The sequence below is a fragment of the Corynebacterium sp. MSK035 genome, from assembly GCF_030232615.1.
Lineage (GTDB): Bacteria > Actinomycetota > Actinomycetes > Mycobacteriales > Mycobacteriaceae > Corynebacterium > Corynebacterium jeikeium_D.
The window spans coordinates 1-57,671 of the sequence record NZ_JASPJP010000004.1; the positions used below are offsets into that span (position 1 = coordinate 1).

The 57,671-nt window shown below is 58.1% G+C and carries 46 protein-coding genes and 1 riboswitch (1 of these 47 running past the window's edge); of the genes, 20 read left to right on the forward strand and 26 right to left on the reverse strand.

Going from position 1 to position 57,671, the window contains the following annotated elements; genetic code table 11:
- Positions 1-526: 526 nt before the first annotated feature.
- Entirely contained in the window at positions 527-1,963 is a 1,437-nt protein-coding gene (gene glnA, locus QP978_RS03780) for a type I glutamate--ammonia ligase (protein ID WP_048732575.1), read from the reverse strand.
- Between the two features lie 404 nt (positions 1,964-2,367).
- Between glnA and QP978_RS03785 the strand changes: the two genes are divergently transcribed.
- Positions 2,368-2,886, forward strand: a complete 519-nt coding sequence (locus QP978_RS03785; protein ID WP_016423046.1) for an RDD family protein — start codon at positions 2,368-2,370, stop codon at positions 2,884-2,886.
- 2 nt (positions 2,887-2,888) lie between these two features.
- On the opposite strand, the gene QP978_RS03790 is transcribed toward QP978_RS03785, so the two are convergent.
- From QP978_RS03790 to QP978_RS03820, 7 genes are all read right to left on the reverse strand, one after another.
- Positions 2,889-4,508, reverse strand: coding sequence for an aspartate:alanine exchanger family transporter (locus QP978_RS03790; protein WP_172954657.1), 1,620 nt, complete (start codon positions 4,506-4,508; stop codon positions 2,889-2,891).
- A 268-nt stretch (positions 4,509-4,776) separates the two neighbouring features.
- Positions 4,777-5,556, reverse strand: a complete 780-nt coding sequence (locus QP978_RS03795; protein WP_069359204.1) for a DUF4191 domain-containing protein — start codon at positions 5,554-5,556, stop codon at positions 4,777-4,779.
- Positions 5,557-5,649: 93 nt separating this feature from the next.
- Entirely contained in the window at positions 5,650-6,708 is a 1,059-nt protein-coding gene (gene lipA, locus QP978_RS03800; protein ID WP_187399892.1) for a lipoyl synthase, read from the reverse strand.
- A gap of 9 nt (positions 6,709-6,717) precedes the next feature.
- On the reverse strand, positions 6,718-7,521 hold the full coding sequence (gene lipB, locus QP978_RS03805) for a lipoyl(octanoyl) transferase LipB (protein ID WP_048732570.1): 804 nt from the start codon (positions 7,519-7,521) through the stop codon (positions 6,718-6,720).
- A gap of 152 nt (positions 7,522-7,673) precedes the next feature.
- Positions 7,674-9,299: an inorganic phosphate transporter gene (locus tag QP978_RS03810; RefSeq protein ID WP_016423042.1), complete on the reverse strand. Its 1,626-nt coding sequence runs from the start codon at positions 9,297-9,299 to the stop codon at positions 7,674-7,676.
- Between the two features lie 569 nt (positions 9,300-9,868).
- On the reverse strand, positions 9,869-11,899 hold the full coding sequence (gene sucB / locus QP978_RS03815) for a 2-oxoglutarate dehydrogenase, E2 component, dihydrolipoamide succinyltransferase (protein WP_070854088.1): 2,031 nt from the start codon (positions 11,897-11,899) through the stop codon (positions 9,869-9,871).
- Positions 11,900-12,072: 173 nt separating this feature from the next.
- The gene (locus QP978_RS03820) at positions 12,073-13,611 is read right to left on the reverse strand and encodes a leucyl aminopeptidase (RefSeq protein WP_070566890.1); all 1,539 of its coding nucleotides are present in this window, start codon (positions 13,609-13,611) and stop codon (positions 12,073-12,075) included.
- A gap of 222 nt (positions 13,612-13,833) precedes the next feature.
- On the opposite strand from QP978_RS03820, the gene QP978_RS03825 reads away from it, so the two are divergent.
- A complete protein-coding gene (locus tag QP978_RS03825; protein WP_016423039.1) occupies positions 13,834-14,949 on the forward strand; it encodes a branched-chain amino acid aminotransferase in 1,116 nt (371 codons plus the stop codon).
- Between the two features lie 489 nt (positions 14,950-15,438).
- Entirely contained in the window at positions 15,439-17,316 is a 1,878-nt protein-coding gene (locus QP978_RS03830) for a vWA domain-containing protein (protein WP_070566889.1), read from the forward strand.
- A gap of 566 nt (positions 17,317-17,882) precedes the next feature.
- On the opposite strand, the gene QP978_RS03835 is transcribed toward QP978_RS03830, so the two are convergent.
- The 4 genes from QP978_RS03835 to QP978_RS03850 form a co-directional block, all read right to left on the reverse strand.
- Positions 17,883-18,755 (reverse strand): adenosylcobinamide-GDP ribazoletransferase, encoded by an 873-nt coding sequence (locus tag QP978_RS03835; protein ID WP_049192930.1) that lies wholly within the window; start codon positions 18,753-18,755, stop codon positions 17,883-17,885.
- Positions 18,756-18,760: 5 nt separating this feature from the next.
- Entirely contained in the window at positions 18,761-19,798 is a 1,038-nt protein-coding gene (gene cobT, locus QP978_RS03840; protein WP_049190512.1) for a nicotinate-nucleotide--dimethylbenzimidazole phosphoribosyltransferase, read from the reverse strand.
- Positions 19,799-19,900: 102 nt separating this feature from the next.
- Positions 19,901-20,494: a bifunctional adenosylcobinamide kinase/adenosylcobinamide-phosphate guanylyltransferase gene (locus tag QP978_RS03845; protein WP_284856859.1), complete on the reverse strand. Its 594-nt coding sequence runs from the start codon at positions 20,492-20,494 to the stop codon at positions 19,901-19,903.
- Between the two features lie 11 nt (positions 20,495-20,505).
- The gene (locus tag QP978_RS03850) at positions 20,506-21,270 is read right to left on the reverse strand and encodes a DUF3043 domain-containing protein (protein WP_070605656.1); all 765 of its coding nucleotides are present in this window, start codon (positions 21,268-21,270) and stop codon (positions 20,506-20,508) included.
- Between the two features lie 306 nt (positions 21,271-21,576).
- Between QP978_RS03850 and QP978_RS03855 the strand changes: the two genes are divergently transcribed.
- The gene (locus QP978_RS03855; RefSeq protein WP_005512007.1) at positions 21,577-21,918 is read left to right on the forward strand and encodes a HesB/IscA family protein; all 342 of its coding nucleotides are present in this window, start codon (positions 21,577-21,579) and stop codon (positions 21,916-21,918) included.
- A gap of 179 nt (positions 21,919-22,097) precedes the next feature.
- Here QP978_RS03855 and asnB read toward each other — a convergent pair whose 3' ends face one another.
- Positions 22,098-24,023, reverse strand: a complete 1,926-nt coding sequence (asnB, locus tag QP978_RS03860; RefSeq protein WP_070827786.1) for an asparagine synthase (glutamine-hydrolyzing) — start codon at positions 24,021-24,023, stop codon at positions 22,098-22,100.
- A 498-nt stretch (positions 24,024-24,521) separates the two neighbouring features.
- Here asnB and ctaC point away from each other — a divergent pair, with 498 nt between their 5' ends.
- Both ctaC and ctaF read left to right on the forward strand, forming a co-directional pair.
- Entirely contained in the window at positions 24,522-25,697 is a 1,176-nt protein-coding gene (gene ctaC / locus QP978_RS03865; protein ID WP_049170235.1) for an aa3-type cytochrome oxidase subunit II, read from the forward strand.
- A 35-nt stretch (positions 25,698-25,732) separates the two neighbouring features.
- On the forward strand, positions 25,733-26,179 hold the full coding sequence (gene ctaF, locus QP978_RS03870; protein WP_070652755.1) for an aa3-type cytochrome oxidase subunit IV: 447 nt from the start codon (positions 25,733-25,735) through the stop codon (positions 26,177-26,179).
- Between the two features lie 159 nt (positions 26,180-26,338).
- Here ctaF and QP978_RS03875 read toward each other — a convergent pair whose 3' ends face one another.
- From QP978_RS03875 to ctaE, 5 genes are all read right to left on the reverse strand, one after another.
- Positions 26,339-28,066 carry an ABC-F family ATP-binding cassette domain-containing protein gene (locus QP978_RS03875; protein ID WP_070827218.1) on the reverse strand — a complete coding sequence of 576 codons (1,728 nt, stop codon included), beginning with the start codon at positions 28,064-28,066 and terminating at the stop codon, positions 26,339-26,341.
- A 166-nt stretch (positions 28,067-28,232) separates the two neighbouring features.
- Entirely contained in the window at positions 28,233-29,861 is a 1,629-nt protein-coding gene (qcrB, locus tag QP978_RS03880; protein WP_016423029.1) for a cytochrome bc1 complex cytochrome b subunit, read from the reverse strand.
- Positions 29,858-31,069 (reverse strand): cytochrome bc1 complex Rieske iron-sulfur subunit, encoded by a 1,212-nt coding sequence (gene qcrA / locus QP978_RS03885; protein WP_049170241.1) that lies wholly within the window; start codon positions 31,067-31,069, stop codon positions 29,858-29,860. The genes qcrB and qcrA overlap by 4 nt, the downstream gene beginning before the upstream one ends.
- Positions 31,066-31,956 (reverse strand): cytochrome bc1 complex diheme cytochrome c subunit, encoded by an 891-nt coding sequence (gene qcrC, locus QP978_RS03890; protein ID WP_016423027.1) that lies wholly within the window; start codon positions 31,954-31,956, stop codon positions 31,066-31,068. Before qcrC ends, qcrA begins: the two co-directional genes overlap by 4 nt.
- 75 nt (positions 31,957-32,031) lie before the next feature.
- Positions 32,032-32,646: an aa3-type cytochrome oxidase subunit III gene (ctaE, locus tag QP978_RS03895; protein ID WP_088611596.1), complete on the reverse strand. Its 615-nt coding sequence runs from the start codon at positions 32,644-32,646 to the stop codon at positions 32,032-32,034.
- Positions 32,647-33,183: 537 nt separating this feature from the next.
- Between ctaE and trpD the strand changes: the two genes are divergently transcribed.
- Positions 33,184-34,251, forward strand: coding sequence for an anthranilate phosphoribosyltransferase (trpD, locus tag QP978_RS03900; RefSeq protein WP_049192934.1), 1,068 nt, complete (start codon positions 33,184-33,186; stop codon positions 34,249-34,251).
- On the opposite strand, the gene QP978_RS03905 is transcribed toward trpD, so the two are convergent.
- Positions 34,248-35,837, reverse strand: coding sequence for a DEDD exonuclease domain-containing protein (locus QP978_RS03905; protein WP_284856860.1), 1,590 nt, complete (start codon positions 35,835-35,837; stop codon positions 34,248-34,250). The two genes, trpD and QP978_RS03905, sit on opposite strands and share 4 nt — an antisense overlap.
- Positions 35,838-36,250: 413 nt before the next feature.
- Positions 36,251-36,393, forward strand: a riboswitch (cyclic di-AMP (ydaO/yuaA leader).
- A gap of 14 nt (positions 36,394-36,407) precedes the next feature.
- Here QP978_RS03905 and QP978_RS03910 point away from each other — a divergent pair.
- The 7 genes from QP978_RS03910 to QP978_RS03940 all read left to right on the forward strand — a co-directional run bounded on the left by QP978_RS03910 (position 36,408) and on the right by QP978_RS03940 (position 43,629).
- Positions 36,408-36,986: a C40 family peptidase gene (locus QP978_RS03910; RefSeq protein ID WP_048731217.1), complete on the forward strand. Its 579-nt coding sequence runs from the start codon at positions 36,408-36,410 to the stop codon at positions 36,984-36,986.
- A 346-nt stretch (positions 36,987-37,332) separates the two neighbouring features.
- Complete coding sequence (locus QP978_RS03915; RefSeq protein ID WP_350309296.1) at positions 37,333-38,403, forward strand: NlpC/P60 family protein; 1,071 nt, start codon at positions 37,333-37,335, stop codon at positions 38,401-38,403.
- A 53-nt stretch (positions 38,404-38,456) separates the two neighbouring features.
- Positions 38,457-39,611 carry a glycosyltransferase family 4 protein gene (locus tag QP978_RS03920; protein WP_070767286.1) on the forward strand — a complete coding sequence of 385 codons (1,155 nt, stop codon included), beginning with the start codon at positions 38,457-38,459 and terminating at the stop codon, positions 39,609-39,611.
- A 9-nt stretch (positions 39,612-39,620) separates the two neighbouring features.
- Positions 39,621-40,634, forward strand: a complete 1,014-nt coding sequence (locus tag QP978_RS03925; RefSeq protein WP_070595622.1) for an ROK family glucokinase — start codon at positions 39,621-39,623, stop codon at positions 40,632-40,634.
- Positions 40,635-40,740: 106 nt separating this feature from the next.
- The gene (locus QP978_RS03930) at positions 40,741-41,532 is read left to right on the forward strand and encodes a lysophospholipid acyltransferase family protein (protein WP_049170252.1); all 792 of its coding nucleotides are present in this window, start codon (positions 40,741-40,743) and stop codon (positions 41,530-41,532) included.
- 151 nt (positions 41,533-41,683) lie between these two features.
- On the forward strand, positions 41,684-42,175 hold the full coding sequence (locus QP978_RS03935) for a polyadenylate-specific 3'-exoribonuclease AS (RefSeq protein ID WP_016423018.1): 492 nt from the start codon (positions 41,684-41,686) through the stop codon (positions 42,173-42,175).
- A gap of 68 nt (positions 42,176-42,243) precedes the next feature.
- Positions 42,244-43,629, forward strand: coding sequence for a class II 3-deoxy-7-phosphoheptulonate synthase (locus QP978_RS03940; protein WP_070429538.1), 1,386 nt, complete (start codon positions 42,244-42,246; stop codon positions 43,627-43,629).
- A 71-nt stretch (positions 43,630-43,700) separates the two neighbouring features.
- Here QP978_RS03940 and QP978_RS03945 read toward each other — a convergent pair whose 3' ends face one another.
- Positions 43,701-46,073 (reverse strand): PASTA domain-containing protein, encoded by a 2,373-nt coding sequence (locus tag QP978_RS03945; protein WP_088611594.1) that lies wholly within the window; start codon positions 46,071-46,073, stop codon positions 43,701-43,703.
- A 79-nt stretch (positions 46,074-46,152) separates the two neighbouring features.
- Between QP978_RS03945 and QP978_RS03950 the strand changes: the two genes are divergently transcribed.
- Entirely contained in the window at positions 46,153-46,527 is a 375-nt protein-coding gene (locus QP978_RS03950; protein ID WP_005510311.1) for an Rv2175c family DNA-binding protein, read from the forward strand.
- Positions 46,528-46,557: 30 nt separating this feature from the next.
- Here the strand turns inward: QP978_RS03950 and QP978_RS03955 are convergent, their stop codons facing one another.
- From QP978_RS03955 to QP978_RS03970, 4 genes are all read right to left on the reverse strand, one after another.
- On the reverse strand, positions 46,558-47,538 hold the full coding sequence (locus QP978_RS03955) for a phytoene/squalene synthase family protein (RefSeq protein ID WP_088611978.1): 981 nt from the start codon (positions 47,536-47,538) through the stop codon (positions 46,558-46,560).
- 6 nt (positions 47,539-47,544) lie between these two features.
- On the reverse strand, positions 47,545-49,161 hold the full coding sequence (locus QP978_RS03960; protein ID WP_049190488.1) for an alpha-(1->6)-mannopyranosyltransferase A: 1,617 nt from the start codon (positions 49,159-49,161) through the stop codon (positions 47,545-47,547).
- An 86-nt stretch (positions 49,162-49,247) separates the two neighbouring features.
- On the reverse strand, positions 49,248-50,948 hold the full coding sequence (gene crtI / locus QP978_RS03965; RefSeq protein WP_048731199.1) for a phytoene desaturase family protein: 1,701 nt from the start codon (positions 50,946-50,948) through the stop codon (positions 49,248-49,250).
- Positions 50,949-50,966: 18 nt separating this feature from the next.
- The gene (locus QP978_RS03970) at positions 50,967-52,079 is read right to left on the reverse strand and encodes a polyprenyl synthetase family protein (RefSeq protein WP_016423013.1); all 1,113 of its coding nucleotides are present in this window, start codon (positions 52,077-52,079) and stop codon (positions 50,967-50,969) included.
- A gap of 66 nt (positions 52,080-52,145) precedes the next feature.
- On the opposite strand from QP978_RS03970, the gene metF reads away from it, so the two are divergent.
- Positions 52,146-53,132, forward strand: coding sequence for a methylenetetrahydrofolate reductase [NAD(P)H] (metF, locus tag QP978_RS03975; RefSeq protein WP_016423012.1), 987 nt, complete (start codon positions 52,146-52,148; stop codon positions 53,130-53,132).
- A gap of 3 nt (positions 53,133-53,135) precedes the next feature.
- Here the strand turns inward: metF and QP978_RS03980 are convergent, their stop codons facing one another.
- Together QP978_RS03980 and QP978_RS03985 are read right to left on the reverse strand one after the other, a co-directional pair.
- Positions 53,136-53,810 (reverse strand): LppM family (lipo)protein, encoded by a 675-nt coding sequence (locus tag QP978_RS03980; protein ID WP_016423011.1) that lies wholly within the window; start codon positions 53,808-53,810, stop codon positions 53,136-53,138.
- Positions 53,791-54,381 carry a GNAT family N-acetyltransferase gene (locus tag QP978_RS03985; RefSeq protein WP_049170258.1) on the reverse strand — a complete coding sequence of 197 codons (591 nt, stop codon included), beginning with the start codon at positions 54,379-54,381 and terminating at the stop codon, positions 53,791-53,793. The genes QP978_RS03980 and QP978_RS03985 overlap by 20 nt, the downstream gene beginning before the upstream one ends.
- 206 nt (positions 54,382-54,587) lie before the next feature.
- On the opposite strand from QP978_RS03985, the gene QP978_RS03990 reads away from it, so the two are divergent.
- From QP978_RS03990 to rsmH, 4 genes are all read left to right on the forward strand, one after another.
- Positions 54,588-55,076: an SAV_6107 family HEPN domain-containing protein gene (locus tag QP978_RS03990; RefSeq protein ID WP_088611592.1), complete on the forward strand. Its 489-nt coding sequence runs from the start codon at positions 54,588-54,590 to the stop codon at positions 55,074-55,076.
- A gap of 230 nt (positions 55,077-55,306) precedes the next feature.
- Positions 55,307-55,750, forward strand: a complete 444-nt coding sequence (locus tag QP978_RS03995; protein ID WP_016423008.1) for a DUF3040 domain-containing protein — start codon at positions 55,307-55,309, stop codon at positions 55,748-55,750.
- 708 nt (positions 55,751-56,458) lie between these two features.
- Positions 56,459-56,890, forward strand: coding sequence for a division/cell wall cluster transcriptional repressor MraZ (gene mraZ / locus QP978_RS04000; RefSeq protein WP_005510286.1), 432 nt, complete (start codon positions 56,459-56,461; stop codon positions 56,888-56,890).
- A gap of 260 nt (positions 56,891-57,150) precedes the next feature.
- A protein-coding gene (rsmH, locus tag QP978_RS04005; protein ID WP_070767281.1) for a 16S rRNA (cytosine(1402)-N(4))-methyltransferase RsmH crosses the window boundary here: on the forward strand, positions 57,151-57,671 show its 5' portion. 520 nt of this gene lie beyond the right edge of the window; the window shows 521 of its 1,041 coding nt (coding positions 1-521); the start codon lies at positions 57,151-57,153; its stop codon lies off the right edge, out of view.

Genomic DNA, 57,671 nt, shown 5'->3' on the forward strand with positions numbered 1-57,671 from the left:
ACTGCGTAAATCTAGACCGTTGTGACACACCTCAATCATGCTCGAGCACAGGCCCACAATTAGGAGACACGCCCTAGCGCCACCCTCGCACGTATGGCCAATTTCCTGGCACTTATCGACGATTTTTCGTCACTTATCGACGGCTGTCCGGCACTTATGCGCACGGTATCCTCCCCACCCTGTCACTTGTCGATGCGCTGTTCACTTATGGCCACGCTATAGCGCATCGACAAGTGAATATTGCATCGATAAGACTGGGGCGGAGAGTGTGCAACTCTACTCGTGCAGGGGTCGCGGCCCTTTTGTGGTGGTGTATGACCCTGTTCAGGGGAGTGGCCCGGAACCGCGTACAAATTCGTGCTCACATACGCGCGCGTATGCGGGCCCAGGCGCCCGCAGCCAGCATGACCGCAATGAAAAACCGCCTGACCACATTAACTGTGGTCAGGCGGCATCTAACAAGCTCGTTGGGCGGCCATGAGGAGCAATGGGGGGTGCTTGCTGTGGCCGTCGTGAAGCGAAAACTTTAGCAGTCGTAGTACATTTCGTATTCCTGCGGAGTCGGGCGCAGGCGAACCGGTTCGATCTCGTTTTCGTACTTGTAGTCGATGTAGGTCTGGATGAGGTCCTCGGTGAAGACATCGCCCTCGAGCAGGAACTCGTGGTCATTGCGCAGGGCCTCGAGTGCGGCCTCGAGAGAGGTCGGAGCCTGCGGGATGTCGGCAGCTTCCTCCGGCGGGAGCTCGTAGAGATCCTTGTCGACCGGAGCGTGCGGCTCGATGCGGTTCTTCACGCCGTCCAGTCCGGCCATCATCATGGCAGCGAAGCCAAGGTACGGGTTGCCCGACGGGTCCGGGGCGCGGAACTCGATGCGCTTTGCCTTCGGGTTGGAGCCGGTGATCGGAATGCGAACAGCGGCAGAGCGATTGCGCTGCGAGTAGACCAGGTTGATCGGAGCCTCGAAGCCCTTGACCAGGCGGTGGTAGGAGTTCAGGGTCGGGTTGGTGAAGGCCAGTACCGCACCTGCGTGGTGAAGGATACCGCCGATGTACCAGCGAGCGATGTCCGACAGACCTGCGTAACCGGCCTCATCGTGGAACAGCGGCTTGCCGTCCTTCCACAGCGACTGGTGAGCGTGCATGCCCGAGCCGTTGTCGCCAGCCAGCGGCTTCGGCATAAAGGTGACGGACTTGCCCTCTTCCCAGGCGGTGTTCTTGATGATGTACTTGAAGGTCTGCAGGTCGTCTGCAGCGTGCAACATCGTGTTGAACTTGTAGTTGATCTCCTGCTGACCACCGGTGCCGACCTCGTGGTGGGCGCGCTCCAGGTCGAAGCCGGCGTCAGCGAGCTTCAGGCACATCTTGTCGCGCAGGTCCTGGTAGTGGTCGTACGGAGCGGTAGGGAAGTAGCCGCCCTTCAGACGGGTCTTGTAACCCAGGTTTGCAGAGCCGTCCGGGTTCTGGTCCTTGCCGCGGTTCCACCAGCCTTCGATGGAATCAACTTCGTAGAAGCCGCGGTTGGTGTCGGTCTCGAACTTGACGTTGTCGAAGATGTAAAACTCCGCCTCAGCGCCGAAGAAGCAGGTGTCGGCGATGCCGGTAGAGATGAGGTATTCCTCCGCCTTCTTCGCGACGTTACGCGGGTCGCGGGAGAACGGCTCGAGGGTAAACGGATCGTGGACGAAGAACTTGACGTTCAGGGTCTTTGCCTTGCGGAACGGGTCAATGCGCGCGGTGCTCAGGTCGGGCAGCAGTGCCATGTCGGACTCGTCGATGGAAGTGAAACCACGAATCGAGGAACCGTCGAATGCCAGGCCTTCGGCCATCGCGTCCTCGTCAAATGCGGATGCCGGGATGGTGAAGTGCTGCTCGATGCCGGGAACATCCGTGAAGCGGACGTCGACGAACTCGACGCCCTCTTCCTTGATATACGCGACTACTTCCTCGGGAGTTTTGAAGGACATGTGCGGTCTCCTTAGTTGGCCTTGTTTAGTACGCAGTAGGGAATTCTTGCACGATGTTTCGTGCACCTGCCGCGCTGTCAAGGACTGGCCGGTTGACGCCTTCAAGCTTAACGAACCACGCATTCATTCTGGAATTAGAACCACGAATTTCTGGCATGGTGCGTGAGAAATTCGCCAATACGGAACAGGTTACGCAAATAGGGAGCAGGTTATCTATTTGTGGAAACAAGGCAATACCCTGCGCATTCATGTCACACACGCTTTACGACGCGCCTTTAGCTCCCGTGCTGATAAGAAAATGGAAAAGGCGACGCAACATCGCCCCCGGATTACCCCCGCACGCGCTGAATGGCTGTCCCAGCCCGTGATTTGATAGCCGGATTGCTGCATTAGACTATGAACACATGGAAGAAAAGCACAGTTGGCTAGATGGCCCTCAGATTCCGGGAGAGTTCGATAATCCGGACAAGCTCTCGGACTATCCCGGCCAGGCATTGGGTCTTGCCCCCGATGGCCCAGGATCGCAAGCGACGTTGATGCGTCGCGTCGGCGGCATTCTCATTGACTGGATTATTTCCTTGATGATTGCCGGCGCTTTTTCGATGTTCTTCGGCCCGAGCGAGGCGCAGATTGACCAGTTCGGGGATTCGTTTATCGCCTGGCAGTCATTCCTTGCGACCTATTCGCCAGTTGTCTTCCTCATTATTGGTACGGTGTCGGTTTGGCTGTTCGCCCGCACTCCGGGCCAGTGGATGATGAAGATGGGTGTCGCTCGCGTGGACAAGCCCGGCGAGCGAGTTGGCTTTGTTCGTGCCTTCTTCCGCAGCTTGCTTACTCTTTTCTTGCTGCCGCCAGCAATCACCGACTCGGATATGCGCGGCATGCACGACCGTGCCACTGGCACGGCCGTCATTTTGGGTTAGCGCTATAGCACCAACACGACCAGGACCTGGGCGAGAATAATCTTCATGATCATGGCCATTGGATACACCGTTGTGTATCCCATTGCCGGCAACTCGTTCTTGGCCTGGTCGTTGACGTATGAGAGCACTGCCGGGTGAGTCTGCAAGCCCGAGAGGATACCCGCAGTTTGGCCGAATGGAATCTTCAGCACACGGTGACCGACAATGAGGGTCAACAGTGCGGAGCTAAACGCGATGATGGCGGCAAGACCCAGAACTGTCAGTGATGCCGGGTCAGACAACGCAGCCTGGAATCCCTTACCGGCAGTGGTGCCGATACCTGCCAGGAACAGTGCTAGACCCATGGTGCGGAACGCCAGGTTGGCCGAGTAGGGGATAGGCCAGACCAACGGGCCAGTGCGACCGACAGCACCCAGAATCAGCGCCACAACCAGTGGACCACCAGCGGATCCCAGGGCGAGCGAGCTGCCGCCCGGAAGCGGAATCTTGATGAGACCCACCAAGACACCCAGCGTAAGCCCAAGGGTGAGGGGCAAGAGGTTGACGTCGGAAAGCTTCTTGTAGGAGTCGCCGAAGAACTTTGTTGCGTCCTTGATTTTCTCTGGCGGTGCAACTACGCGGACGCGATCACCAAGCTCTAGGCGCATGTTTGGCTCTGCGACGATGTCGTGGTCGCCGCGGCGAATACGCGTAATGATTATGCCGTCCATGCGAGTCTGAAGTTCCGCAATGGGGACACCGACCACGTCAGATGCAGAGACGAAGATGCGACGGAAGTCCAGGCGACCGTCGTGTGTCGGATCACCCGGCATAAGCTCGCCAATGTACTCGGCGGCACGAGCAATTTCTTCCTCTGTACCGACGACGGAAATAATATCGCCGACGGAGACAGTGTCACCCGGAGACGGAATGTAGAGGTGGCCCTTGTACTCAATGCGCGAAACCGTGATGTCCAAACCGAACTTCGACGGAAGGTCAGTGATGGAAGGCAGGTCGTCCTTGAGAATCTTGATGTCCCGAGTATGTAGCGGAAGCGCGGCGACACCTGCGTCAATAGCTTCCTGGTCGTGATCGACGCGGAAGACCTTCGACATAATACCGATAGAGGCAATCACTGCCAGCACGCCGATTGGGTAGGCCAGGGAGTAACCAATCACCGGCATATCGTGGGCAGCGGCCAGCTCGCCCTTATCCGAAATGAGGCTAGGAAGAGCATCGACGATTGCGGCCATAGCCGGGGTGTTGGTCAGGGCGCCTGTGAAGGCGCCTGCGCCCTCCACCGGGTCGATAGGCAAAAACTTGATCAGCAAGAAAGACTCGATAGTGACAACTGCGAGCACACCAATGCCGAACAGGTTGTGCTTGATACCGCGCGAGCGTAACGAGCTGAAGAACTCGGGGCCCGCCTCCAACCCGATGGTGTAGACGAATAATGCCAGGCCCACGATGTAAATCAACGGGGAGATTTGAATTTCCGGCTCAATAGTCGCGAGGATAAGGCCGACGAAGAGGACGGCAGCCACGCCAAGCTTGAAGCCGAAGATCTTGATCTGGCCAATTGCCAGGCCAAGAAACAAAATCACTAGAAGCGCTAAGAGTTCATTTTCAGCCAAGAGTTGCACATATCCCATGGTGGCACAACTAGCAGTAATCTTCATTAAGCATTGTTTCCAGCAAGGATACGACCTTTGCTGACAGCGTGATAAGTGAGAGCAATCACTTCAACAAGACATCAATAACTGTGTGTGAAGACATGGCTTTAGGCATCGTTTTAAAGCTTTAAAGCACAAAAAAAAGGGGGCCCGAAAGCCCCTTTTTTCTGCTTCAACCTAGATTGCCCCTCGGCGGGTTGCCCGAGCAACCGACCCTGGTGAAACCTAGCTAAAACCTCTAGTGCTTCTTGCCGCGATTGGCGGCACGGCGCGCACGACGGTTCATGCCGGCCTGTGGGTTAGCGCCCTTCGGCATTGGACCCTTGGGCATGTTCGCGCGCGCATCGCGAATACGGTCCATCGACTGGATGCGCTCATTCAGAGCGTTGGCCTGATCCTTATTCAGGTTGCGCGGCAAACGCATGAGTTCGCGCTGCAGCTTCTTCGGCGGGACCTGGCCCTCGTCGCTACCAGCAATCATGTCGTAAATCGGCGCTTCGCCCGCAATGCGTGCCAGCGACTTCTTCTCACGAGCAATCATCTGCTTGACGCGGTTCGGATCACCTTCACCGACCAGCACAACACCGGCGTTACCAATAACACGGTGAACAGCATCCATGTGCTGATTAGCGACAACACCGGTCTTGACGTGCCAGACATAGCCAACGCCCTGACGCATATTGTCCAGCGTCCACGCTGCAGCGCCGGCCTGGCCTTCCGCCTCTGTGTAGAAGGACGCCTCAAGACGCTTAGAGAAGATGTACATCGCGACCATAAAGCCGATCGAGATACCAATAATCGTCAGAATCCAGGGCCAGACTCCACCAATGAGCAGACCAAGCAGTAACAGCAGGATAATTGGACCGAAGAAGCCCAGCGCCATGTAAGGCACGAGCTTGTTGTCCCGCGAGCGCTGCAGCTTAAACGCCTGCCACATCTGGCTACGAGTCTGCTTACGCTGAGCGCGCTTGGCGGCGCGGTTCGCCTTCTTCATTTCTTTCGCATCATTGGTCGCCATAATCACCAACTTTAGGGCATGCGATGTAGTTTTAGGCAATAGACCGCGCCGTAGCGCCGTTTCGCTTTACGACGGCGCTGCGGCCGTCGGCCTCTAGGAAGCCGGAATAGCCGAAGTGACTGGCGTATCCTCCGATGCGCCATAGCGGTCAAGCAGAGTCGAGGCTTCCTGAAGCGCGAGGTTGTTGTCGTTGTCGTCGGCAAGCGCGGACAGATGCGCAGGCAGTTCCTGACCGCGGTGCGCCAGTGCACGGGCGTAGAGTCGGCCAGCGCGGTAGGAAGAGCGGACCAGCGGGCCGGACATGACGCCGGCAAAGCCCATCTCTTCAGCGGTCTTGGAGAGTTTGACGAACTCCTCCGGCTTAACCCAACGTTCAATTGGATGGTGCAGTGGAGTGGGGCGGAGGTACTGAGTGATCGTCAGAATATCGCAGCCGGCATCGTGCAAATCCTGCATAGCGGAGATGATCTCGTCGTAGGATTCGCCCATGCCCAGGATGAGGTTGGACTTGGTAACTAGCCCAGCTTCGCGAGCGCGAGTGATGAGTTCCAAGGAACGCTCGTAGCGGAATGCGGGACGGATGCGCTTGAAGATGCGCGGCACCGTTTCCAAGTTGTGGGCGAAAACCTCGGGCTTGGCGTCGAATACCTGCTGTGCTGCAGATTCGTCGCCACGGAAGTCATCGACAAGGAGCTCGACTCCGGTATTCGGGTTGAGTTCGTGGATCTGGCGGCAGGTCTCAGCGTAGAGCCAGGATGCACCGTCGGGCAGATCGTCGCGGGCGACACCGGTGATAGTGGCGTAACGAAGACCCATCTCGCGGACGGATTCCGCAACACGACGCGGCTCATCCTTATCCAATGGGTCGGGCTTGGCTGAGTTAATCTGGCAGAAGTCGCAGCGGCGGGTGCACTTATCGCCGCCGATGAGGAAGGTGGCCTCGCGGTCTTCCCAACATTCGTGAATGTTCGGGCAGCCAGCCTCCTGACAGACCGTGTGCAAAGAGGCACCCGAGACACGGTTTTTCATGTCCTTGTAGCTGGGGCCCGGACGAACCTGGTTGCGAATCCACCGGGGCTTGTTCTCGATAGGGGTCTCGGCATTTCGTGCCTCGACGCGCAGTAACTTACGTCCTTCTGGCTTAACAGTCACAGTTTCATCCTACTCTTTTGTTGATGAGTACTCGAATATGCCGGTGGTGGAGTTGTGCTTCACCCGGTGTGGCAGGTCCTTCGTGGGGTCGGGCGCGGAGCCGAAGGAATGGTCGGCAACGGTCAAACGGCCTTCCAAAGCATCTTGCAAATCTGCCAGAAGCGACTCTGTCATCTCTGACACGCTAACATCTCGGTCAAGCTCCCGGGATAGGGTGGTCACTCCAGCGTCGGAGATGCCACACGGGATGATGTAGTTGTAGAACTCCATAGAGTTGTCGCAGTTCAGACTGAGTCCGTGCATGGTTACACCATGGGTCACGCGGATTCCCAGTGCCGCAATCTTTCGGTCGCTCAGTCCGTTTGATGCGGGAACCCATACCCCCGAGCGGCCATCGATGCGGCCAGCAGCCGCGATGCCGGCTCGGCGAACGGTTTGAATGAGGGCTTCTTCCAGTCTGCGGACGTAGTCCACCACATCGACCGGCTGAGCGAGCTTGATGATGGGATACATCACAAGCTGGCCCGGGCCGTGCCAGGTGATGCGGCCACCGCGGTCGACATCGACGACCGGCAACCCATTGGTAGGACGGTCCTCCGGCTGGGTGCGCTTTCCTGCTGTGTAAAGACTCGGGTGCTCAAGCACGAGAACCTGATCTGGAATTAGGTCTTTCGCACGCTTGGCAGCAAGGTCTGCCTGTAGGTGCCAGGTCTCTTCGTAGTCGACAAGGCCGAGATGTTGAATCTCGATGTCGGAGCTTGATTCCCGAATGGATTTATCTGCGCGAGTAAAAGGTTTTCTTGGGGCAGTCATGGTGGCCTATAGGATACGCCGAAATTCTGTAGGCCTCAGATTACTTGTTACTTGGATAGCGCCAAACTTACTTGGATAGCGCCAGACGTAAAAATACCCCGGTGGTCACTAGAAAGTGACCGCCGGGGTAAAAGTGGCGTGCTTTTGTGGGCTTAGCCGAAGACGACGCGGAGGATGGAAACGGTGATTGCCGAGATACCTGCAGCGGCCGGAAGGGTAATAACCCAGGCCAAACCAATCGGCTTCATCAGGTTCCAGTTAGCGGCACGGTTAACGATACCGACACCGAGAACGGCACCAATCAGAATGTGGGTGGAGGAAACCGGCAGACCCAGCAGGGAAGCAATCATAACGACCACAGCAGCGGAAAGCTCTGCGGCAAAACCCGATGCTGGGTGAATCTCAGTCAGGCCGGATCCGACGGTCTTGATAACGAAGCGGCCGATAAACCACAGACCGGAGATGAGAGCGACACCCATGGTGGTCATGACTGCCAGCGGGACACCAGACTCGGAAGAGATCTCGTTGGTACGGAGAACATCCAGAATTGCCACGAACGGGCCAAGCGCGTTAGCGATGTCGTTCGAGCCGTGGGAGAAAGCGAACGCAGCAGCGGTGAAGACCTGCATCCAGCTGAACAGCAGGAAGGTGGAACGATCCAAATCCTGACGCTTCAAAGTACGCGCGAAGATGTAAACGGCAAGCCACACTGCGGTGGCGATCATGCCCATAATCAGGAAGTTGTCCAGGCTGGAAAGCCCTAGGTGAAGGTTCTTCAGACCCTTGAACAGCATCATCGCGGAGATGACAATAGAGCCCAGGGCTGCTAGACCCGGAACCCAAGCTTCCAGCGCACGGTGAGCGCGGACATCATCAACCTTGGATTCGATGTGGACGAGCTTGCGGAAGTACTCAGACTCCAGGTCATCCGGAGTCCAGTCGTTGTCACGCATCGTCGTAGCGTCGCGAAGCATCGCGTTGGTGTACGAGATCTGATCGTGCTCAGGGAGCTTTTCGAAGTCGTCGCGGTGCTGCGCCTTGAGGTCCGCCTTTTCCTGGTGGATGGCCTGCAGCTGCTTGGAAGCCTTGTCGTTGTAGACGAGAATCGAGTTCTTAATGCCGCCGAACAGGAGGAACGCGACCAAACCGCCGAGGAGCGGAGAGAGGACCCAGGAAACGGCGATCTGACCAATCTGATCCCACTGGACCATGCTCCAGCCACCCTTGCCGGTGATGAAACCGACCGTCAGTGCGGCACCGACGATACCGCCGACGATGGAGTGGGTAGTGGAGACTGGCCAACCCATGCGGGTGGCAACGAGGAGCCACACTGCCGCGCCGAGAAGCGCGGACATCATGATGAAGGCGAACTCCATCGGGTCCAAACCGTGGATTGCGTTCAGGTCCACAATGCCGGAACGGACGGTGTCAGTAACCTCGCCACCAGCGAGGACGGCGCCCGAAACCTCAAAGACTGAAGCGACAACAAGCGCCTGCTTCATGCTCAGGGTGCCGGCACCGACTGAAGTACCGAAGGAGTTAGCAACGTCGTTACCGCCGATGTTGAACGCCATGAAGACGGCGAACGCGATGGTAATCAGAAGGATTGCCGTATTTGCCTGCGGGCCCACAAAGTCATAAGCCCAGAAGACAAAAATTACGATGTTGATTGCGAGAAGCCCGCCGAAGAAGAGGTGCCACCACTTATCTGAGGAGCTCGATTGCTCAGATGATGTGGTCCCGGTCGACGAACTAGTATTCGCTGGAGCCGAGGACATGCTCCACCTTTCTAAGTTACGTACAGAGAGCAAAAATAGGCACGCCAAAGAAGCCTGCTGTCTAATGATTTCTTAGATTGGTAAAGGCTAATTGCTAACTAGGTGACGGCGAGGTTAACAAATAATGAATTTAATTATCGCTATCTTCAGCTCTCGTCGGTGTAGCTGAAAGCGATAGCCGGAACTGTGTGCGGGGGTGTGTGGTGTTCTCGCATTTCGGCAGGACAAAAAGTATGCGCATTTGCTACTTGCAGCTTTGCTTTCGGTTCGACCCTCCCGCTGTCTGCTAATGGCTTAACGGCGCAATAACAGCACGTTAATTCTTTGTGCCGATGGAGCCTTTGCTAGCTATGTGTGGCTACGTGAAATCTGAGCACTAGCCAAGAATAGGGGGCCTGCGCATTTGAAGGAATCGCTGATTAGGTTCAACTGCGGGACGAATGCGGCAAAAGAAATACCCGCGTCAGCCGCAAAGTGCGACTAACGCGGGCAGGGAAGAGGCAGAACCTCCTGCTAGCAAGCCAGCTAGATTCCCGCGGCGCTACTACCCCAGGAGGGGAGCAAGCTGCTTAGAGCTGCAGATCCGATTCGAAGTTAGCAACCTCGAGGCGGTCAACAACGGTCGTCATGAAGCGACCTGCATCAGCGCCGTCGATCAGGCGGTGATCGTAGGTAATTGGCAGGAAGACCATGGCGCGAATACCAATGGCATCTGCCTCATTCTCGGTGACGACTACTGCGCGCTTCTTAATCGCGCCGGTGCCGACCATTGCGGCCTGCGGCGGAACCAGAATCGGAGTGTCGGTCAGAGCGCCCTCGGAGCCGATGTTGGTAATGGTGAAGGTGCCGCCGGACAGGTCGTTCGGGGTCAGCTTGTTGTTGCGAGCGCGGTCTGCGATGTCCGCAATAGCAGCAGCCAGCTCCGGCAGGGACATATCCTGAGCGTTGTGGATGACCGGGGAGAGCAAACCACGCTCGGTATCGACAGCGATACCCAGGTTGACCTGCTCGTGGTAGGTAATCTCCTTGGTCTCTTCGTTCCAGGAAGCGTTGACGTTCGGGTGGCTGACCAGAGCCTCAACGATTGCCTTTGCAAAGAATGGCAGGAAGGTCAGCTTTGCGCCGTGCTTCTTCCCGAACTCAGCCTTCTTAGTAGCGCGCAAATCCCAGATGGCAGTCATATCGGCCTCGTGGACCTGGGTCAGCTGTGCGGAAGTCTGCAGAGACTCGAGGGTCTTGGCAGCGGTGATCTCGCGGATGCGGTTGACACGCTGGGTGGTGCCGCGCAGCTCAGCGAGCTCAGGGCGAACGCCCTTGGTGGACCAGTTGGAGCCGGACTCAGCAGTAGTCTCCTGGCCGCCCTCGGCAGCGCGCAGAACATCCTGCTTACGAATGCGGCCGCCGATTCCAGAGCCCTCGACCTTAGTCAGGTCAACGCCGTGCTTGTCAGCCAGCTTGCGGACCAGCGGGGTGACGTAAGGAACGTCCTTGTTAGCGGAAGGCTTGGATTCAGCCTTCGGAGCCTCAGCCTTCGGAGTCTCCTTCTTCGGCTCTTCCTTCTTTGGCTCCGGCTTGGACTCTGCCTTTGGCTCTTCCTTCTTTGGCTCCGGCTTGGATTCAGCCTTTGGAGCTTCCTTCTTCGGTGCAGCCTTCTTTGGCTGGCCACTGCCAACGCGAGCGATGACCTCGCCGACGTCAACGGTGTCGTCTTCGTCGTAGAGGACCTCGAGCAGGGTGCCTGCGACTGGGGAAGGAATTTCGGTGTCGACCTTGTCGGTGGAAACCTCGAGCAGTGGCTCGTCGACCTCGACGGTGTCGCCGACCTTCTTCAGCCAGGTGGTGATGGTGCCTTCGGTGACGGATTCGCCGAGCTCCGGCATCTCAACGTCAGTAGCGTCGCCAGCGTCAACGTCAGTGGAGTCTTCCTCAGTCTCCTCGTTAGCCTTTACTGGCTCCTCGTCCTTCTCGACTGCGGCAGATGCCTCCTCGGCCTCTTCCTTGGCGGCCGGAGCAGCGTCTGCATCGCCAACGCGAGCGATGACTTCGCCGACGTCAACGGTGTCGTCTTCGTCGTAGAGGACCTCGAGCAGGGTGCCTGCGACTGGGGAAGGAATTTCGGTGTCGACCTTGTCGGTGGAAACCTCGAGCAACGGTTCGTCGACCTCGACGGTGTCGCCGACCTTCTTCAGCCAAGTGGTAATCGTGCCTTCGGTGACGGATTCGCCGAGCTCCGGCATCTCAACGTCAGTAGCGGAACCGGAGGCAGCCTTCGGTGCTTCCTTCTTTGGCTCTTCAGCGTCTTCCTTCGGAGCCTCTTCCTCGGTCTCCTCAGCGGAATCGTCAGCGCCTTCCGGCTCTTCGCCCGGCTCGCCGACCTTTGCGATGACCTCGCCAACATCGACGGTGTCGTCTTCTTCAAAGAGAATCTCGGTGAGAACACCGGCGACCGGAGATGGAATTTCGGTGTCGACCTTGTCGGTGGAAACCTCGAGCAACGGTTCGTCGACCTCGACGGTGTCGCCGACCTTCTTCAGCCAGGTGGTAATGGTGCCTTCGGTAACTGATTCACCGAGCTCCGGCATCTCAATAGAGGTCGCCATGTTTGTGCACTCCTCGAAAAGTTAAGAAATCTCGTTTTAAGACGGTTATTACAAATTAGCTTACAGGTTGAAAACTCTGCTTGCCCCGTGGGCTGCGCCCGCTTTCGACTGGTGCGTGGAATAGCTCATTCCAGCCAGGATTCCAGCCGGGCGGGGCGCAGTCGGATGACCGGCTACTTCGTTGCCAAATCCTCAATCACAGAGAACATCGTCCGAACCGGAACACCAGTGCCCCGCTTCGGGGTATAACCATACTCCCCGGTGGTGTTGAAGGCCGGACCGGCAACGTCGATGTGAACCCATTCAACATCCTCGCCAACGAATTCGCGCAGGTATGCAGCTGCAACACTCATACCGCCAAAGCGAGAGTTCGTGACATTCCGCAGGTCAGCCACCGGCGACTTCAGGGCCTCTGCTAGCTCAACTGGAATCGGCATTGCCCAACCATTTTCACCAATGCTCTGAGACAGCTCTGCAACACGGTCACGGAACTCGTCGTTACCCAGGACGCCCGGGGTGCGCTCGCCAAGAGCGACCAGCTGCGCACCGGTTAGGGTAGCGGTGTCAATCAGGTGAGTCGGCTTGTCTTCGCAGGCGCGGACAATGGCGTCTGCGAGTACGAGGCGGCCCTCAGCGTCGGTATTCAGAATCTCAATGGTCTTACCGCCGTACTGCGTAATGACGTCGCCCGGACGGTACGCCTTACCACCCGGCATGTTCTCCGCCATTGGAACAGTTGCGGTCACCGGGGTGGATACACCTAGGCGAGCAGCCAGGACGACTGTGGCAATAACAGCCGCAGCGCCGCCCATATCGGAGATCATGTTCTCCATGCTGGCGCCCGGCTTCAGCGAAATACCGCCAGTATCAAAGGTGATGCCCTTACCGACCAGGCCCAGCGAATTCTCTGCCGACTCATCGCCCTTCCAGATCAGGCGCACCAGGCGCGGCCCGCGCGAGGATCCACCACCCACGGCATTGAGGCCTCCGAAACCGCCGGCGCGCAGAGCGTCGTCGTCAAGCACCTCGACCTCGAGCCCCGCGTCACGGCCCAGCGCTGCAGCAGCGTCAGCAAACGTCTCGGGGTAGAGGTGCGACGATGCTGTATTGACGAAGTCACGCGCGGTGGCAACGGCATCTACAATTGCCGAAGCGCGCTTTACGACGTCGTCATCAGCGCCCAACACAACCACCTTCTGGGTGGCCTCGTTGCTTTCTTCGGTGCTCTTCTGACCGGAGTAAGCGTAAGCGCCCAGCGCAAAGCCCTCGGCTGCAGCCTGCGGATCGATGGCGCCGAGAGTGTTAAAGACCACCTTGGCCTTGGTCATACGGCGGGCAGCGGCGCCGCAGGCACGGCGGATGTCTTCCGCATCCAGGTCCTCAGAACCCACGCCAACGCCCGTGACACTGTCGACATCCAGGCCAGCAGGAGCCGGGATGGTGGTCACGGACTCGGCCTTAGCGCTGGCGGAGACTGCCTCAAAGGAGGCGAGCAGCTGCTCTGCAACCGAACCGATGGCCTCGGGTGCGACCAGCTCGAGACCATCCTCGCCGTCGATAAGCGCGACGAGAACCGCGTCGGCGTCCGCGGGCAGAGACTTGTCGGCAGCGATGACCACGCGAGTGCCGATAGCCGGCAGGTAGTTGGACAAAACTGCGGCGTTACGAGAAGCGCCGAGCTGTGCCGAATCATTGTTAGCGGGGACTGACATGTAGTTGCATCTCCTTGTAGTCGTACTATGTGGTACACCACCGTATCCCTATTTGCCGGTTCGTGTCCTTCACCCCTGGACAGCGGACTGACGAGCCAGCGCCACGACTATTGGAATGTACCCGCGCCTAGTGCCCGCGACGCTGACATTGCCCTGACTAACACGGTCTTTCGGGGGCGAGTATTGATACGACTCGATCCTCGACGGTTTAGGATGAAAGACATGTCTGCTTTGGAATTTGCAATCGAACGTAACCCGAATCCACTCTCTGATGCCGAGCGCGAGGAGATTTTGGCCAACCCTGGTTTCGGTAAGCACTTCACCGACCACATGGTCCGAATTGACTGGACTGCAGACAAAGGCTGGCATGGCGCCAAGCTGCAGGCATACGGTTCGATTGAAATGCAGCCGTCTTCTTCGGTCCTGCATTACGGGCAGTCGATTTTTGAGGGACTGAAGGCGTATCGCATGCCGGATGGTTCCATTGTTACTTTCCGCCCGGAGCAGAACGCTCGTCGCTTCCAGCGCTCCGCTGACCGCATTGCAATGCCGCAGCTGCCGGAGGAGACCTTCCTCGAGGCAATCCGCCTGCTGGTTGAAGCCGATGCAGCATGGGTGCCGCCAGCTGGTGGCGAAGAATCCCTGTACCTGCGTCCAATCATGTTCTCCACCGAGAGCACCCTGGGCGTGCACCCGTCGAACTCTTACACCTTCCTGCTCATCGCTTCACCTGCCGGCGCGTACTTCTCCGGTGGCATTAACCCGGTGACCGTGTGGATCTCCCACGAGTACGTGCGTGCCGCGCCGGGCGGCACCGGTGCTGCGAAGTTCGCAGGTAACTATGCAGCTTCGCTGGCGGCTCAGCAGCAGGCAGAGGAAAAGGGCTGCGACCAGGTTGTGTGGCTGGACGCTGTCGAGCGCAAGTACATCGAGGAGATGGGCGGCATGAACCTGGCGTTTATCTACCCGGATGAGAATGCTGACGCTGGTGTTCGGCTGGTGACTCCAGAGCTGTCTGGTTCGCTGCTGCCGGGCATTACTCGGGCATCGCTGCTGCAGGCTGCTCAGGATCTGGGCATGAATGTCGAGGAGCGTCGCATTTCCACCGAGGAATGGAAGAATGATGCCACCTCCGGTGTTATGAGCGAGGCATTCGCCTGCGGTACTGCTGCAGTCATCACCCCGGTCGGTTTTGTGAAGTCCGCTGAGGGCGAGTTCGAGATCAACGGCGGCGAGACCGGTGAGTGGACTATGAAGCTGCGCGAGCGGCTGACCGGTATCCAGCACGGCGAGGTTGAGGATACCCACGGTTGGATTTACAAGCTCGTTGAGGCTTAGTTTCGGCGTAGGTCGGCTAAGAAAAATTTAATAGTGGTTACTAGAATTAGTACTTTCGCAGCCCCTGTTCAGTATTCGCTGTTCAGGGGCTGCGTTTTTGCTTTGCTGGCTCCCCAACGGCTGTGCGATTTTCTCATGGTTCATGAATTGTTCAGGCGGCATTTGTTTAGCCGTTAAAAACACCTCTAGCGTGACCGGGGTCACTGTGAAAAACTACCAACACGATTGATTTTTGTAGTTGGGAAAACAGTTTGAGGCGCTGTGATGGTGGTAGTTCAAGACTTTTTTAAAGATAGTTTTTCGTCAAGTAGTTCAAAGCGCCTAAGGGTAACCATCGTTGTCACTCTGTTGTTGGCTGCGTGGACGATTGGGTTTAGTGCGATTCCGGCTCCGGTGGCGGCAGCCCAAGATTCGCCTTCGCCGTCCGGGGTGGAACAGCCCGCTCCTACGGGCGAAGGGGGTACGGGCGAAGCAAAAGCAGAGCTAATCATGGATCTGTCTGGTTCGATGCTTGCCGACGACGCCGGAGGCACCCGCCTCGATGCGGCAAAGCGCGCATCCACGGAGCTGATTGACTCCCTCCCGGATGATGCGCTGCTTGGCATGCTGGTTTATGGCCAGCGCGAATCCAGTGATGAATCCAACCGCGAACGTGGTTGCCAGGACATCGAGGTGCTGTCGCCTGTCCAAAAGGTCGACAAAGAAGGCCTGAAGAGCAGGATTGCCGGGTTGGAAGCTCAGGGCTATACGCCGATCGGCAATGCACTGCGTAAGGCGGCTGATGAGCTTGGCCCAGACGGTGAGCGGTCAATTATTTTGGTCTCTGACGGTATCGACACCTGCGCGCCGCCACCGGTGTGTGAGGTTGCGAAGGAACTGGCAGGGCAGGGTGTTGGCCTGACGATTCACACAGTGGGCTTCAAGGTCGATGAAGAAGCTCGCGCTGAGCTGGAGTGTGTTGCGCAGGTATCCGGTGGACAGAGCATGACTGCGGACGATGCTACCCAGCTTGCAGACCACATGAAGTTCTTGACTCAGCGGTCAGTGCAGGGCTACGAAACCACGGGTACTCCTTTCGAGTTCTCCGAGACTAAGGAAGGCGCGAAATGGCTCGGCGAGGGCAAGTACCAGACGACGCTGGTGCCAGAGGTTGCCCAGCACGATCGCACCCCGCTCTACTACCGAATCGCAGTGCCGAAGGGACACAACGCGATTGTTACCTCAAAGGTGTTAGCGAATATCGATGCTGAGGGTAAAGGCCAGCAGGATGTCCGAACTGAAGTTGACGAAATCATCAATGAAACTGGCGGAAAATGCCAGGACGACGGTCGTATGGGGTCGCTGACTGGCGCCGAAGCTAGTGCCGATTCGTGGACTCCAACTTCGGCTGATGCAAGCATTCTTGCATGGGATAGTGACCGCATCGAATCCAGTTGCGATCAAACCAAGTGGCTCGTCGCAAATAACGTGTGGGTCTATGACGGTGATTCAGTAGCGGACTATCGTGATGAACCGGTGAAGGTCGAGGTTAGCGTCCAGTTTGAGCCAGTCCTGAAGAAGCAGGATGCTGGCAAGCTAAATGAGGGGCGGTCTTCTTCGACCGGCGACAAAGCCTACAAAAAGGCCACTTTTGGAGAGGCCAAGCCCGTAAACGGTGGCAATAACGCAGCCCAAGCGCCGGAAGTTAAATCTGGGGATACCATCTCTGACACAATCGTGCCCGGTGAACAGAAGTTCTACAAGATCCCTGTCGAGTGGGGTCAGCGACCAGTGATTGCTGCCCGCACTGGAAATTCGGAGCGCGATAATGCCGATTCCATGGGAGTTGCCCTGCTGAATCCGTTCGAGGTTTCCGTTGCGGATGGAACAATGCACTTTTATCAGGATTCCGAGGACCTGAACTTGTCAACAGATCGTCCGGTCGAATACAACAACCGAGAATCTAATGTTGGAGGACGACCTGTAGCCAACGCCGGCTACTACTACGCGACTGTCCGAATGGCTAACTATCGCCCGGATGAAGAGGTCAGTGGCATCGATCAGCCGTTCCAGCTCGCATTCCTCCTGGACAACAAGCCAACTAAGGGGCCTGACTGGCGACCGACTGACAAGAACGGCCCGACTCCATCCGATAAGCCGATTCTGGCCAAGGGAGAGTCGGAACAGGAAACGTCAAAGGACTCGTCAGAAGATGCGTCGAATGAATCTGACTCCTCGGATACGGATTCTCAGGCATCCGCATCCTCGTCGGACATGGAAGATGAGGGCATGAGCCCGTTGGTCATTGGCACCGTTGTAGCAGTGGTCGCCGTGTTTATCGGCATTGCCGGCGCAATCGTCTACCAGAACAAGAAGCGCAAGGAGTAGACAAACCGTAAGATCAGGAAGTTCCTGAGCAGGGGGGGGCAGGGTGGGGAAGGCAGCAAAATTGTGTCCGCTTGGCGTATCGCTGGCGGGCACATTTTTTGCTACTTAGCCGCAAGAACTGACAACTCCAAGAATTATGGGCTGCAGATGTGAAACTGTGTGAGTTTATGACACTTTCAAGCCATTTTTCGGACCATTTTTGACATAAACGCAGTCAGTAACTCGCATTGGCCCGCCGTCGCTAACATAACCGCAGTCACTAGCCCCACTGAACCCAAACCCCACTGAACCCAAACCTGGGAGTGCCACCCCAACAAAGAAAAGCGCGTCCCGTGCATCGCTGCGGCGGGACGCGCTTTTTTAATTAGCTGGGAGGCTAGAAGGTGTGCTCGTTCTTGGCGCCCCGGCAAACGGTCGGCGCAAAATAATTTGGGCGAGCCCCGAAACGAGCCTCCTGTACTCCGCCTTCCCGGCGGTGTGCCCTCAGAATACGTCCGCGTCAAAGCGACCGTCAATAGTTCTTTTTAAAGAAAACCCCAACGGGGGCAATGCGCGCATTTTCCCTGCTAGAACCCTATGGCAAGTGCCACGGCACAGACAGCGCACGCTATCTCAATGACTGCACCAAACACGTCGCCGTTGACTCCGCCAAACCTCTTCACGCAATGCCGCGTCAGCAGCAGTGTAACGCCAAAGCTCAGTGCACAAGCGACTACGCCCACGAGCCCAACCACCCAGCCCGACACAGCGAGCAGCAGTATCCACCAGCAGGTCACCGTGACTGTGGACTGAGTACCGGCAGTCAGAGAGCCGAAGCCGCTGTTCGAAAAAGGCGGAAAGCCGCGCCAGCAGGCAGTCGTTGCTGCCGCGCGAGAGGCTACAAAAGGCAAGCACAGCGCAACCACACCAGGCCACATCTGACCAGCAGACCACTGCGACAGCACACTAGCCACAATCACGGCAAAAGCAGTCGTCGTCGTCAACATCGTCAGCACGATGGAGCCCACGCCCATTGGGCCGGTGCTCGGATCGCGCAGCACCTCCCGCGCCCCCTCCGGCGGCTTATACGAGCCGAGGGCATCCGCCACATCCGCCAGCCCATCCAGGTGCATCGCGCGGGTCAACATCTGTGCCGCCACCATAATCAGGGTGCCGCCGAGGATCGGGGTGACGTCGTAAAGCGTGGGCGTGCCTGACGACGACGTTGCGAACAGCGCCGCCGTGATGAGAACTGCACCCGCGGCAGGAACGAGCCCAGCTACTGGCAGTGCGGCGATGGCGCGACGGCCGGTGATGCGGTCGAACACGCTCGCGCCTTTGAAAGGCAGGATGGTGAGCCAGGACAGGGCAGTGGTGATGGCCTCAGCGACGGCATTGCCGTGAGCAGAGGGATCGCCGTCGAGGTTGTCCTGGCGAGACGGGCCGGCTTTGTCGGACAAGTCGATTAGTCCTTGGTGCTTACGCCTGCGTCGGCGAAAGTAGCCATGTTGCGCAGGACCGATACGCCGGACTTGACCAGCGGTAGGGCAGCGACGGCGCCGGAGCCTTCGCCAAGACGCATCCCGTATTCGAGAAGTGGTTCCTTATCCAGGTGTCGAAGGGCAAGCGCGTGCGCGGGCTCTGCCGACTTGTGGCCGGCGACCCACCAATCGCGGGCGCCCGGAGCGAGCTGGTCAGCCAGCAGAGCAGCGGATGTGACAACCACTCCGTCCAAAATCACAGGAGTGCGACGAACCGCTGCTTGCGCCAAGAACGCGGCCATCACGGTCATATCCGGCGAGGAAATACGACGGAGCACCTCAACCGGGTCATTGCGCAGGCGACGCACGCGGAACATGGCATCGCGTACGGCAGCGACCTTGAGCTTCCACCCCTCGTCATCAATGCCAGTGCCTCGGCCGACGACGACCACCGGTTCGGAGTTGGTCACGGCACCAATCAGCGCCGCGGCTGGAGTGGTGTTTCCGATGCCCAGGTCGCCGGCAATGAGCAGGTCAGCGCCTTCATCAACGGCGGCGTCGGCAATCGCGATGCCCGTGCGGATGGCCTTATCGACCTCCTCCTCGCTCATCGCATCCTCGCGGTCGATAGAACCACAGCTGCGACGGATACGGTATGGCCCTTCGGCATCGTGGTCGAGGGAAATGTCCACACCGGTAACAGTGGCTCCCGCGATGTCAGCGATAGCGTTCACGCCGGCACCCTTTGCCTCGATATTGGCAAGCATCTGAATAGACACCTCGGACGGGTACGCGGACACCCCGCCCTGGGCAACACCGTGGTCACCAGCGAAGACATAAACACGACAATCGTCCAGGTCACGCGGAGGGCATTCTCCCTGACACGCCGAAATCCAAATGCCGAGTTCTTCCAACCGGCCAAGTGAGCCTGCGGGTTTAGTCAACTGCTCATGGCGCGCGCGGGCGGCCTGTTCAGTCTCTTCGTCAGGGCGTGCTACCGGTCCAAAATAATCCGCGTTCATACTCTCAAACGCTACCCGAAAACGATTTGTCTACCGACCATTGGTGCACAGTTATTCGCATTGCTAGGCAGACCGTCATAGGGGAAGCGGCGTGGAGTGAATCTAGTTCGCCGCCTTGACTTCCATGGGGCAGCCAGCCACAACTAGGACAACACGATCACAGACAGCTGCGAGCTGTTGGTTGAGAAGGCCAATTTCATCACGGAAAAGCCGCCCTGAGCGGTGTTCGGGAATGACACCGAAGCCCACTTCGGGCGACACAATGAACAGGTCGGAATCTGCGGGGAAGTTGCGCACGGCGTCGACAAGCGAGTGCGTCCACGGCGAGACGCTGCCCCTCGGCGCCTCCCACAGCCCCTGCACGTCGATGATGTGCGTCAGCCAGGTGCCGACATCGTCCAGCAGCATGCGCCGCTCCGGCGACGCGAGAGCTTCCACCGCATCGACGTCATCAACCGTGTGCCAGGCCACTCCGTGCTCTTGTGCCTGTGCTTGACGACGAATGCGGTGCTCCTCAACCCTGGAGTGAAAATCGCTATCACCGGGCCAGGGCCGTGCTGTTGCGATGTAGTGCAACACCGTTGAGGCTGCAGCATCTGAGGCATCGCCGGTTGAGGCTGCGGCGGTGGCCAGCAGCTCGTGCTCAGCCCATGAGGACTTGCCTGAGCGGGCGCCACCGAGAACCAGAGTGCGCATGGCAGATGAGGCTACTTGATCTCGTCGCCGATGTTGACCTGCGGACGCGGAGTACGCAGACGACGCGGCTGAGAAGCGCGGGAGTAAGCGTAGAAGCCCAGTCCCCAGGCCCCTTCGGTGGTCTTCGGGAAGCGCTCGCGCGTCAGCTTGATGGCACGGCGGCCGATGTAGATGCCCTCGATGATCAGGGCAATGATGAGAACCATAGCGATGAGAGATGCGATGTTGGCCAGCTTCGGCAGGGAAGTGCCAATCATCATAATCAGCAGCAGAATCAGCGCGAACGGGAGGAACACGTTAGCGAGGAAGCGACGGGAATCAACCCAGTCGCGGACAAACTTGCGCTCAGCGCCCTGGTCGCGTGGCAGCATGTAGCGCGGATCGCCGGCGGCCATGCGCTCGTCGGCAATGCGACGCTGCTCACGTCGCTCTGCTCGCTCGCGTGCCTTGGCGGCCTTGAGCTCTTCCTTGGACATGGAAGCCTTGAGCTCCTTGCGGCGCTGGCGAGCTTCCTTAGCGGTCAGCGGCGCCTCGACCGGGCCACGGCGGATGCCGCGTTCGCGCTCAACCTCGTTGCGCTTCGGAGTGGGGCGCCCCTTCTTGGGAGTAAAAGCACCGCTGTGCTTCTTCTCGGGCTGCTGAGACTCCGAAGCGGTGCCCTTGGCCCCGCTGGATGCGGTCGCGTCGGTGGCTACGTCTCCGGCGTTGGTTGCGTCAGCGTTAGCTGCGTCAGCTGCCTTGGACTTTTTGTCATTCTTTTTCCACGGTAGATTCACGACCCCAGATTATAAGGTCTCCAAGGTGCTTCCCTAATTAGGTTGCAGGTTGAGGGTCAGGGGCGGGGCAAGGGCGAGGTTTTGGGGATGACCGCCGCGGGGCAGGCGGGAAGAGTGCGCTTGTGGCGTGGGAAGCCGTGGTGTGGTTGCGATGTGGCGGCAAAAAGACTTTCGATAAAGAGAAAGAAAAAGAGAACCCAGAATTGGGAATTAAAGACTGGCCGGTAAGGTTGTGATAAATAATGACGTAGCCGACCTTGGGGTCGACTCGCATACTTAAACACTTCAACAAGGAGGACACGCGCTATGACTACTGCTCAGAGCACTGGCGTTACCCTGACCGAAGCTGCGGCTGCCAAGGCAAAGGCACTTCTGGACCAAGAAGGTGCCACCGACCTGGCACTGCGTATTTCCGTGGCTCCGGGCGGCTGTGCCGGCCTGCGCTACCAGCTCTACTTCGATGACCGCAGCCTCGACGGCGATGTCGCCGAAGTTTTCGGTGGCGTCAAGCTGGTCGTTGATCGCCAGTCGGTTCCGTACCTGTCCGGTGCCACCATCGACTTTGCTGACACCATTGAACAGCAGGGCTTCACAATCGATAACCCGAATGCCACTGGCTCCTGCGCTTGCGGTGACTCCTTCAACTAAGTCATTAGCTGAGCAGAGCTGTCAGCAGACGCTGTGAAAAGCGTCGGATAGTAAAAAGGCTCGGACCTCACTCTTGTTAACTGAGTGAGGTCCGAGCCTTTTCTATTGGTTGCCCCAGCGATGGTGACAGCCTGCCGGGGCAGGATGGGGCTGAATCGCGGGGACCGTCGTAAAGCGAGCTAGAGCTCGACGGGGTAGTCGCGCTGCTCGATGTCCGGAGTAATGCGGTCTTCGATGAAGATGCCGTGCCAGACCATGAAGGCCAGGATGGTCCAGAGGCGGCGGGAGTGGTCGCGCTCGGTTGGGTGGTGCTCGGCGAGCATCTTGAGCACGGCGTCCTTATTAATGAACTCTTCGGTCTGGGACTCGCGGATGATGTCCTCGGCCCAGCCGTGCAACTCGTCGCCTGCCAGCCAGTGGCGAATCGGCACCGGGAAGCCCAGTTTGCGGCGGTTGAGCACGTGCTCCGGAACAATCTGCTCCATGGCGCGACGCAGTGCGTACTTGGTGGTGCCGTGAGAAACACGCATGTCCACCGGCAGCGTCTGTGCAACGTCGAAGACCACACGGTCGAGGAACGGCACGCGCAGCTCCAGGGAGTTAGCCATGGTGATCTTGTCCGCCTTGACCAGAATGTCGCCACGCAACCAGGTGAACAGATCCAAGTGCTGCATCCGAGTCACCGGGTCCCAGCCTTCAGACTGCGCGTAAATCGGCGCAGTGACATCGCTGTGGTCCCATTCCTTCTTGGCCCACGGCAGCACTTCCTGCAGCTGCTCAAAGTTAAAGGAACGAGCATTGCCGTAGTAGCGCTGTTCCAGCGGAGTAGTGCCTCGCTGCAGGAGCGACTTGCCGCGCATGCCCTCTGGCAGAGCTTCGCCGACCTTAGCCAGACCGCGCAGCAGGGGAGATGGAACCTTGTCGAACGGCTTCAGCGACAGCGGCTCCTTATAAATGGTGTAACCACCAAAGAGCTCGTCTGCGCCCTCACCGGACAGTACGACCTTAACGTGCTTACGAGCCTCTGCGGCCACGAAGTACAGCGGCACCAGTGCAGGGTCAGCTACCGGGTCATCGAGGTACCACATAATCTTCGGAATCGCCCCGGCGAACTCCTCCGGCGAGACGACCTTCACAATGTGCTCGACGCCAATGGCGGCGGCGGACTCGGCAGCCACATCGACCTCTGAGAAGCCCTCGCGCTCGAAGCCAGTGGTAAACGTCAGCAGGTTCGGGTTGTGGCGCTTAGCCAAAGTTGCAATCGCAGTGGAGTCGATACCGCCCGACAGGAACGAGCCCACCGTGACGTCGGCACGCATATGCTTCTCGACGCTGTCCTCCAGCGCACGGGCAATGCGGTCAAAAACGTCCTGCTCAGCGCCCTTAGTGACTGGCTGAATCGGGAAACTAGGCTTGAAGTAGCGGGTCTGCTTAACTTCGCCACCAGGCGTAACGATGGCAGTGCAGCCCGACTCCAGGCGGACGATGTCAGTGTGCAGAGACTCCGGTTCCGGCACGTACTGCAGGTCGACGTAGTGCTCCAGTGCACGCTTATTCAGCTTTTTCGCATCGATGCCCATCTCCGGCGCGGCCTCCAGCAGGGACTTCTTCTCAGAACCGAAAATCGTGCCGCGCTCGGTGGTGGCGTAGTAGAGAGGCTTAATGCCGAACGGATCGCGCGCCAGGAAAAGCTTGCGCTCGACGCTGTCCCAAATAGCAATGCCGAACATGCCGCGCAAGTGCTTTACGACGTCGGCTCCCCAGTGGTGGAACCCAACGACGATAGGTTCGCCATCGCCGGAGGTATTAAAGGCGTAACCTTCCTTCTCCAGCTGCTCGCGAAGTTCGACGAAATTGTAGATTTCGCCGTTGAAGGTCATGGAGTACCGATTCGGCTGATTTTCTGGTCCCCACTGCAGCGGCTGGTGGCTGTGAGCAATATCAATAATGGATAGGCGGTTGAAGCCGAAAACTGCGTCCTCATCGTGCCACGTGCCTGCATCGTCAGGACCGCGGTGCCGCATGCAGGGCAGAGCCCTTTCGACAACGGGAACGAGCTCCGCTGCGTCAGAATTTGCAGTCAGGATTCCGAGAAGACCACACATGCTTCGTGCGCGCACCTTTCAGTTAGTGTCACTTAGTGGATTTTGACGGCTTCGTAGCTAGAGGCTCAGCGCGACTGACTGTCGTCTGAACCGGTGGCCATGAAGAACCGCCGCGTGGCTGAGTAGTTGGGTTGAACCCCAGATTGGCGCCACATAGAAATGCTGCACCTACTTTAATGCCTTTTGGGGAAAAGGGAGAATGTCTTAGCTCGCCGTGTCTGGCCTCGGCGCGGGGTTATGCGGAACGGTGTGGGCGTCAGCTCGTGGCGCAAACACTAAAAAATTCATAGACTTGGGAGCGGCAACAGGGTGTAACTGGTGAGAATGCCACCCCCGATAGGCGGGTCTTTCTCAGTATTTTATTAGGGCAGATATACTCAAAGGCACCCCACAGCCATATTTATTGTGGAGAAAGCTTAAGAATCGACTACTCTGCTTGGGTAGGACGAAACCTTAATCGGTTATCGAAAATTGTGTGGATCAGGAAGGCAGACACACGTGAATCAGCGTAGAAAGTTCGGAGTCGCCCGTAAGCTCGGCGTCCTCGGCGTTGCCGCCGGTAGCGCAGCCTTGCTTGCCGGCTGTGATGTTAATCCTCCGGAGAACGGCTTCTTCAAGCTGCTCCGCTTTGGTTGGCCGGAAGGTGTTACCCCGGAAGCGCAGTCCATGGGTAACTTCTGGGTTTGGACCTGGGTTGCAGCTTGGATTATCGGCATCATTGTTTGGGGTTTCACCTTTTACTCGATGGCAAACTTCACAGCCAAGAAGGCTGAGAAGAAGGGCAAGGGCGAGTTCCCGCGCCAGACTGCATACAACGTTCCGGTTGAGTTGTCTCTGACTATTCTGCCGATTCTGATCGTGATGGCTCTGTTCTTCTTCACCGTTCAGACGCAGGACAAGGTGACTGCCCTGGATAAGGATCCGGAGGTCACTGTCGACGTCACCGGTTTCCAGTGGAACTGGAAGTTCGGTTACGCCAACATTTCCGCTGACCTGATGGGCGGCGAGGAATACAACGGTCGTATTGAGAAGCCGGCTGATGAGCAGTTCTTCACCGAGGGCGGCCACGAGGTTCCGTCCGCTGAGGATCGCGCAAAGCAGAAGGAGTACCCGGTTCACGGTCGCTCCAAGGAGAGCCTCGACTACCTCCACTATGACGAGATTGAGACCCTCGGTACCACCGAAGAGGTTCCGGTCCTCGTTGTTCCGGAAGACACTGCAATCCAGTTCGACCTCGCGTCCGCTGACGTGATTCACTCCTTCTGGGTTCCGGAGTTCCTCTTCAAGCGTGACGTGTTCCCGCACCCGGAGGCCAACAAGTCCAACCGTATCTTCCAGATTGAGAAGATCGACTCGGAGAAGATGGCTAACCGCCCGGAGGACAACCCGAGCGACAAGGTCAAGAACGCATTCGTCGGCCGTTGTGCTGAGATGTGTGGTACTTACCACGCAATGATGAACTTCGAGATTCGTGCTGTCTCCCGCGAGGCATTCACCGAGTACATCAAGTTCCGCCAGGAGAACCCAGAAGCTACTAACGCTGATGCTCTGAAGCACATCGGTGAGCCGGCATTCGCAGTCTCCACTTCGCCGTTCAACTCCGGTCGTGTCGACACCCGCGACATGGGTGACCGTGGTGCTAACACCATTGACCTGAACGCGACCGCCAAGTAAACCCAGCAAGATTCTTACCTAAAGGAAGTTCTCAAATGAAGTCTGCAGCAAAGCTCTTCTACGGACTTACCGTGTTCCTGGGGGTCATGGCTGTCGTCTACATCTTCGGCACTCAGTACCTTCAGGACACCGGTAACGTCATCAACGAAAGCCATGGTCGCCTCGAGTGGGCTGGCGCAACCGGCCTGGTCCTCGCAGCTCTGATGACTCTGATGCTCGGTGGATACTTCCACTTCACTGAGCGCCGCTCCGACATCACCCCGGCTGACTTCGAAGAGGCAGAGATTGCCGACGGTGCAGGTACCCTCGGTTTCTTCTCCGCTAGCTCGATCTGGCCGTTCGTGATGACCATGGGCATCCTGCTCCTGGGCTACGGCATCGCATTCATGGCCTACTGGCTGATTGTCCTTGGCGCGGTAATCCTGATCGTCTCCAGCACCAAACTCAACACTCAGTACATCACTCCGCCGGAGAAGCACTAGTCCGAGTGCAATCAGACTGAACCACAGTCGTAGATAACCGAAAAGTCTCTCCCACTAACAACGGTGTTAGTGGGAGAGACTTTTTTGTTTGGACGAGTTGGGGATCCTAACTGGTGTTACCTCGCCGGTTAGGATCTGTAGTCAATATATGATTCCGCATCAGGCGAATTCGATGGGTTTCTGCCCCTTAGGTAGTTCGATGACCTCACCGTCAGTCACCTGCAGATGACGCGCTTCGAGCGAGTTGATCATGCGGTGATCGTGGGTAATCACAATAATTGTGCCCTCTGCAGATGCGATCGCGTCTTGGACCTGCTCGATCAGATCCACACTCAGGTGGTTCGTAGGCTCGTCGAGCAGCAAGATCTCCGGCGGGTTGGCTACGACCAACGCTAACGCCACCCGGCGCTGCTGGCCGATGGAGAGGCTTCCTACCGGTCGATTGGCATCCTCAGGGCTAAGCAATCCAAAGTCGTCGAGAGGCACGCGGGCATAGGGCGCAAGGTCGTACAACTCACGGGCGGACTTCTTTGGGTTTTCCCAGTCTTGTTCCTGAGCCAGCATGGCTACTCGACAGTTCTCGCCGATACGCACCTCGCCAGCCTGCGTCTCAACTTGCCCCATGATCGTCTTAAACAAAGTAGATTTGCCGGCCCCATTAGGGCCGGTGATCACGACCTTGTCTCCGGGACGAATAGTCAGTGAACCAACCCGAATTCGATCTGGGACGATCACACCGCGCATCTTGATGTGAAAATCTTCATCGCTGCCCGAAGCAGCGCGCTTGGTCGGTAAGGGTGCGGTCAACGGGGCATCAAAGCCCAGTAGTGCCGGTGGACGCTCCACACCTTCCTCAATGAGTTCCTCCAGCCGTTGCTTAGCCGAACGCACGCGGCGGGCGATTTGCCGCTCTACACGACCGCCACGGCGGTCATAAGCCATCTTGTTATTGTCCGTCATTTCCCGACCCGGTGAGACCTCACGAGCGCCATTCTCGATGGTGTCTTCCAACCGATTGCGTTCATGCTCCTCCGAGCGCCACTGGTGCTCCCATAGCTCACGCTGGTGGCGACGGTGCTTCGCGTAGTCGGAGTAATTACCACGGAACAGCCCAATACCAGGGCGCCCCGGCACCAAGTCTCCAATTACAGTACAAACGGCATCCAGGAAGTCGCGGTCATGTGTTGCCACCACAACCACTCCAGGGTGGTTCTGGATGGTGTCAATCACGAGCTGGCGACCGCGTTCATCGAGATGGTTGGTGGGCTCGTCGAGAAGCAAAATCTCTGGCTTTCGAATGAGCGTAATCGCGAGCCCCAGCCGCGCCCGCTGCCCGCCGGAAATCTCCGTGGTTAGTTGCTCTGTCAGGGGAGCGCCGTCCGGAGCAGTACCGGTCAGGCCGAGATGGTCGAGCACAATCTCCGCATTATGCTCGGCGTTCCAGTCATCGTGAGCCATGACGTCCGAGAAGGCCTTCGAATACGCCTTCTCTGCCGCCTCAGACTCATCTGGGGTCTTTGCTAAGGCCATCGCCTCAGCTGCCTCTTCTAACTCCGCTAAACGACGTTTCGAGGGGCCGAGGGCCTCATCGATAAGCATTTGCACCGTGGAGTCGAAAGGCGCTTCCAGCTCCTGAGAGCCGAGGACACGCGTGCCAATATGAGTCACCGTACCGCTCGTGGGCCGACGACGACCAGATAGTAGCCAAAGAAGTGTGGACTTGCCGGCTCCGTTGTCTCCAACCAGACCGAGGACATCGCCGTCGGAAAGCGTGAGCGAGACATCGCGCAGAACAGGCGTGGCCTCGTAGTCGAAATTGACACCGTTGGCGACAAGCTGTGTGGCGTTGTTCGAAAGATCGGTGGTGGGGGAGGGACTGGTAGACATATGTCCATTTTAGTACTGGTAAACAGCAGATTTGGTATCCGACGTATGTTGGGTCAAGGCGAGGTCGGAAGAATCTGGGTAACAAAAACCACCCCGGTCGACATCCGAAGTGGATGCGGACCGGGGTGGTCTTATTTGAGCGCAGTAGAAAACCTACCGCGGAGTTTTACTGCTCGAGCTGGCGACGCTCTTCAGCGTTCTGAGCTTCGAGGTCACGGAACATCTGAGCCTGCTGCTCGTGGTTCTCGTGCTCGATACGAGCTGCCTCTTCGGCGATCTCCGGGGAGTCCGGGCTGAAGAAGCTACCGCGACCCGGGCTACCAGCGGCACCCAGTTCGTTCATGGTCTTCGGGACGTAAGCACCCTGGTACTCGAGCGGAACGGCGTGGCCGTGCTCGTCGACCGGACCCAGTGGCTGGTGGACCTCGATGAAGGAACCATCAGGCAGCTGGTTGATGATGCCCGTCTCGATGCCGTGCTCCAGGACAGCGCGGTCAGAGCGCTGCAGGCCGATGCAGATTCGGTAAGTGACGAAGTAAGCGATCGGAGGCAGGATGATCAGACCGATACGGCCAACCCAGGTCATCACGTTCAGCGAAATCTGGAAGTGGTATGCGATCAGGTCGTTACCACCGGACAGAGTCAGCAGGGTGTAGAAGACCAGAGCCATGGCACCCAGGCCGGAGCGAACCGGCACGTCGCGCGGACGCTGCAGCAGGTTGTGGTGGGCGTTGTCGCCGGTGATCTTCGCCTCGATGAACGGGTAAGCGAAGAGCAGGACAACCAGAACACCACAGAGCAGGGCGACCCAGAAGACTGCCGGGATCGTGTAAGAGCCCAAGTAGAGCTCCCACGGCGGCATGACACGGGCAGCACCGTCAGTCCACAGCATGTAGATATCCGGCTGGGAACCAGCGGAAACCTGCGCCGGGTTGTACGGGCCAAGGTTCCAAATTGCGTTGATCTGGAAGATACCAGCGAATAGCGCCAGGAAGCCGAACGTAATCAGACCGAAGGAAACGGACTTGACTGCGAAGATCGGGAGAATACGAACGCCGACGACGTTGTTCTCGGTACGACCTGCGCCAGGGAACTGGGTGTGCTTCTGGTACCAGACCAGAGCCAGGTGAGCGGCAATCAGACCCAGCAGCAGGGCCGGGAGAATCAGCACGTGTGCAATGTACAGGCGCGGGATAATCATGTCACCCGGGAAGTCGCCGTTGAACATCATCCAGTGCAGCCAGGTGCCGATAATCGGCAGACCGATGATGATTGCGGACATAATACGCAGACCAACACCGGAAAGCAGGTCGTCCGGCAGGGAGTAACCCATGAAGCCCTCTGCCACGGACAGCAGCAGGAGGATGGAACCGATGACCCAGTTAGCCTCACGCGGCTTGCGGAATGCGCCGGTGAAGAAGATGCGGAACATGTGCGCCATGATGGACACGGCGAACAGCAGAGCACCCCAGTGGTGAATCTGGCGAATGAACAGGCCACCGCGAACCTCGAAGGAGATCTGCAGGGCGGTCTCGTAGGCGCGAGACATCTCGACACCGTTGAGCGGCGCGTAGGCACCGTCGTAAATGACCTTCGACATCGACGGGTCGAAGAACAGAGTCAGGTAAACACCCGAGAAGAGCAGGACTACGAAGGAGTAGAGTGCAATCTCGCCCAGCAGGAAGGACCAGTGGGTAGGGAATACCTTATTGAGCTGCTTACGCATGCCGCCAGACAGGGTGTAGCGGTCATCCATATTCTTAGCAGCGGTTGCTAGTTTCGTTGGATTACTCATGACTGACGCTCCCAGAATGCCGGACCGACGGGCTCAATAAAGTTGCCCTCTGCGTACATGTAGCCTTCTTCGTCAACGCTGATCGGCAGCTCTGGAAGAGCGCGAGCAGCTGGACCGAAGACCGGCTTGCCGTAGTGCAGTGCATCGAACTGCGACTGGTGGCATGGGCAGAGAATACGGTTCGTCTGCTGTTCGTACAGAGAAGTCGGGCAACCGATGTGTGTACAAATCTTCGAGTAGGCGAAGTAGTCGCCGTAGTGGAAGTCTTCCTGACCCTTGCGCAGGATTGCCTTTTCAGCGTCCTGGGAACGCAGACGGATCAGCATGACCGAGTTGCGGGAGCCGTGAATCGAGTGCATGTGTGCCTCGTAGACATCAGCATCCTTGGAGTACTTGTCGCCGTCGTTGACGTCCTCCTCCGGAAGAGGGAAGACGGTCTCCATGGAACCTGCGGACAGGTCCTCTGGGCGGAGGCGAACCAGGCGGGAAACGCCCTTAGTGGTGTAGCCGTGTACGCCCTCTTCAGCGATAGCGCCGGTGTCGCGACCCAGGTAAACCTTGTGGCCCTTCTCGACGAGAGTCCAGCCGGTGGTCCACAGGGTGCCGTCACCAGTGACGTCAACGTCGTGGCGTGGCTTCCACGGGTTCTTAATCATGCCGCCAAGCGGAAGGATCATGCCGATACCAGCCAGGACGGCGCCGGTACCAAGGAGGCCCTTGATAGCGGAGCGACGACCCAGGGTGGAGGTCTGCCAAGAATCGTTCAGCAGGGCAACGATGGTCTTCTGGTCGACCTCTTCGGACGGACCATCGTGGCGGCGCTGAACCGAAATCTCTTCCGGAATGAAGCGCTTGGTGAACTTAACTGCACCAATACCCAGGGTGACGATGCAGCCACCGATGGTGATACCCAGCAGCGGGGTGTACATAGTGTACAGCCACAGACCCTCTTCGCCGTGCCCCTTGTAGTGCCACGGGTAGAACAGGTAGATGGCGATGAATGCCAGGCCAAGAATGACCGACAGTGCCAGCCAGATGGTGACACCACGAGCCGCGCGCTTTTCAGCCGGGTCGTTGGCAATCGGGAAGCGTTCCTTGCGGTAAGCAATGGTCACGTCATCGAGTTCAGCACCCAGACGAGCGAGATCCGCATTGCTCATCTTCGACAGCTCTTCGGAGCTGTACTTCTTGTTTTCGTTATTACTCATCGGCGGGATCCAATCCAAAGAGCGGCCGCTACGAGAGCGACAATGCCTACAATCCACATGACAAGGCCCTCAGCAACTGGGCCGATGCCACCAATGCCCCAACCACCCGGGGTCGGAGTTTCCTTGGCGTTCTTGATGTAGGCGATGATGTCCTTCTTCTCGTCAGCAGACAGCTGGCGGTCAGAGAACTTCGGCATATTCTGCGGGCCGGTCAGCATGGCCTGGTAGATTTCCTGCTCATTTGCAGGATCCAGGACCGGTGCGTACTTACCGCTGGACAGTGCGCCGCCACGACCGGTGAAGTTGTGGCAGGATGCACAGTTCAGGCGGAACAGCTCGGAACCGCGAGCAACGTCAGCCTTGTCAAGCTCACCGTTCGGGCCAGCGTTCTTACCGCGTAGCGACTCCATAGCGATGGAGCCGTCCTCGTCGCGGACGATGCCGGCGCCGCCACCATTAGCCTGGACGTAGGCTGCGATAGCCAGCGTCTGCTCTTCGGAGTAACGCGGGGTCTTACGTGCTGCCTGAGCCTCGTTGCGGAGCATCGGCATACGACCGGAGTGAACCTGGAAGTAAACCGAGCCTTCGCCGACGCCGATCAGCGACTTGCCGCGGTCCTTAACGCCCTGAAGGTTGGCGCCGTGGCAAGTAATACAAGCAACGTCGTAAAGCTCCTTGCCCTGCTGAATCATTGCGGCTTCATCCTGCTGAGCAGTAGCCGTCTGTGCATCAGGGGTCAGAGCATTAGCGAGGAAGCCCGCGCCGGTGAGGGCGAGAGCCATAGCCATAATGCCGGAGGCAGTACGGCGCATCTTGCGGCGGCCCTTTGACTTCGGGGCCGCAGCCAAGGATGTGGTGTCCTTGGTTTCGGAGGTAGTGTTTTCCATCTTTTTCCCTTTAAGACTGTTCGTGGAAAGTGGATGGGCTGTAGGCCGTACTAAACAAAGGACGGCCAATACGGCCTACTGGATGAAGTAGATGGTGATGAACAGGCCAATCCACACGACGTCGACGAAGTGCCAGTAGTACGAGACCACGATGGCAGCAGTGGCCTGTGCCGGGGTGAACTTCGCCTTGGAGGTACGGATAAGCACCACAACGAAAGCCAGCACACCCGCGAGGACGTGGGCTGCGTGAAATCCGGTGGTGATGAAGAAGACCGAACCGTAAATGGAGTTCTGAATGGTCAGACCGTGGCTAACCAGGGTGAAGTACTCGTAAGCCTGGCCGACGAGGAAGATTGCACCCAGGGCGGTAGACAGTGCGTACCACTTACGGAGTGCGAAAACGTCGCCACGCTCGGCCGCGAACACGCCCCACTGGGCAGTGAACGAAGACGACACTAGGATCACGGTGATCAATAGTGCGTACGGGACATTGAGGTGGCCGGTACCCCAATCCCACGAATCGCCCTGGCCGTTCGCGCGTGACACGAAGTACATCGCGAACAGACCGGCGAAGAACATTAATTCCTGAGACAGGAACACAATCGTGCCGACACTGACCATATTCGGTCGGTTCAGTGTCGCAGCACGACGTGGTGCTGTCATACCTTGATTTTCAACTGCGCTCGTCACAACTAACAGTATGTACTGTTCTTAAGGAGTAGTCACGTTGCAACCCCCGTTTTTGTATAAAAATTCCTAAAATCCCAGGTCGCGAGGAAAGGTTTCTGAGAATTTCACTAATTTTTCCCCCTGTTGGGAACTTTCCAGTGTCTTTATCCGACGCGGGTGAATTCGAGGGCTTTGTTGTGCCGAGGTGCGCGGTGTCCATCCCCCCTGGACTGCCAGGTTCACTTCCGGCGAACCTGGGTTTGCGATACTGCGGCATCAGCTGTCGGTTAGTTTATCGCAGGTTCGGCTCTATTTAATATCGTATTTTTCCAGTTGCCCCAATGGGGGTGAGATTTTCGGCGAACGCAAAAGGTGGACCTGGTGATGCGCTGGATATATGGGGGAGGTATCTTGTCTTATTACGTACATCACGGTGGGATTTTTCAAAAGCCCTGTGATGTGGTGCACCTGGTGGACCGGATAACCAGTAGTACCTAGGTGCAGTTGTATTAATACTGTACGGGTACAGACTTGACTATCTAGTGGAAGGGAGTGGCGATGAGCGAGATCGGCGATAAGAGGGCGGTCGAGAACTGGCGCCATGTTCTCTCCACGATTGGCGCTGGCCGCGAAGTTTCCGGTGAGGGCATTCGATTCGCCATGGATCAGATCATGTCTGGTGCTTCCGGAGACGTGCAGACCGCAACGTTTGCTTTCGGTCTCCTCGCCAAGGGGATTACGGCTGCCGAGCTCGATGCTGCGGCTGAAGGCATGCTTTCATTTGCCCGCCCAGTTCATGATCCACAGCTCGCCGGTGTTATTGAGCGTGGAGCAGTCGATATCGTCGGCACCGGTGGTGATGGCGCAAATACCGTCAACATCTCCACGATGTCCATGATTGTTATCGCGGCCAGCGGTGTGCCGGTGCTCAAGCACGGTAACCGCGCGGCTTCCTCGAAGTCGGGCGGAGCTGACATGCTGGAGGCCTTTGGCATCGACATTGAGAACGGTCTCGTTACTTCTCCGGAACATCCGGATTTCTACGTGCGCTTCCTCTTTGCCGCTCGCTTTCATCCGGCCATGCGCTTCGCTGGACCGGTGCGTAAGGAGCTAGCGGTTCCGACAGTCTTCAACCTGTTGGGGCCGCTGACGAATCCAGCACGCCCGCAGGCGAGCTTGATTGGCTGTGCCTTCGAAGATCAGATGGAGACGATGGCGGACACCTTCGCCCGCCGTGGTCAGCGCGCGCTGGTGGTTCGCGGAAGCGATGGCCTCGACGAGATTACCGTTACTGGCCCCACCAAGGTCTTTATTGTGGAAAACGGTGGAGTTGCCGAAGATGTCATCGATCCACATGACTATGGCATGGAGTACTCCGAAATTGACGCGCTGCGTGGCGGTGACCCTGCTTACAACGCTGATGTTGCACGTCGCATTTGGGCTGGCGAGCTCGAAGGCCCGATTCGCGATGCAGTCATCCTTAACTCCGCCGCCGCAATCGCCATTTCGCGTGGTCTGAGTGGACGTCCACTAAAGGAAGCTATGGCCGACTCCATTGAAGAGGTCAAGGAAACGCTCCAGTCGGGGCTGTGCTTGGACATCCTTACCGCGGCGATGAAGGGTTAAGGTTCGCGTCGCGCTTCACGACGTGCTTGCTGCGCGTCAATTGCCCACTGAAGGTATTTTCCTGCGCCCAGCCTAGGGTAGGAAAACTCGCCTCCGGTGGGCTTTATTCGTACCTCCGGGCGCTGCAGCCATTTCCAGATAATACTGAGTTCATCAATTGATGCTCCTTTATATAAGGAGTCATCTGGAGTGACTGTTTGGGCCGAACTCTCCATGAGGTCGATGATGTAGTTCATATCCGCGCCACGTGGTGCGGTGCTGGCGCCGGCCAACCTGCCGTAGCGAATTTCCGCTAGATGCCAGCCGCCATTGCCATCGGGGAAAGCGGCTTGCAGAGATGGGATGGCGGCAAGCATGCTCAAACGCTGCTGCTTGTCCAAGCTGATAATGAACTCCGCGGCGCGGTCACGTTGCACTGCCGCGCGTTGGAAGCGGTGTGCTTCGGCAAGTGCTGATATCTCTGCAATCATGTCTGCGATCTCGTCTGCGCCGGTGGTGGAGATCTGAGCGGTTGTTATCGCAAAGTCGTCGTTAAGCGCGGAGAACCTGTCGCGGATGGCAGTAGCGGTGTCGCGCGTGCGGAAAGGACCTAGGCTGCGGGCGTCGGTGACTGCCCGGCTAATCTTGGCAGGCCGACCGGGGCTAGTGGGGACGATGTACCAGCCGCGGGTTGGTTCGGTGCGTTGTCGGTTGTAGGGCGGACGGAGTGCAGAGATCAGACGAGCCTCGCGAATTTCTGCAGCGAAGCCGTGCGGGCACTCGATGATCTCGACGCGTTCGGCTAGAGAGACCATTTCCGTAATCTTGCGACGAGAATCAGTACCGTTGAAATACTGCAGAAGTCTACGTCGCAAATCGAGAGCTGTACCTATATATAAGGGGTCGTCATTTCTTGACCGAAAAACATAGACACCAGGGGTGTGCGGAGCTCCATCGGCAAGGTGCCGTTTAGCACGAACCTCTGGAGCGACGGTGGGCGAGTAGTGCACTAGCTCGGACGCTGTTTGTACTTCATCGCCAGCTAGTCTCTCCACGAGGTAGTGAAGGACGTCGACGGTTGCGATTGCGTCGTCAAGCGCCCGGTGGGTGGGGCGATTCGGAGAACCGACGTACCGTGCGAGCTGTGAGAGCTTGAAACTGCCAACTTGTGAGCGGTCGAGGACGCGACGCGCCAACGTGAGGGTGTCTACGACACTGGGGCTCGGCCAATCTAGGCCCAAATCTGTGCAAGCCTGGCGGAGGAATCCAATATCGAACTTGGCATTATGCGCAACCCAGACGCTTCCCCGGGCAAATTCGAGGAACTGAGTAATAACTGTGCCGAGCTGTGGGGCGGTTTCAACATCGGCGGTAGTGATGCCGGTCAGAGATGTGATGTGGTCGGGGATCTCCATACCGGGGTCGATGAAGCTGGAAAAGGTGCCAATTGTCTTACCGCCACGGGTTTTGATGGCCCCAATTTCAATGATGTGGTCGTTTTTGGCCTTCAATCCGGTCGTTTCCAGGTCTACGACGACAAAGGTGGTGTTGAAAAGAGAATCATCGACGGTGCCTTCGAGAGGGAAGTGCTGTTGTCCTGAATCCACGTCAATAATCCTATGCTGAGCGCTCCTAGTGGTGTTAAAACTGTGAAACTTGAGCAAATTGAGCTGTTGCAAGCTGGAGTGTGACATAAAACACGTTTTGAGCCCGCGATAAAAATGTGTCGACTTTAAGGCATTAAGTGTAAAGTTCTCGGCGGACTTCAAAATGCCAGGTAGTGACACGTTTATCAAACTGTTATTATTCCGCTATAGGGGGAGTGTCTAGTTGTAACAGCTTGGTAACGGTTTAGTTCTATCGATGGTAACAACCGGGCCTCGAGCGGTTTTCTGGGCAAACGGCTAGACAAAACTTGATGCCATTTCGTAACCTTATCGAGACATTGAAACGGGGCCACTGAGTTGGTGCCGGTCATTGATAAGAAAACACAGAGCCTTATCGAAGGTCCTGAGGGTCTAAGTAGTGAGAGCCTCAGGGGATTCGAGCCGGGGACCCACCTCGAACCATGGGGTGAATCCCAAAGGGAAATCCCGGAGGGTAGGAAGTCTTCCATTCTTCCGAACCCGTCAGCTAACCCGGTCGGCTAAACAGGAAGATTTTGGAGTTTCAAAACAATGGGCAAGCACCACCGCCGTTCTAACTTTGCACGCAACGCAGTCGCATTTGGCGCAACTGTCGCCGGCGTTACCGCTCTCGCAGTTCCGACCGCTAACGCTAACCCGCTGAACGACATCCAGGGCGCACTGAACGGCTTCGATACCCCGCAGGTTGCAGGTATGCAGGATGTTGTTGGCAAGTTCAACGACATCGCAGGTGAGGTTACCTCCGGCAGCGTTGCAAACGTTGCAGCACCGTCCACTGGTTCGGCTATCGTCTCCGCTGCACGTTCCAAGATCGGTTCCCCGTATGTGTGGGGCGCTACCGGTCCGAACTCTTTCGACTGCTCCGGTCTGACCTCCTGGGCATACCAGCAGGTCGGTAAGTCGATCCCGCGTACCTCCCAGGCGCAGGCTTCCCAGGGTACCGCGGTCTCCAGCCCGGCACTGGGTGACATCGTTTCCTTCTACTCTGGCGCTACCCACGTCGGCATCTTCTCCGGCAACGGCAACGTGATTCACGCTCCGCAGTCCGGCGATGTCGTCAAGGAAGCTCCGATGAACTACATGCCGGTTCACAACTTCGTCCGCTTCTAATCTGTTTGAACGGATGACAACCTGCGGGGCCTTGATACCCCGCAGAGCCTTGGCTCTCTTTTTACCGAGGGGGCACTGAGGCGAGCGCCCGGGTGCTGACGCTATGCGCGTCGTAAAGCACTATAGGGGCGCTCGCCTCATTTTTTGTTTTTCTACTGCGGTTACGCAATGCGTGGAGTCGAAGGGCTATCCTGGTTACTCCCTTTGGATACCCCTTTGCGCTGGCGGTTTGTCGGTGTGTTGTTCCGCGGCAAGGCTGCTACAATTTGCTCGAATGCGTCAAGTGGTTTGATGTTTTGTTTTTCGGGGAAGAAATTTGAATACACAACTTGAAAAGGGTTTGGATTTGTCGCGTCACCGTGTCTCTCGTCGTCGCCACAACTCTCGTCGCGGTGTAGTCGGGCTTACGGTCGTGACTGGGCTAACCTTTGGCGCCGTAGGTTTGGCGCCGATTGCCTCTGCACAGGATGAACAGCCAGCCCCGGATCTGGCTACTGCAGACGGCATTATTGCAGAGCTGGAGAAGATTTCTCGGGATACCGAAGCGGTTTCTGAGGAAGTTACCGAGCTGGATTCCCAGGTTCAGGCCAAGGAAGAGGAACTCCGGCACGCCGAGGGGGAGCTGAAGCACTCTGAGGATCAGGTTCTCCGAGCACAGGATGACCTCAAGGCGCTCTCTGGTGAGATTTCTTACTTCGCGAAGAAGCGGATGCGTGGTGAAATCGTCGACCCATTGTCGGCCGCCCTGGGATCTGCCAGTGCTCAGGACGCTATCGACCGTGCCGGTTACATCAACAAGATGTTCCGCGACAACGATGAAGTTGTCAGCCGTGCGGTGCAAGCCCGCAAGGATGCCGAGGATGGTAAGGCCAATGCGCTGCGTCTGCAGGACGATATCCGCAAGCAGCTCGATGACCTGGCCAAGCGCCGCGATGATTTGGACAAGCGCAGCGCCGAATTTGATGAGCGCGCCGAGCATGTCAAGTCCATGGTTGAATCGCTGAGCCCCGAACAGCGGGAAATTTGGATTTCCAAGAACAACCCAATTACCGAAGGGTTGGACAAACTGCTCGGATCTTCCGCCGCAGTTGATGCCGCGATGTCGAAGCTGGGTTCCCCGTACTCGTGGGGAGCTGCTGGTCCCTCCGCATTCGACTGCTCCGGCCTGATGTACTGGGCGTACCAGCAGATTGGTAAGTCCATCCCGCGGACCTCGCAGGCACAGCTCGCCGGTGGTACTCCGGTGAGCCGCGACCAGCTGCAGCCGGGCGACATCATCGGTTACTACCCGGGAATCACGCACGTGGGCATGTACATCGGCAATGGTCAGATTGTCCATGCTTCCGACTACGGTATTCCAGTCCAGGTCGTTTCCATCGACCAAGGTGGCCCGTACCAAGGCGCTGTCCGCTTCTAACTAGCGGCAGGTGACCTCGCGTCCTTTTAGTCAAGGTAGATAAACTCGGCTCCATGTCTGCGCGCGTACTGCTCATTACGAATGATTTCCCGCCTCGCGATGGTGGAATCGAGTCCTACCTGCGTGATTTCTGTGCTCGTTTGGCCCCGGAGAACCTCGTAGTCCTCGCGTCCTCGCGAGCCCCCGAAGAAAAGCTCCGCGCCTACGACGAGTCGCTACCGTACCGTGTTTATCGCATGCGTGATTCCGTGCTGCTGCCACTGCCGCACGTAGCTCGTCGCGCCGCTCAGATTATTCGCACCGAACGCATTGACACCGTCTGGTTTGGTGCCGCCGCGCCACTTGGTTTGCTTGCCGACGCATGTCGTCGCGCAGGTGCCACCCGCATCGTTGCTACCACTCACGGACATGAAGTGGGCTGGTCGATGCTGCCATTGGCCCGCCAGATGCTGAGGCGCATTGGTAAGAGCTCCGATGTTGTGACCTATATTTCCCGCTACACCCGTGGTCGATTTGCGGCAGCCTTTGGTCCGCAAACAGCATTTGAACGCCTGCCTTCCGGTGTCGATATCGAGCGATTCTCCCCGGACCCCGAGGCGGGACAGAAGATCCGGCAGCACCACGGAATTGGTGAATCCCAGCCGCTTATCGTCTGTATTTCTCGGCTAGTGCGCCGAAAAGGGCAGGATATGCTGATTCGCAGCATGCCTAAGGTTCTTGAGCAGCACCCGGATGCCAGATTGCTGATCGTGGGTGTTGGTCCGTTGAACCGAGAATTGAAAAAGCTGGCAGTAAAGCTCGGGGTCTCCGAGCAGGTTATTTTTGCCGGAAAGGTCTCTTATGATGACCTCCCCGCTTATTACAATGCGGCCAGCGTCTTCGCCATGCCCGCCCGAACCCGCGGACGTGGCCTCGATGTAGAAGGCCTCGGCATTGTCTACTTGGAAGCACAGGCCTGCGGTGTCCCTGTCATAGCTGGCAAGTCTGGTGGCGCCCCGGAGACAGTTATCGATGGCGAAACTGGCATCGTTGTCGACGGGGCCTCGAAGCGCAGCGTCGCCACCGGGCTGGTTGAGATTTTGGATAATCCGGAGCGCGCGGCGGCGATGGGAGCCTGTGGTCGGGAGCATGTTGTGCAGTCGTGGACCTGGGAGGTCATGGCTGCTCGGGCTCGCCGAATTCTCCGAACCTGCGCAATCCCTTTATAATCAACTGTTATGTCCACCGATATTCCGATTCATCCGAGCTCAGACGAGTCCGACGCCGCTGATCGCCCGGCTATCGGTTTTGATATTGGTGGAACAAACCTGCGCGCTGCAGTGGTCAGCGCTGATGGGCAGGTGCTGTATCGAGTTCAGACTAGTTCTGACGGCAGTGTGGATGCCATTGAACGTGGCATTGTCCAGACATCCGAGCGCTTGGTTGAACGCTTTCCAGATGTCAGCGCCATCGGTTTAGCTGTAGCTGGTTTTTTGGATTCTGACCGCCAGACGGTTCGTTTTGCCCCGCATCTGCCGTGGCGCGATGCGAACGTCGTCAAGCGTTTATCCTTGCTTCTCCCATGTCCGCTGCAGCTTGAGCACGATGCCAACTCGGCCGCCTGGGGTGAGTATCGCTTTGGTGCGGCTCGCGGTGCGGATAATTGGGTGCTGTTTGCGCTGGGTACGGGAATCGGCGGCGCGATGATGCAGGGTGGTGAGATTTACCGTGGCGCGTACGGCACGGCGCCGGAATTCGGCCACCTCACCGTTGTGCCGGATGGTCGTCCTTGCTCCTGCGGAAAGCGTGGTTGCTTGGAGCGTTACTGCTCGGGTACGGCGTTGGTTACCACCGCTCAGGAACTCTCTGAATCCGGTCGCTACTTCTCGCGGCTTACCGACGGGCTCGTGGCCGGCTCGGTAACTGGTACCGATGTCGTCTCGGCTGCTCGCCAGGGGGATGAATTGGCTCTAGCTGCGATTGATGACTTTGCTACCTGGCTGGGGCGTGGCCTGTCGATGGTGGGCGATGTCTTTGATCCGGAATTGATTGTCATCGGTGGCGGTGTTGCCTCGGCGTCTGATCTATACCTGGACAAGGCCAAGGCCGAGTTTGCCCGCAATCTCACCGGCGCTGGCTATCGTCCGGTAGCGGATGTGCGGGTCGCTGAACTAGGTGCGGATGCTGGGTTGATCGGTGCGGCGGATATTGCGCGCAGCGTTGTGGCTGCCGAGGGCGCGGCATCGTCGTAAAGCGTCAATTGGGGGGGGGATTGCAGGGGAATTCGCCCGCGAAAAGGTGGGGGAATGGCTGCGGAGATGGATCGTCGGACCACCTGAACCTGTATAGTTTTAAACTGTGAATAATCGCTGGTACAAGTTCTTTAAGTACATCCTCATTGGCCCTTGGCTGCGGATCTATAATCGCCCGTACTACATCGGTGGTGAGAAGATTCCTCAGGAAGGTCCAGCGCTGATGGCGTCGAACCACCTTGCTGTGATGGATCACTTTTTCTTCCCACTGGTCTGCCGCCGTCAGCTGACGTTCTTGGCGAAGGCAGAGTACTTCACCACGCCGGGCTTTGTCGGCGGTATCCAGAAGTTTTTCTTCTCCTCGGTGGGGCAGGTGCCGATTGACCGTACCTCTGGTGATGCAGCTCGCGATGCGCTGAACGCCGGCTTGAAGGTGCTGTCACGCGGTGACCTGCTGGGCATTTCCTTGGAAGGCACCCGTAGTCCGGATGGTCGACTGTACCGCGGTAAAACAGGTGCGGCGCGTGTAGCGCTGGAGGCCGGTGTGCCGGTGTTCCCAATGGCGATGATCGATACGGAGAAGGCCAACCCGATCGGCTCGTGGATTCCTCGTCCGGTGAAGGTCGGAACGATTATCGGCGACCCGATTGATCCGTCGGAGTACAAAGCCAAGTACAGCGATGAGTATGAAGCGGCCAGGGCACTGACGGATGACCTGATTAAGGAAATTCAGAAGCTTTCGGGCCAGGAATATGTCGATGCTTATGCGACTGATGTGAAGAAGTCCTTGGAGGCCGGCACCGGCTATCCAGCGGGAACCGAACCGGGTGGAGAGCTCACTACTCCGGCTCCGGGGCCGAAGCCGACCCCTCGTCGCTGGTTTCGACGCGCTCGCTAGAATAATTAGGCGCAGATAGTTTTCGCGACAGTGGGGCTGCACACTTCCTATGGCGATTCGGTGCATGGGTAAGATTTGCTCGGTAGGGCTCCACGGTCTTTTGGTCGCGAGGTAGCCGACGCGAGGCCGAGGCTGGAGAGGATTCCACACCGTGCGTTATTTTTATGACACCGAGTTTATTGAAGACGGCAAGACTATTGATCTTGTCTCCATCGGTGTCGTAGCTGAGGATGGCCGCGAGTACTACGCGGTGTCTACCGAGTTCAATGAGAGCAAGGCCGGCCCGTGGGTGCGGGCCAACGTGCTCAATCAGCTGCCCAACCCCTCATCTCCGCTGTGGAAGAACCGGGACACGATCCGCGAGGAACTGCTGGCATTTTTCACCGAACCCGGTACGGGCAGCCCAGAGCTGTGGGCTTGGGTAGGCGCCTACGATCACATTGCGTTGGTGCAGCTTTGGGGTGATATGACCAAGCTGCCGCAGTTCATGCCACGTTATACCCGTGAACTCAAGCAGTACTGGGAGATGGCGGGCAAGCCACGGTTGCCGAAACAGACTGCAGGTAAGCACGACGCGCTGGCAGATGCCCAGCACAATCTGCTGAAGTTTCAAAAGATTGCACAGAAGTTGCCGCTTGATTAAGCAACGGAATTCGAATATTTGGTGACCTGACTAACACCCTTCTGACAGGGGCACTACAATGAACTTCTGTGAGTTGGACTATTGATCTCCCTGTAGATGACCTGCCCGATCTGCCACCGCTTCCCGGAGACATGGCTGAGCGCTTTGCTGATGTCGTATCCCGCCAAGCCCTACAGCAGCCAAGCTGGGATGCCCGCGCCGCTGCAAACGTGCGTCGCATTCTCGAATCGGTGCCGCCAATTGTGGTCGCGCCTGAGGTTCGCAAGCTTCGTCAGGAGCTTGCCGACGTCGCTAATGGTAAGGCCTTCCTGTTGCAGGGCGGTGATTGTGCGGAGACCTTTGAGTCCAATACTGAGCCGCACATCCGCGCCAATGTGAAGACCTTGCTGCAGATGGCCGTTGTGCTGACCTACGGCGCATCCACTCCGGTCGTGAAGATGGCTCGTATCGCTGGTCAGTACGCCAAGCCGCGCTCGAAGGACATCGACGGCGACGGTTTGCTCAGCTACCGCGGTGACATGGTCAACGGTGTTGAGCCGACCGAAGAAGCTCGAGTTCACGACCCAGCTCGAATGGTGCGTGCCTACGCCAATGCCTCCGCGGCGATGAACCTGGTACGTGCACTGACAGGTTCGGGCACCGCTGACCTGCACCGTCTGCACGAGTGGAACCGTGAGTTCGTCAGCAACTCGCCGGCTGGCGCCCGCTACGAGGACCTGGCACGCGAGATTGATCACGCACTGCAGTTCATGGCTGCCTGTGGTGTTGCGGACTCGAACCTGCAGACCGCGCAGATTTACTGCTCGCATGAGGCGCTGGTTGTTGACTACGAGCGCGCTATGCTGCGCCTTTCTGAAAACGATGGCAGCCAGGAGCTGTTCAACCTCTCCGCGCATCAGCTGTGGATTGGTGAGCGCACCCGTGGCATTGAGGATTTCCACATCAACCTGGCTGCCATGATTGGCAACCCCGTCGGTGTGAAGATTGGCCCGACCACCACGCCGGAGGAGGCTGTCACTTACGCCGACAAGCTCGACCCGTTCTTCCAGCCTGGTCGCCTGACCCTGACTTCGCGTCTGGGCAATGACAAGGTTCGCTCCGTGCTGCCTCCCATCGTTGAGGCTGTGGAAGCTTCTGGTCACAAGGTCATTTGGCAGTGCGACCCGATGCATGGCAACACTTACTCGGCCTCCAATGGGTACAAGACCCGCCACTTCGACCGCATCGTCGACGAGGTTCAGGGCTTCTTCGAGGTGCACCGCTCGATCGGTTCACACCCGGGCGGTATCCACGTGGAGCTGACCGGCGAAGATGTCACTGAGTGCCTCGGTGGCGCGCAGGACATTTCCGATGTCGACCTGCCAGGCCGTTACGCATCCGCCTGTGACCCGCGTTTGAACACTCAGCAGTCGCTGGAGCTGGCCTTCCTGGTTGCCGAGATGCTGCGCAACTAGTTGCAACCAGCTCAGCTAGGTACAACTAGCCCAGCTGGTGCAGCGCCGCGTTCAGTGGAGCGCTGCACTTTTTACAGAGTGCTGACCGAAATGCGGTCGCCCGCCGTGGCCTTGGCGCCCGGTCGGGGTGACTGCAATACGATGCGATCGTTCTCGTTCGCAGAGCCGTCGATGTCGAGCTGAAGATGCTGTTTCTCCGCTTCACGACGTGCCTGCGCAACAGTTTTACCCAGCAGCTGCGGAACCTTCACTGCTCTGGATACGGTCAGCGTGACAGTCGCATCATTGGGGTTAACCAGACGACCCGCACTCGGTGAGACTGCGTCGACACGGCCGTAGTCGCGCGAGGAGGAGGACGAGTCCTTTACTTCGCTTACCTCAATGCCCTCGCGCTGCAGAATTTGGCGAGCAGTATCCTCCGACTTGCCCACTACATTGGGCACTTCGATGCCGTTGTTAAGGGTCAACGTCACAGAACTACCGCGTTCGAGGCCAGTGCCTTCCTCAGGAGACACGGAAAGAACCTCTTCCGGCTCAGCAGAGGAGGAGAACTCCGCCGATACTTCTCGGACCTCCAGCCCGGCCTTGCTCAACAGCTCACGAGCTTCATCCTCTTGAAGCCCCACGATCTTTGGCACCTTCACCGGTGCTGGCCCCTTGGAGTAATGCACAGTCACAACTGAGCCAACTTCGACGGTCTGTCCTGGAGCAGGAACCGCAAAGACCAAGCCGCCGGTGGAGACATCATCGGAAAAGACGGGGTCTCCGACCTCTTCTTTCAACGTCCGCTTAGCTAGGGCAGCGCTGAACACTTCCTTTGAGTGGTTCGCGGGATATGCGGGCACAGTCGGGCGGCCGAGACTGACCAGTACGCGAACATCATCACCGCGGACAACCCGCGCTCCAGCCAGGGGGTCCGAGCCAATAATCTGGGACACTGCGACATCGTTGTCGTAGCGCTCATCAACCACCGGTTCAAAGCCCGCCTCACTGATTGCGGTCATCGCCTGTGGTTGCGACAGCCCAGTGATAGAGGGCACTTCGCCATAACGGCCAGAGCCCAGCCACCACGCGCCAAGCCCCATGCCCAACGTGGCAACCAGGGCGATAATCAGCCACAATGCACATCCACGGCGCGTCCGCTGTCGGGTAGCTCGACGGCTCTTAGGCGTCTGAGTCTGAGCAAATCGCGGCTGCGGATGCTGTGGGTGCTGTGGACCCTGAGTGTCCGGCGGCAGCGGATATTCCGGAGCGCCTGGAACGTCGGCTGGTACGAGAGCTCCACCAGACGGCTCCGGGGATTCCCAGCCAGTGGGGTTGTACTCGTCATAGCGATCGAAAGTGCGTGTCCGCCCCGCATCCGGGTCGTCGAAATCATCGAAAATATTCGGTGGTCCCGTTGGTCGGGAAGAAACGGGGCTACCGGGTGCGTCCGTCGAGAAGCCATAGCCGTCGTGACCGAAGCGCTCGGGTGCCGTCTCTGCGGTGCCGTGTCTGTCATCGAAATAGTCGTTGCCCGGTCGGTGGAAGTCCTCTGTGAGCCCCTCCATGGCGGCAGCGTTGGCGGCTGCTGAATTGACGGGCGACGGCACGCGGAATGGTGGCAGCGCGAGTTTGTCCGCAATGTCTTCGAGTGCGTCACCGAATTCCTCGGCCGTCTCAAACCGATCCTCCGGCCTGCGGGAACAAGCGCGGGCGACCAACTCGTCGAACTCCTCGGGAACGCCGTCGATGAGCTCCGAGGGGGGCGGGACAGCTTCGTTCAATCGCTTCATGGCAACGCCGAGCGAAGAATCGGCGATGAATGGAGTGGTGCCGGTAAGCAGCTCAAAGAGCAAAATACCCGCCGCATACACATCGGAGGCAGGGGAGATGGATTCACCCGTGACCTGCTCCGGAGCCAGATAAGCGACGGTGCCGACGATGACCGAGTTAGAGGTCACCTTGGCATCAGCGGCCGCGCGCACTAGACCGAAGTCCGCCAGCTTCACTCGCCCGTCCGAGGCAATCAGCACATTTTCCGGCTTGATATCGCGGTGCACCATGCCGCGGGAATGCGCCACCGATAGGGCGCGCAGAACCGAGCGCATCACGACGGCAGCTGCATGCGGAGGCATCGGACCGCGCTGACGGAGCAGTTCGCGGAGGGTCCCACCGTCGACGAATTCCATAATGAGGAAAACATGCCCCGCCGGGTCCGTGCCCTGGTCGTAGACGTTGACGAGCGACTCGTCATTGAGGTGCGCGACCGCGCGGGCCTCACGTTCGAAGCGGATGCGGAAAGACTCGTCGTCGACAAAACGCGGATCCATGACCTTTGCGGCCACCCTGCGATCGAGCCGCAAATCGGTGGCGCAGTACACGGTGCTCATGCCACCGTGTGCGATGGTGGCTCCGATACGGTAGCGACCATCGAGAATCTGCCCCTCGACAAGCTGCGACATAAACCAGCCTTCCCTGTTCCAATCAGTTGCTTCTAATAAGTATATGGGGACGTACCTACTGCAAGGCCAACGCGCTAAAGTGACCAGTGTGAGAAAGATTCCAACTTGCCACGATGTCCTGAGCGCCGACGAACCCACTCTTGCGCTGCCCGATGCCGCTGACCTCATTGGCGTCACCGTCACCCGAATTCACGCGTTGCTGCAGGAGGGTCGCCTTATTGCAGTCCACCGCGACGGCATTGCACAAATTCCCGCCCGCTTCTTTGAAGATGATGAGGTCGCGCGTTTTGTACCTGGCGCACTCGCATTGCTTGCCGACGGCGGCTACACGCGAGAAGAAACGCTGGAGTGGCTATTCACCGAAGATGAATCTCTGCCTGGACGTCCGGTGGACGCCCTGCACGGTCACCTTGCACGCGAAGTAATGCGCCGCGCACAGGCTATGGCGTTGTAAAGACCCGGACGGCGTCCTACGCTCGCCGTCCTACGCCCGCGATAGCTCCTGTCGTAATCGCCCGGCCACTGCTGTGAAAAGCAGCGGGAGGGCGATTTTTGCTTTTCGAGCGCGTCCCACTTGAGCGCGTTGCGCAAAGACGTTGTAGTTCATGCGCTCAATTTCGCCGAGAATGTCTGAGTAGAGAATCTCCGCGGCACGGATAGCCTGACGCCCTGGCACCTCCAACATGTCCACGCCGCTGCTGGCTTCGGCATAGAGTGCGCGGTTGCGAGCGATGAAGAAGGCCAATGCCTGACGTACCGCCGGGGTCGTCTGTCCCGTGGCGGCACAGTAGCCGATCTCCTCGGTACCCACTCCGAAGGCCTCCCACTCATTCAGTGGTAGGTAAATACGGCCACGGCGAAAATCCTCGGCGATGTCGCGGAGGAAATTTGTCACCTGAAAGGCTTTTCCCAGGCACTCTGCGTAGGGGGTGGCTTCCTCACGGGAGACTCCTGTGCGGGTGCCTAGGATAGGCATCATCTCAAGGCCGATGACTGCTGCGGAGCCCCACATATACGAGTCGAGTTGCTCCCATGTTTCAAAATGCGCAATGTGGCACGATGTGTCGGGCACGTCCATCAACATGGAGTGAACAAAGTCCGCAGAGAGCTGTGGATCGATGTCGTAGTCGCGAAAAGTCTGTGCGGCCGCCGAGATGACGGCACGGTCGCGGTCGCGGTGGACGTCGTCAAGCGAACCGATGACGACAGCTGAGTGGAAAAGCTCGCTTAAACGTGTGACCGTGGCTTCGATGTGCGTGGGGGAGCGGTCGGCGTCGGCGGGGCAGTCGACGTAGTCATCGACGATGCGTGCCCAGGCGTAGAGAGACCACACCGCACGCTGTTGGCGGGGTGCCAATAGTCGCGTGGCCAGGGAATACGTGCGACCGTGGGAGGCCATAATATCGCGGCAGAGCTCGTAGGACTGTGGCAGCGCGATGGTCGAGAGAGGCTGTGGGGTGGGCATGGACAACTATGCGACCTCGGTCGACCGCGACAGGGGCGCCACCGTGGAATCCGTGTCTGCGGCGGTTTTATCGTCACGCCACGGGTACTTCCAGCTGAATTTTCCAGTGGTCAGCCAGCCGACGGCCAGCCAGCCGAGAACGGTAATGATAACCATCCAGGGCACGTCGTAGAAGCGGTGATTGCCGCCGCCGGCGAAGGACAGCGACAGGATGAATGTGAACAACACGGTGCCTTGAACCACCCATCGTGGCGGGCGAATCGTTCCCATGGGAGTCAATAAGCTGGCGTAGTACCAGGGAAGTGCCACGGCATTAAATACGCAGGCCACCACGTAGGCGGCAATCATGCCAGCGACATTGTTACGAGGGGTGGCTCGGAAGTAGAACCAGGAGATCACGAGTCCCACCAGCATGATGATGGAGGAGACCACGCGTGTGTGGCTGACGATGACATTGAAACCGATGTCGTCGTTGAACCACGCCGTGACGCCCGAGATCACACCAGCGACCGCTGACGGTGCTGCCAGGGGGTTAATCACCTTGGTATTGCCACTGATCTCGGAAATCCAGCCCCAGCTCGAGCCGGTCAGCCACGTCACCACTGCAAGCGTGCCGACGCAAACTGCGACCAACACGATGCCCACACCGGCAATCGCCGGAATCTTGCGCAGCATCTCTTGAACCGTGGCGATGGGCTCGCGCCTGGTCAACACAATCCACACGACGAAGGGCAGCGCCAGGACAGCGGTGGCTTTCAGCGCGACGCCAATTCCGATGAGGACAGCAGCGACCAGGCCACCCCGCATGCGCTCCATGTGCAGTGCGGCGACTAGTGCCAGGCTGACCAATCCGACCATCAGTGCCTCGTTGTGCATACCCGCAATCAGATGCAGTAGCACCAGTGGATTGAGCACACCGAGCCACTGTGCGAAAGCCGGATTTGCTCCAAGCTCCCGGGCGATTCGCGGGATCGACCAGACAATGGCGGCGAAGCCCAGCAGACACACAATGCGGTAGAGAATCACGCCGACGGTGATGTTGTCGCCGACAATCCGCGTGATGACCTCGCCAATTCCCAGATGCAGCGGGCCATACGGGGTGGTGGTATTCCGCCAATCTGCGGATACCTCCAGCAGCATCGGCCCTGGATTGGCTGCAGCTCCCTCAGTGTAGGGATCAAACCCATCGCGGACCATCGCGCCCTGCATGAGATACGAATAGACATCGCGAGAGAACAGCGGTGCGGCCAGCGCGAGGGGAATTGCCCAGGCCATCAGGATTGAATTGAACCGACGCAACGTGGACTCATCGCCGCCAGCGTTCGCTGGAACCGCAGCGTCTGCTGCGTCGCCATCATGGGCAGAACCGGCCACAATGTCCCGGATGGTCCCCTTCGAGAACAGCAGTTCCCGCCCGATGCGCAGCCACGAGATAAGCAGCAGGGCGATACCTACCCAAATCACAATCTCACAGAAAATCTGACCGTGACCGTAGGTGATCCAGTCGAGTCCCAGAGCGTGGACAAGGCCGCCACGGTAGCGATTCGCACCGGAACCGTAGGAGCCCAGAGCAATGAGGATGCCACCGTAGACACCCAGCTGAGCACTCCGCGATAAATTCATGTCAACCTAAACAATCGATACATTGCTGATGCATTAATCCTAGTTGGTCAGTGACCACCGGCAGACATCCGGGAGACATTCATGAGCTAAGGCGTTTCAAACCGCTGTGCCGCAAGTCGTCCCGAAATCATGACCGTCGGCACGCCAACCCCCGGCACCGTCGTCGATCCCGCCAGCGTCAGATTCTTTGGCATCTTCGGAGAGAAGTTGCGGGGACGGAACGGCCCCGTCTGTCGGAACAGATGCGCCAGCCCAAACGGCGAGCCAACGCCCATGTCGCGTTCTTGCCACTGCTGAGGGGTATCGATCCGACCGACTCGCCACTTCGTAGAAATCCCGGTCAGTCCGCGCCGCTCCAGCTCAGCGGTTATTTTCGCAACGTAGTCCCCACCGATTCGTGACCAGATCAGATTGGCCGACTGCAAGTTGGGGCACGGCGCGAGCACACTGACGGGCTCCCACTGCACGCCGTTCGCATCTGTGACAATACGCTCCGGCGCGCTCACCGCAGGCCGGGTGACCAGCAATGATGGGTCCGACATTAGCTTTCCATGGCGCGGTGACGAGATCTCCTCAAAGGTTTCGTTCCACTTTTCGCCAAACGAAATCAGGTGATGCCGCTTCGGCCACGTCGCAGTCTCCGAAACCGGAATCAGCCCGTGCGCCACCACCGCCGATGGAGAAAATCGAACTGGGAACAACCGTCGCGCTCCCGTCCGCTTTACGACGCTCCGAAGGCCTCGCCGCTTCGATGAGCTACCGGCGGCAGAGGTAGCCGCGTCGTGAAGCCAGCTCTGCACCACAGGTAAATCGGTCGTAGCGATGACGGCATCGGTGGGACGCTCGCCAGTTGCCGTGGTGATGGCGGAGACAAAGCCTGCTTCGTCAACTTTCAGCCCAGTGACATCAACGCCGAAGTCGATGGTTCCGCCAGCTCGACGGACGGCCTCGGCGAGCAACTCGCTGACGGCGCCTATACCCGAACCAAATGCGGGGGAGTGCGGATAGTAAACCCCCATCGAGGTATCCATGTGGGAAATGCAGCCGTAGACCGCACGGGCCTTAGCGGGAGGCACACCTGCGTAAAGCGCCTGGAAGCTGAAAACGCGAGCGAGATCATTATCTCCGAGGAAGGCACGAATCTTAGGTTCGAGGGCGCCGAAGGCACCGAGTCGGAGGAGCGTAGTGAGGTCGCGAAGCGCGCCGGGCCCGGTGAATAGGTCCGTAACGCGGTCAAAGCTGCGGGACATGAAGTTGTCGAAGCAGGCATTGAAGAGAGTTTGCAGCCACGTGCGAAGTTTGCGGTAACCGGCGACGGTGGAGTCAGAGGCACCGAAGCGCGCGAGTTCATCGGCCATCATGTCTTCGTTGGAAAACACGTCGAGTCCGCCGCGGGTGGCAAATTCCGCACGGTAGGTGGGCGTGATTGGGGAGGCCGAAAAACCCGGGTCGATATCGCGCGCGTAGAGGCCGACGGCGGCGAGGGCATCGTCGACAAGCGAGGGCATGGTCCATACAGTTGCGCCAGTGTCGAAGACTGCGGTGAGCGATTGCTCGTCGATATCGACTGTGATGGGTTCACTGGCGCAGCGTCCGCCGACGAAACTTCCCCGCTCGACAACGGTGACATCGTAGCCATCGGCGATGGCGTAGAGCGCGGCGGTAAGTCCGGACAGGCCTGCGCCGATGATGGTCAGTCGTGGTTTGGAGCCCTTATGAGGACGAGTGACCGCACGTCGCAGACGCGGGGAATTAATGGGGGCACGAGTGGGGGAAGCAGCGGGCATGACTACGCAACACCTGGTCTAATGCTGACGAGCGGTGGCGCGAACGCCCATAGCAATGAGGTTCTCGCGCGACGTTGCAGGCAGGTCGGCATTCTCGATAGTGGAGAAAGCGCGGCTGGTCAGGCGGTCAATTTCACGTTCGACGGCATCGGCAGCGCCGGAATCAGCGATGAGATTTCGTAGCTCATCAATATCTGCAGCAGACGAGACCGCTCCCAGGCGTTCATCGATAAAGCGGGCCTTTTCAGGTGCGGAATCGAGGTAGAGGCTTAAAGCCTGGCCGACCAGTACGGTTCGCTTGCCCTCGCGGAGGTCATCGCCGGCAGGCTTGCCCGTGACTTCGGGATCGCCGAAAACACCCAGCTGATCGTCGCGGAGCTGGAATGCCACACCGATATCGCGGCCGAAGCTGCGGTAGGCCTCAACCAATTCCGCTGGGGCGCCGGCAATCGCAGCACCAATGTGGAGCGGCCGCTCGATGGTATAGGCGGCGGTCTTGAACAGATTGATTTTCTCAGCGGTCTCGACGCGACTGTCCCGGCTGGCTTCGGCCGTGATATCGAGCAGTTGGCCGCCAAGTACTTCAGTGCGCATCGCCCGCCAGGGGACAAGTGCGCGGGTTAGCGCCTCCGAGCTGAGGCCTGAAGAGTGCATCATGTCATCAGCCCAGGTCAGGGCGACATCGCCAATGAGAATCGCGGCGGAAATGCCGAAGCGGTCGGCGGCTCCATTCCAGCTATGGGCCTCGTGCTTGGCCTCGAATACCTTGTGGATGGTCGGTGCGCCACGGCGCGTATCAGCGTCATCGATGATGTCGTCATGAATGAGTGCGCAGGCTTGAATGAGTTCCAGGGCACTCACCGCGTTCATCACAGCCTGGGAATCCTCGGCTGGGGAGAAACGGCCTTCGAGGCCGCCTGCTCCCAACCACCCCTGCCAGGCGAAGGCTGGACGCACGCGCTTGCCCCCATTGAGGACGAAGGAATGGAGCGAATCTATGGCCTCGGTGTACACCGCATCGACCGACGCGACATCGTCGCCACGGTTTTTGAGGTAATTCTCCAGCGTTTTGGTAACAGTAGCTGGTACTTCGCGGGGCTGCAGCGCGGCCAAATCCAGTTCTTCGCTCATGTGAGCCTCTCGTCGATGACGGGTAATGCTGACTCAAGAATAGGACACCGCTTAGTATGAGTGACTATGTCCTCAACAATGCCACTGTCGCCAGGTCGCCAAGTGACGATCCGCCAGGCGCTTTCAATGCCGAGCGCGGGCAGTATTCCCTTCTCGGTCGAGTTCATGCCCCCGCGTGACGACGCGGCCGAGGAACGTCTTCTCCGAGCAGCTGAGGCTTTCCATGATCTTGGTGCCTCCTTTGCATCCGTGACCTACGGCGCCGGTGGTTCTAGCCGCGACCGCACCCTGCGAATCGCCCAGCGCGTTTCGAGGCAGCCGCTTACAACGCTTGTGCACCTGACATTGGTAGAGCACACTGTCGACGAGCTGCGGGAAATCCTGCGCTCTTATCTCAGCGCGGGGCTGACGAATCTGCTCGTTCTGCGTGGTGACCCACCGGGAGACCCGCTTGGCCCTTGGGTGGAGACCGAGGGCGGTCTGCACTACGCCAGCGAATTGATTGAGCTGATTAAGGCCGAGCCGGAGTTCGAGAAATTTGAAATCGGCATTGCGTCGTTCCCGGAGGGACACTACCGCTCGCCGGATTTGGACCATGACACGCAGTACACGCTGGCCAAGCTGCGCGCGGGAGCCGAATACTCGATTACGCAGATGTTCTTCGATATTGAGCACTACTTACGCCTTCGAGACCGCCTGGTGGAAGCCGACCCAGTGCACGGTGCCAAGCCCATCATTCCGGGGCTGATGCCGATTACATCGCTGCGCTCAGTGCGCAGGCAGGTTGAGCTCTCCGGGGCACAGTTGCCATCCGATTTGGAGGAACGCCTGATTAAGGCAGCAGATGGTGACGAGCAGGCCAATAAAGATGAGATTCGCAAGATTGGTATCGAGTTTTCGACCAACATGGCAGAGCGGCTCATCGCCGAAGGCGTGCCGGGGCTGCACTTTATGACTATGAACTTCGCTCGCGCCTCCCAGGAAGTTTTGCACAACCTCGGCATGGCGCCCGAATGGGGCACCGGCCAGGATATGCTGCGCGGCGGTTTTTAATTGCTAAAAGTCCTGCATGTCGCGAACTCTTCGCGCCCACAGGACACCTAGCACTGAGGCTAGGACACCGGCGGCTGTGGTCACACCGGCAAATAATAGGAATTGATTCCGCTTGGTGGATCCAGCCGGCGACGAAGCCCATACATTATGGTTCTCGCCACTGGCGAGCTGCCATTCCACCTTGTTCGGTTCGGTCTGGCGGCCATTGGAGTCAGTAACCTGCTCCGGGAACGCGACGACGAAATCAACCTTCGCGCCGGGCAGGTGAGTCAAATCCATGTGGCCGTTCATCGAAATCTTGCCGCCACCGGTACGGTCTAGGTCGATGTCTACGCGATCGTCGGAAAGCTGTCGGAGCGTATCGGTGAGTTCAATGAAGTGCAGCTCATTGAACGAGACTTCCATCTTTCCTGTGGAGGAGTCGATTACTCCCTGCGAGACGCGGTCGGAGAGATCTTCCGGTACTTGCCACTGCTCAAATTGGGAACGGACTTCCTCCGTGGGTGTTACGTGAATTGTGCCCGAGACCCTGTCGTCGCCGGAAATGGTAATGCCAGCCTGTGCGTCAAAGCAGCCGCTGAGCGGCAAGATGGCGGCAATTCCGGCCATTGCTGTGGCAATGCGCAGAGGCGAAAGCCGTCGACGTGGTGTGGAAGGTTCACTCGGTGATGATGTCACGGGGAAGATCTACTCCTAGAACTGCGAAGGGGCGGGAATCCCCTGTGAAATAAAAGTTCCTTAAAACATCCTTGAAACCAAATTGGCGGTAGAGTTGCCATGCCCTATTGGCCTCATTCGGGTATTCCGGGGTTGACAACAGAACTCGCGTCTCCGGGCGGGAATCGACCAACTCGTGGAGCAACCGTTTACCGAGTCCCCGCCCCTGAAAGCTGGGGTGAATGTGAATCTCAGACAGTTCGGCGTAGTTGCCCAAGAGCTTGACGACGTCCGGTAGCGAGCGCCCGTCCATGAGCAGTCCATCTCTTACCTGGCGATACCACCAGTGCGTGTCCAATCCTGTACGGCAGTAGCCGATGCCGACCAACCTGCAGCGCGGGTCGCGGAGAGCGTGGGCAGGGGAGAGCTCTTCGGGGTGAGCTATGGCTGCAGCAGCCATGAAGCCGGGTTGAGTGGTTTGCTTCTGCCATTCGTGGAGACGACCGGGCAAGATCGCGGGGTTGTACTGCATCGCGGTGATGTAGAGAGCCACTGCTTCTTGCAGGCGGAGATTGAAGTCTCCTGCTGTCATCGGAACCACGCTGTATTTCACAGTGACCAGATTAGCGACTTAGACGAACTTAGTTGTGAGATTACTGCAATAACATCGAGTCGAACAGTTGTGCGAAAGTATGCCTGGCGTAGTCCGGGGTTGGGGATAGATTGCAGTCAATCCCGCTAAGGGGAAGCGGAAAATCCGTGCTCATGTGAATGCTGTGTGAAAGGAGAAGCAGGGTGGTGGCAAGGTCGAACGTGGTGGAGTTTAGGGCGATTTCGCAGTCGGGTTCGGTCGCCCCGGTCGGTGTCTCAAGGCAATCGCTGGAGCTGCTGGGGCGGGCAGAGGCTCTGCTAGCGAATGCTCGGAATGCCAGCTCTGATGAGATGTTGGAGCTTTCCTACTGTGCGGCGCTGCGTTGCGCAGGCGCGCTGTTGAATCGCGACGATGTGTCGGTGGCTGGGGGTTCTGGCTCGGGCGCTCGTTCGGGCTCGGTAGTTAAGCGTCGTCGTTCGGCAACACAGAGTGCCTGGTTGCGTTTAAAGAAAGAGCAGCCCGAATTTGATAGCTGGGTCACCAAGTTTGAGCAGTTCACCGCGCTGCGTGAGGAAGTCCGGTTGGGTATTTCGCGTCGCATTGACTCTCGGCGGGCGCAGGAGTTGTGGGATTTAAGTTGTGCATTCTTGGGGGCTGTCCGGGCTGAGCTGGGTGTTCTGTCCGCGGCTGCGTAAGCCGGTGGGGGCGTGTTAGAGCGTTGCTTTCCTAAATAAATGGGGGATTGTTCGGATTCATGGAACAATAGAGGTGAGTCGCCCGTTGAAGGGGTAAGAATGAAGCTAACGGACGCCGCGTTAGCAGCACGTGGCCTGTAATTAGCTTTGTTGTATCGGCATTGTTAGTTGAGGGGTCAAGGCTCGCCAGTATCGCGGTGGGCAATGCTCAAGTAGGCGATGGAGGAATTGTGGGACTATCTGAGCACGAACAGCGGATGCTCGACGAAATCGAGTCTGCACTCTACGCTGAGGATCCTAAATTTAGTTCGACGATGGCCGGAAATGCGTTCAGCTTTCCGGAGGAAAACAGCGCACCTCGTGGGTTTTCCATCCAGGTTTTTGCGCTCATGCTCCTCGGTCTGCTGATGTTGATTGGCGGCGTCGCTCTTTTCTCTGTGAGCAATTGGTTCATTGTGTTATCGGTTGCCGGCTTTGGCCTTATGTTCGGTTCCGGCGTTTGGGCTCTGACCGGCGCCGGTAAGCAGGAGAAGGCTAGTTCTGCTTCGGGGCTGAGCTTTGGAAAGTCTAAGTCCGGGGCGGCAAAGAGTCGTCGAGGGACCTCGGGTAGCCGTGGCTCCTCTGGTGATTCCACGTTGGAATCGCGTTTCCGTGGCCGCTTCGAGGGGCGTTAGGGGATAAGCCTCAAGAATTAACAAGTGAGGGCAAGCCAGCGATGGCTTGCCCTCACTTTTTTGTTTTTCTAGACGTGAATCGTCTCCACAAGATCTCACCCACTTTGCCCCACCCTGAGTCCCCACTTTCCCCCACTTAGCTATTGGGGTGAGGGAATTCTTATCTTCGGTCGTTGTTGGTATTTCCGAATGTTTGGCTCTGGCGACACAAAATTGCAGGTCAACGCACTAAGTCTGGCGACCAGGTTGAATCTGGATGGTTTTTAGCAGGTAAGTGGTGGGTAGTGGGGCGTAAACTGCTTACTGTTGACAATGTGGTTAGTGTGGCGTCGTTATCGGCGTGGTCGCGGGTGGGTGCCCCACTTTTTATTCGCGCTTTAATTGTCGAGGTGATTCTTTAAAAGTCCAGGTCAATTGGGTTAAAGCAGATGTCCTAACGGTGGGGTTGTGCTGATGCTGTGGCTATTTTTCTCCTTCTTGTGTTGATAGTGGCAGATAGTGGGGTAAAGTGGGGCGTGATGTTGATTGAGGTTGGTCAACATTGCAGAAGTGAATATCCGATTTGCGCTTAAAGTTTGGCGAGATTTTGGCACAGCGGGAAAGCACAGCCCTCTGGCTCTGCTTGAAGGCAACGCCTAAATCCCTGAATTCGGTAAGCGTTTGTGCGTTGACATTGAGGTTGACACGGGGATAGGAGGCCAGTGACGCATGTTTCTGGGCACCTATACGCCGAAGCTTGATGACAAAGGGCGCCTGACGTTGCCGGCGAAGTTCCGTGAGGATCTCGCAGGTGGCCTGATGGTCACTAAAGGGCAGGATCATTCTCTGGCGGTGTATCCGAAAGAGGAGTTCGTCAAATTAGCTCAGCGGGCTACTAAGGCCTCTCGTACGAATGCCAAGGCGCGAGCTTTCATCCGAAATCTTGCGGCGAGCACAGATGAGCAGCGTCCTGATGGCTCGGGGCGAATCACGTTATCGATGGATCACCGTCGGTACGCGAATCTCTCCAAGGAGTGCGTGGTTATCGGCTCTATTGACTTTCTGGAGATCTGGGACAAAGAGTCCTGGGAGGCCTACCAGGCGGAGCATGAAGCTGATTTCTCCGAAGGTGAGGATGACTCGCTGTTCGGCGTTTTATAAACCGCTTGGAATAACCGAAAAGAGGGAATGTCCGCATGGACTCTGCCTGATAGCCCCTGGTGTACTTCCCCGATACCAGGTTCTGTCAGGCGGGGCCCTGTGAACATCCCCGCTTTTTGTTTTAAGCACCGATAGCAGCATTCCCAGTAGTGCTCATGAGGTGCGGTCTGGTTGCTGGCGCGGCACTCGTCGTTAAGCAAACCGGGAATACACTCGATAGATTCTCTGACCAGTGCGAACATACCCGGTGAGGAGGGGAAATGAACGGATCGGCACCTGCGGATGATCGCAAGTCCGGCGAGTTTGGTCATGTCCCCGTTTTGCTTCACCGAGTAACTGATTTATTGCGCCCGGGCATCGAGGCACTGGGTGACGACGCAGTAGTTGTCGACGGCACTCTTGGTGCCGGTGGACACACGGAATACCTGTTGGAGCAGTTCCCGAAGCTCTGCGTTGTTGGACTCGATCGCGATGACAATGCATTGCGAGGGGCAGAAGAACGTCTCGCGCGCTTCGGTGATCGCTTTGTAGGGTTCCGTGTGCGTTTCGATTCGCTCGCCGAGGTGCTCAGTGGTGAAATTTCTGCAGCCGCTGGTGGAAGTGGCGCGGAGGACATTCTCGCCCGCGCCGCTGAGAAGGGCATTGCAGGTGCGCTTTTCGACCTCGGTGTTTCCTCGATGCAGCTTGACCAGGTCAATCGTGGATTCGCCTACCGAGTCGACGCCCCGCTGGACATGCGCATGGATGCAAGCCAGGGGATTACCGCAGCGGATGTGCTCAA

Excerpts from the sequence above, each read along its gene's own strand:
- glnA (WP_048732575.1), bottom strand. The coding sequence starts at position 1,963 with ATGTCCTTCAAAACTCCCGAGGAAGTAGTCGCGTATATCAAGGAAGAG.
- QP978_RS03785 (WP_016423046.1), top strand. The coding sequence starts at position 2,368 with ATGGAAGAAAAGCACAGTTGGCTAGATGGCCCTCAGATTCCGGGAGAG.
- QP978_RS03795 (WP_069359204.1), bottom strand. The coding sequence starts at position 5,556 with ATGGCGACCAATGATGCGAAAGAAATGAAGAAGGCGAACCGCGCCGCC.
- lipB (WP_048732570.1), bottom strand. The coding sequence starts at position 7,521 with ATGACTGCCCCAAGAAAACCTTTTACTCGCGCAGATAAATCCATTCGG.
- QP978_RS03810 (WP_016423042.1), bottom strand. The coding sequence starts at position 9,299 with ATGTCCTCGGCTCCAGCGAATACTAGTTCGTCGACCGGGACCACATCA.
- sucB (WP_070854088.1), bottom strand. The coding sequence starts at position 11,899 with ATGGCGACCTCTATTGAGATGCCGGAGCTCGGTGAATCAGTTACCGAA.
- QP978_RS03820 (WP_070566890.1), bottom strand. The coding sequence starts at position 13,611 with ATGTCAGTCCCCGCTAACAATGATTCGGCACAGCTCGGCGCTTCTCGT.
- QP978_RS03825 (WP_016423039.1), top strand. The coding sequence starts at position 13,834 with ATGTCTGCTTTGGAATTTGCAATCGAACGTAACCCGAATCCACTCTCT.
- QP978_RS03830 (WP_070566889.1), top strand. The coding sequence starts at position 15,439 with ATGGATCTGTCTGGTTCGATGCTTGCCGACGACGCCGGAGGCACCCGC.
- cobT (WP_049190512.1), bottom strand. The coding sequence starts at position 19,798 with ATGAACGCGGATTATTTTGGACCGGTAGCACGCCCTGACGAAGAGACT.
- QP978_RS03845 (WP_284856859.1), bottom strand. The coding sequence starts at position 20,494 with ATGCGCACTCTGGTTCTCGGTGGCGCCCGCTCAGGCAAGTCCTCATGG.
- QP978_RS03855 (WP_005512007.1), top strand. The coding sequence starts at position 21,577 with ATGACTACTGCTCAGAGCACTGGCGTTACCCTGACCGAAGCTGCGGCT.
- asnB (WP_070827786.1), bottom strand. The coding sequence starts at position 24,023 with ATGTGTGGTCTTCTCGGAATCCTGACTGCAAATTCTGACGCAGCGGAG.
- ctaF (WP_070652755.1), top strand. The coding sequence starts at position 25,733 with ATGAAGTCTGCAGCAAAGCTCTTCTACGGACTTACCGTGTTCCTGGGG.
- QP978_RS03875 (WP_070827218.1), bottom strand. The coding sequence starts at position 28,066 with ATGTCTACCAGTCCCTCCCCCACCACCGATCTTTCGAACAACGCCACA.
- qcrB (WP_016423029.1), bottom strand. The coding sequence starts at position 29,861 with ATGAGTAATCCAACGAAACTAGCAACCGCTGCTAAGAATATGGATGAC.
- qcrA (WP_049170241.1), bottom strand. The coding sequence starts at position 31,069 with ATGAGTAATAACGAAAACAAGAAGTACAGCTCCGAAGAGCTGTCGAAG.
- qcrC (WP_016423027.1), bottom strand. The coding sequence starts at position 31,956 with ATGGAAAACACTACCTCCGAAACCAAGGACACCACATCCTTGGCTGCG.
- trpD (WP_049192934.1), top strand. The coding sequence starts at position 33,184 with ATGAGCGAGATCGGCGATAAGAGGGCGGTCGAGAACTGGCGCCATGTT.
- QP978_RS03910 (WP_048731217.1), top strand. The coding sequence starts at position 36,408 with ATGGGCAAGCACCACCGCCGTTCTAACTTTGCACGCAACGCAGTCGCA.
- QP978_RS03920 (WP_070767286.1), top strand. The coding sequence starts at position 38,457 with ATGTCTGCGCGCGTACTGCTCATTACGAATGATTTCCCGCCTCGCGAT.
- QP978_RS03925 (WP_070595622.1), top strand. The coding sequence starts at position 39,621 with ATGTCCACCGATATTCCGATTCATCCGAGCTCAGACGAGTCCGACGCC.
- QP978_RS03945 (WP_088611594.1), bottom strand. The coding sequence starts at position 46,073 with ATGTCGCAGCTTGTCGAGGGGCAGATTCTCGATGGTCGCTACCGTATC.
- QP978_RS03955 (WP_088611978.1), bottom strand. The coding sequence starts at position 47,538 with ATGCCCACCCCACAGCCTCTCTCGACCATCGCGCTGCCACAGTCCTAC.
- QP978_RS03960 (WP_049190488.1), bottom strand. The coding sequence starts at position 49,161 with ATGAATTTATCGCGGAGTGCTCAGCTGGGTGTCTACGGTGGCATCCTC.
- crtI (WP_048731199.1), bottom strand. The coding sequence starts at position 50,948 with ATGCCCGCTGCTTCCCCCACTCGTGCCCCCATTAATTCCCCGCGTCTG.
- QP978_RS03970 (WP_016423013.1), bottom strand. The coding sequence starts at position 52,079 with ATGAGCGAAGAACTGGATTTGGCCGCGCTGCAGCCCCGCGAAGTACCA.
- metF (WP_016423012.1), top strand. The coding sequence starts at position 52,146 with ATGTCCTCAACAATGCCACTGTCGCCAGGTCGCCAAGTGACGATCCGC.
- QP978_RS03985 (WP_049170258.1), bottom strand. The coding sequence starts at position 54,381 with ATGACAGCAGGAGACTTCAATCTCCGCCTGCAAGAAGCAGTGGCTCTC.
- mraZ (WP_005510286.1), top strand. The coding sequence starts at position 56,459 with ATGTTTCTGGGCACCTATACGCCGAAGCTTGATGACAAAGGGCGCCTG.